Below are 48,206 nucleotides of genomic sequence, written 5' to 3' on the forward strand. Positions count from 1 at the left end.
CGGTAGATGGAGCGCCGTATGCTGGGAAACTAGCACGTACGGTGTGGAGCAGGGGAAAAGCTGGAGATGGCTTCAAAGGCTTACCTATTGCTAACGAGAGTTAAGAAGCTATCGCTACTGTTGTTGCAAAAACGGGGTTTTCTTCAAGAAGAAATTTGGAGGGCTACTAATAAATATATTTAAGATGGGAGAGATGTAGGGTTGAAAAAGAGAATAGGTATTCTAATAGGAATTGTTTTCCTTGCATTATTCATTTTACCAACAACTTATTCGTATATTAAAGAAAGAGTGTATTATAAAAACCATATTGTTGCTATCACTACTTTTACCGAAGTAACAATACTGGATAAAATTATAGAAGATGATAAATTTTACTTGGAATTTACTTTTGATAGTGAACATTATATTGATAAATATAAGCTAGAAGATAATGTTCGAATATACCAATTATCAAGTAAAGAGTTATATGAACAAGTTGATTTAAGTCGTTCTGATGATTATATTGGTTTAACTATTGAATCAGAGATCGATAAAAATAAGGTTTCAAACCAAGAAATTAATGATTTTCAGTCAGACCCATTTCTTATACTTTCAAAGCAAGAGTATAGCAACTTTATAACAATAGTTAATATTCATCAACGGTAAAGTTGTATGAATTATCCGCATTCACTAACGGATTAGTAATAGGACAAGTAGAAGTAACTTTTTACAGGGAAACAGCGTCTTATCTAAAAAGGGGGGGAGGAAATTGAAATCATTACTAATGCTTGTTGCTTTCATCTTTTTGTTAGGTGCATGTAGCTCAAATGAAGAAGAGGGAAATCTGCCTGAAGAAATGCCAGAAGATTTTAACTTTGTTTTAAAATATGGTTATGGTTGATGATAAAACGATAGAAATGATTTTAACTGGTGAGGAAATTAAAGTGATATACGAGAAAATGAAAAAGGTTAACATTTTGAACGCAGCAGAAAATGCGAGTAAAGTTCAATGTGTAGCCCCCCATGAAAAGAATAAATTTTATTTAACATTGGATGGTGAAGTATATCATCGAGAATGGATTACATCCTATTGCGACAGTATATCTGATAAGAAATTAAAGGAATTCATAGAGTTTGTACACCATGAAATTATTATGATAAAAGAAGAGTACAATAATTTACCTGAACCTTCAGGCGGTTATGATTAAAAGTTTTTGTTATGAGTTCGATAGCACACTGCTCTTGTTTCGCTAAACGGGGAGTCGAGTTCTATATGTCGAGATATTTTTACTCATAAAATTAAGGAAAAGAGGCGGCGATGAAAAAATACTATAAATTGTTTACAGTAATATTTTTGCTTTTGAAGATAACCTTCTAAGGAAATTATTTTTTAGTTTTTTACCAGGTATTTCTATCGGACTTATTGGGCTTGGGTGTAAATACATGTGGGATGACCTTCATAATAACTAAAGGTATAGTCTTTCACTACTCTTGTGTCACTAACGGATAAGATAGCTGAATAAAGGTTGCAGTCTTTTTGAAGTAACAAGCAGGATAATGGAAAAAAGGGGAGTTTTTAATGTCAAAAGGGTTACTCCATCATATTGAAATATATGTATCAGATATAAATAGGACAGTAGATTTTTGGAGTTGGTTTCTGGAAGAATTAGGATACACTCTATTTCAAGATTGGGGCAGTGGACGAAGTTGGAAAATAGGCGACACATACATTGTTTTTGTACAAACAGAGGACAGGTTTTTAGATATTCCTTATCATAGATGCCGAGTAGGTCTTAATCATCTAGCTTTTCATGCAAGTTCACGTCAACACGTAGATGAAATGACAAACAAATTAAAAGAGAAAGGAATAAATATTCTTTATCCAGGAAAACATCCTTTTGCTGGGGGAGATAAACATTATGCAGTTTATTTTGAAGACCCAGATAGAATAAAAGTAGAACTTGTATCTCCTGAATAGTTATTTAAGTAACGAGCAATAGTTGAAGAACCAAGAAGCTGCATAAGCGGCTTTTTTATTGTATGTTTTTACTGAAAATGATGTTAAACAAAAGGGGGGGATCCTTCAGAATAGCAAAAGTCATTTTTTTATAAGTATAATACGACTTATTGAAAGGAGTAATATATGGAGCTGTTTGATTGGTTTGAATTAATTTTCTCTTTGGTACTATTATTTATTATTCTTTCTCCTCTTATATTTTCAAAGATACAAAAGAAAAGCACTGAATTTATAGGTTGGAAAGGAATAGTAAAGTCAAGGTGGTTTGGTATTCCGCTAATTTTTCTATTGCTATTTTCTTATTTTGGTTTTCTAAACTTAGCTACTGCAATAGCTTTTTCAATAGTGGTATCCCTCTGTATATCGGTTATAGCCAACACCTTAGCTTACATATTGAACAAACGGAAAAGTTATTAATAATTGCAAAATTTAATTTAGATTCTTTTTCAACAAACGGGCGTTTTAGTGAAAAATCGCTTAACAAAAAATAAGCAGATTACTTTAATATTGGAAGTTTGCTTTATAGTGTCGAGAAACTATTTTTTAAGGTCCAGAACCAGCTATGGGTTCACAAAAATGTGTATTACTTGGAGAACTAATTTTTTCCATACGGATAAAGTTTCTTGCTAGAGGCTCGGGACGTGGAACTACCAAAAGGAGTGAATAATCGTTGATTAAAAAAATAAGAAAAAAACTAATAACCATTTTGTTAGGAGCTATTATTATATTTTTAGCTATCGGTATTACCCTCGGTGCTTTTTATGGGAAGGTCTGGTTTCAAGAAGGAAATCCCATTCCACTATTAACGTCAATAGTTAAACTAGAATTTTCAAATGATAATTTTGTGCAATATTCGACGACGCCAGAGGCTTACATTTCCAAATCAAAAGGAAATAGACAAGAATTAATTGAAGGTAAAATGGGGGAAAAAGATTGGATACTTATTGACCAAATGGGAAATGCCTATTTTTTTGAAAAAAAGGACGAAAGAAAGGTTGTAACTACCAGGCAATATACACGTAGATATTTCGTATGGGAAGTTGAAGTGGAAGGGTGATCTAACGGTTAAACAATTATTAAGGGGGACTTAAACAATGCTTTATACTTTTGGATTTACGATTATTTTTGCTGTTATCTATATGATCGCTACTCTTACTTTAAGTGATGTTGCAGGTCGTGATACGATTGCGCAATTAAATTATGGACTAATTATAGGTGCCTTGATTTGGATTGGTATAAAATTGAGCGATAGAAAAGGTAGCTAACATATAAACTATTATATGTTATTCAAGAATTATACGGATAGTAAGGAATATGATAAATATTCATCAATGAAACAAACGAACATAGCGTAGTAGACGAAAACTGAGTAACAAATAACTTCTTTTTGTCAAAAGAAAAATAATAAGATCTAATTACATATTAAGCTATTTATCTGAAGAGTAACTATGAGATAACTACTCTTCTTTTTTGTGATTGAGGGATGTTTAAATTTTAAGACTTAGAAGAACTTGCAGTTTAATCTAATCTTTATTAACTGAATTAATAATCTCTTTAATATAAAATCGATGGGTTACAATATGGTGCAAAACAAGGTTTTTGGCGCTAATAAATTGCTAACTTAAGTTCCATATTTAAATAAAAGTGTTGACACTCTTCATCTTGGACAGTATCATAAAAGTTGCAATAAGGAAACAATTTATCTTAACAACAAAAAAAGAAGGAGATGAGAAAATGTTTTTTATGAAGGACAAAGTTAAAGGGCTCTTAATAGTATTGATTCTTCTATTATTAATGGCTTTAGTGGCTTGTGGAAGTAGCACAACGTCAGAGGAGGTTGATGAAATCAATGAAGAGCAGCAGACAAATGATCAGGATAATGTAAACGAAACAAAAGTAGATTATGGTATTGACGAGCTAGTGATAAGCTTTACACCGGAGGCAGACCCAATAAACCTAGAATTAGAGAAAGACGGTTTAGCGTCATACTTAGCAGACGAATTAGGTATCAAGGTAAAAGCACAAGTCGATGCGGATTATACGGCAACTGTTGAAGCTATGCGTGCTGGTCATGCACATATCGCAACTAATCTTTCCCCCGTACAAGCAGCTCTTGCGAATAAAATGGCAAATGCTCATTTAGTTCTAAAGGAAGAAAGGAACGGTCAAAGTTTCTATCATTCTAAATTCTGGGTTCTCAAGGATAGTGGAATGGAAACGATAGAAGACCTTGAAGGAAAAACGGTCGCTTTCAATGATCCACTATCAGGTTCAGGTTATTTAATGCCAGTGGCAAAGCTGATTAGTGAAGGTTTAGCTGAGGATGCAGACGACCTCCATAATTTCTTTAGTCAAGTTTATTTTGCAGGGGGTACCGAGCTTTCATTAAGAGCTTTAATTGAAGGAACGGTTGATGTAGCAGGTGTGTCTGAAAACGGCCCAGGAGTGTTTTTAACAGAGGAAGAACGTGAAAAAATCACCTATGTTGCTCAATCCGATCCAATGCCAAGACATGCGATTGCCGTTAGTGGTGAACTTCCTGATGAACTAGTTGGAAAGATTACAGAGGCTTTTCTAAAATTAAATGAAGCCGAATACAATGAGCTTCTTCAAGGACTCTATGGGTGGACGAAAGTTGTTCCTGCTGATGTCGAACTATACCTACCACTTATCGATAAAGCACAAAACGCAGGCATCTTAGGTGAATAGGTGTATAGGATGACATCTAAAAAGAAATTGATTAAAGCTGAACAGTTAGAAATTGTTTATCCTAAAAGAAAAGGGTCGGAAACTACTCCGGCCCTTCAGGATATTTCTTTAACTGTAGAAGAGGAAGAGTTCATTGCTGTAATCGGTAAAAGTGGTGCAGGAAAGACAACCTTTTTAAGAAGCTTGACTGGTTTTGTTCGTCCATCTGCAGGAAAGTTGGTAGTGAATGACATTGATGTGATGCGTACGAGTAAAAAAAAGATTTATGAATTACGGCGTAATGTGGCAACTATCTATCAAAGCTTTAATCTCGTTGAGCGTATGACTGCTCTTGACAACGCGTTGTGCGGGAGATTGGGCTACATTGGAAACATTCGCGGTTTACTCGGTCTTTTTCCAAAAAAGGATAAAGAGTTTGCTTACCGTACATTAGTGGATTTAGGATTAGAAGATCGGGTACATTACAGGGTTGATCAGTTGTCTGGAGGAGAACGTCAGCGTGTTGCTATTGCTCGTGCACTTGTTCAACAACCTCAAATTGTACTAGCTGATGAACCTGCAGCAAGTTTAGATATATCATTAACAAAGTTTGTCCTTAATACGCTTAAAGATTTAAATAAACAGAATGGGTTAACCGTTTTGGTTAATTTACATGATATTGAATTGGCTAAAATGTATGCCACTCGTATTATTGCGTTACAAAGAGGACGTATAGTGTTCGATGGAGAGCCTGAGAAACTGACAGAAGATTTACTGGAGGTGATTTATAATGAGTATGAGCACGGAGAAGCCTCTAAATCAAACGAATAAAAATACAATATATATCCCTCCTAAGCGCTCTTTTAGCCACTATGTAAAATTATTATTAATCGTTGGAGTTGTATTTTTGCTTCATTATTGGTCAGTACGCGGGATAGAGGTCAATCCTGATCGAATCAGTTTTGAACGAACCCTCGATTTCTTAAGTCGTACGTTCCCGCCCAATTGGGAAGTAACACAAACGGTGATGGGGGCTGCTCTTGAAACCCTTCAGATTGCCATAATTGGGACCACCGGAGGTGCGATTCTCTCCATTCCTTTTGGTTTTTTAGCAGCATCAAATATTGTACATCCTACGGTTAGAGTATGTGTACGTACGCTATTGAACACCATTCGAAGTATCCCCCTTATTTTATATGCCCTCTTTTTTGTCGTTGCTGTAGGTCTTGGGCCATTGGCAGGTACTTTAGCAACAGTTATTTATTCTGTTGGTATGCTAGGGAAGTTTTATTCTGAAGCAATTGAAGCGATTGATCCAAAACCAGTTGAAGGGATATTATCAACAGGTGCCTCAAAGTTAAAGGCCCTTCGCTACGGGATTATTCCGCAGGTTTTACCGCACTTTATTGCCTATACATTTTACCGATTTGAACTTAACTTTAGAGAAGCAACGATTCTTGGATTGGTAGGTGCAGGAGGAATTGGATTTTATATTACGCTATATATGCGTAGCTTTGAATATACAAGGCTAGCGACTGTCACTTTTATCATTCTAGTTATGGTCGTTGTCATTGATATGTTAAGTTCATATTTACGAAAGAAAATAACATAGTCAAACAAATAAGAGACGATTACTTTTTTAAGTGGTCGTCTTTTCTTATTTGACTAAATACTGCAAAGAAAATAAATCCTTTTTGAATATGTAGTAAATCTTTGAAGAGAATATAGGTTGTACATGCAATTGTAAATACAAGTGAGGGTGATAAAATTGAATTTACTACTTAAACAAAAAACGCTTTTAATGGTTCGAGCATTGTATTTTTGTATGGAAAATAAGTGGGCTGAGTTAGGAAAGCAATTTAATATTTCGCCTGCTCAACAGCATATTTTATTTCTTCTTTCGACTAATAATAATAAGTTAACCCCTAAGAAGATTGGTGAATTGGGTTGTTGGCATGCTTCGACTGTTACCAGATTACTCAAACGTCTAGAAAAAAGTGGGCTAATTGATATAAAAGTAAACAAAACTCAATCAAGGTTTAAAATTGTATCCATGACTAATAAAGGGAAGGCATTACTTGATCAATTGCTTGATGCAGTAAAATATATGGACAAATTTCCATTAGATATGCACCATTTATCAGAAAAGGAAATATTACAATTTTTAGAATACGGTAATAGTATTTTAGATGTTCATAAGGGAGAAGATTTCAAAAAAAATGTTATTAGTAAAAGAGTAGACGGCTATAATTATGCATAATTTTTTAGCTCTATTAAAAAGAAATTAAAGAGGGGTTAATTCCAATGAAAAACCAATGGTTAATTAATATCTTAATGGTAATAATCTCTTGGTTATCTTTACCCATTTTAGGTTGGCAAAATATAAAAAGGTTTCTTCCAGCCGCGATTCTTGTTGGTCTGTTAGAAGCATGGAATGTTCAAATTGGAAAAAAACAAAAGTGGTGGGTTTTTCATAATAATCCAAACTCATACCTTTCAGGGGAGTTTCCTTTTAATATTGGTCCGTTTTTTGTAGGTTCCATGTGGATACTAAAGTGGACTTATGGAAATTTTAAAAAGTTTATATCACTTAACGCAGTAGTAGACGGTTTCTTTGCTTTTATTTTAATAAGGGTTATGAATAAGCTAAAAGTTGCTCAGCTTGTTCGAATAAATCATTTTCAATTCTTCCTCTATTTCTTTTATAAAGCATTTTTCTTATATGGATTTCAGTACCTGTTCGAAAAAAGAAATAATCCTTAAGAACATCATTCTATTTTTAATGAAGGTACACTTATATCGAAGGAGCACAATTAAACAAAACAAAATCATTTACTGCGCAGTACAACCGTACTGGCAATACCATCGGCCAAGCCCCCTTTTAGAGGCCTTTAAGAGCGGAGATTGTTGCCGTATCTCATTTCCTTTTTCAACAAACGATTTAATCTAATAAAAAAGTAATATAAGAGTATTATTAGTAGGCGATACCTACACGGGATTTTATATAATCGCTTGTTTTAATTTGTCTAAATGTAAATTCTGCTGTATCCGGTACGGATATTTCAATTCCATCCTCTGGAAAAAAATTTCGCTCTATACGATATTTGCCTATCCTTTCTCCATTTGGCAAGTAGGTAGGACAGACAATCGTCCATTCGAGGGTTGATTGTTTGAGCATATCGTAAGCTTTATGATGTTCTTTCGCTGCACGGGTTGACTTACGCTTTGATTCACTTGATTGATAACGCAGAGAATTAGGCGTGGTTCTACTTTGCAGGATACCTGCAGTTCCTATAGTTATTATTCGTTTTGTACCCTCATTTTCCATTGCTTCGATAATAAGTGACATACTTTCTGATAGAGTGGTTGTGCCATCAGTATTTAGTGCACTAATAACCACATCACTCCCATGCATTGCACGTACGATATCATCTTTATTTAAAACATTCCCTTGGATCATAGTTAAATTTTCATTATTTATTTGAATTTTCTCTGGATTACGAACTAATACAGTAACATGATGTCTGTCGTACAGGGCGTAAGTAACTATATGACTTCCAACTCGTCCAGTTGCACCCAAAAGTAAAATATTCATAAGAATGAGCCTCCTATTTGCTAATAGTAATATTTTACTATAAAAGCTATATTATTGTCTTATTCAACGATGCTTACGTTGAATAAGAAAGGTGAAAAAAACAGAGTCATTTACTGCACAGTAGAAGATTTAGTGTGGGCTTTAATAGATTTATATCCTAACATTGAAGTAGAAAATACAAAGAATAAATTTTCTACTGTTCTATTAGAGTATTATATTCAAATAGTTGAGTTAGGCGAGGTTCATCCAGAACTTAAGGATAAAATACAATTGTTCATTTCGGCCAAAAGGCTGGAAGGATTAAGTTCTATTATTCTAGACAACTACCCCCTTGGCAAACGTGCCAGAGCCCCAGTACGGTGCAACTTCACCGTGTTGGAGCTCTGGCACCATTTTCGGCTTAATATTTCTTTTTCCACTTCCTCCGTTTCTGCATTCAAATAAACAGTAATTCTTCCCTTGGTCCATTCCTTCGTATTGATGGACTAGTTCGTCTTGCCGGTACGCCCGTTCTTGCATCTATTGAGAAACGATATCAAGCGTTCGTATCGAATCCGTCCTTTTTTTACTCGAATTCATGAAACTGTGCATGAGGACAGTGTTTTCTTAATTCGGTGATGAACTGCCTTTTATCTTTTGGTAAAATCTTTATACTTCCATGGGGTGCTGATTTGTAAAATAATTCAAGACCTTTCTCAGACGATGAAATTCGATAACCAGTAGATTTATCTGTCGTTGGAGCAGCCTTTGTGATGTCTTCATACGGAATTTTACTTTTGAATGGTCCACCTTTAATTAATAGATAATCTTCATAGAAAACATACTTAATAGAAATTGCGTACCACAATATAAACCCTACTGAAATAATAAAGATTACAGACATCAGCGTTACAATTGATAATGATGCTTTTTCATAAATGAATAGAAGGGGAAATAGGGATATAGCACCCATTATTAAAACCATTAAAAAGATAAAGGTTATAAAAAAAATATCTACTTTTGATCGGAATACCATTGGTTTATTACACCTTTCTTATAGTATTTATGCGATTAATAAATAGAAGTTCATTCTTCCATTCTTTAAATCAATCTTTCTACTTAAATTATAGATTATTTTGAACTAAATTATAATGTTTCAAATAAACTTTTAGAAAGGAACATGTTTACAAAAAGTCCCAATTAAAAATATGGTAAGGTATAGAAGGGATGGTTAAGGTGACGAAAAATAAGAATCAGCATTGGAAGATCCTATCTGTTATATGCTTTTTAATTGGAGGTGTTGTTTGGGTTCCTAACATTATTCTAGGGTATGGATATAGTTATTGGCTTTTGACATTTATTGTTAACCCATTGGGAATATTATTTGGATATTACGGTAGAAGTAAGTTTACTATCCTATTAAATATTGTGATGACATGTAGTTTCTTTCTTTTCATGTTTCTCGGGTATTTAATTAGTACGGTCTTTGGGGGACATCCTTAATAGTTTTTCGAGTATGAATACTCGGGTATCTGGAGATAAATGAAATGACCGATGTTTAATCGTAAAGAGTTGTTAACCTAACGACTCTCTTTTTAGGAAGCATGGAAAGATTTAATTTAAATGGAAGGTGATTAATTGTGAGTATTCAAGTGAAAATAGAAGATATTATCGAAGAAATGGAATTGCAGTTTGAAGAGTCTCATGCACTACTTAATATTCAAACTGGTGACATCGTAGTAGTTACATCAGAAGAGTTGCGAGCCGCGGAAGAGGAAGAACCATTGGATGATCTTCCCGATTGGGAGCGGGAAAATAGATTGGTTGCCATCGATGTGGTTGAAAACTTTGATCATTACATAGAGTTGCCAACGGAAGATGAAATTAATGAATATGGGATCATGGCAGACTTTTGCCTCACTGTGACGAATCCATATGAGCAAGAGATTCTTTTAAAGACAATCAAGGGTAAAGGGGCCTTTAGAAGATTTAAGGATAAAATATACGAGCTAGGCCTCGACAATCAATGGTATGCCTATCGTGACGAAGCTCTTAAATGCATTGCCGTAGAGTGGTGCCGAGACAATAAAATAAACTTTATTAATTTTTCCCAGAAAAGGAAACAGGGAGAATGATCTTTAATACGGTCAAAAAACCGTTTTCGACGCGGACAAACTTAAAAGAGATTAGGGAACTCAATGGAGTTCCCTTTTAAATAACCATTTAAGTAAACCATTCCCTTGTTCATGAGAGACCTCATTCTTAGATATGACTTACAGTATGAAACGCCAAGAGGAGTAAATGATGACCTCTAATGGTAAAGGGATGTTAATATGTAAATTAATTTTGTTAAAATGAGGGAGGAATAGCTTTGAAACTAGTTTTTTTATATCACCCTGTTAAATTTAAAAGACACATCAACGATTGAATCACTCATCATGAAAATGAAACTAACCAATCCACAAGTTAAAAAGATTAACGAGTATCGAATAAATAGTTGGTTGGAACTAATAAAGTAATTCCACATCTATGAGTAACATGAAACTTATAATCTAAAACATTCAGATAGATGGCGCGCTGTATGCGGTGAAAGTCGCACGTACAGTGCTGGGCAGGGGAAAAGCCGGAGATAACATCAAACGCTTACCTATTGCTACCGTTAGAGAAATTTCGAGTTGCAATTGCAGCTCATTTTTTATACCCACAAACTGGAAAATGGTGTTAAGCTAAAGGGGAGTTTGCAATTTTAAAGAAAAAAGTATTTTAGATTTAGGATGTGGTGATGCATCGTTTTTGATATTAAATTACTTTTTCAAAATGTTCATAGAAATGTGGCTGCTGTTGTAGTTCTATCGGAGGCAGGGTTAGTAGAAGAAGGTGTTACACCCCTAGATAGAGAAAACTGTTAAAAGGAATTAATAACACCTTATGATATAGGGAGGAAATAAAGTGAGCTATGAAATTATAACATTACCAGCTTATCGAGCAGTAGGATTAAAATGGGAGGGAACATTCTCGGAAATTGTACCGAATTTAAAAAACGTTATTCAACAAATGGAAGACCGTGCTGATGAGTTAGAGAATAAGGTGAATCCTAATGTTCAATTAGGTCTATCTTATCATGTAATTGATAATGGATTCGTACATTACGCGGTGTATGAAGTGAGTGAGGAGCAGGAAGTACCTGCTGGAATGATTGAAATAAGGGTTCCCAAGTGGACGTATGTGAAGACGACACTTAACAAAGGAGAAGATATACGAAAAACATATACGGATTTACATCAATGGTTATTTGATAGTGATTATACAGCATATAGAGAACCTGGTGTAGATTACTATGATCGCTATATGCCGATTAAACATGAACATTATCCAGTTGATCGTGATACAAATAATCCGCACTTTGATATTTATATACCGATTGTAAAAAAATAATGTTTTCTTATTAAACAAACGAATAAGCTTTTGTGGATCAACCTCTCGTTGCCCTTATGTCTCTAACGGGGAGGAATGACCTACAATGGTGAACTAATTTACTATTCACGTATAAGGGGTGGAACCAAATGATAACGATTCAAGCACAAATAGAAAAACTAGAACAAGAAATTTTTGAAAAAAAGAAACAGCTTGTTGAATTACGAAAGTCAGTCGGTGAACGCTTAGTTCCTAACTATGAATTTGTTACCTCGACAAATAAACAAACGACTTTGCTTGATTTGTTTGGTGATAAAGATGAACTATTTGTTATCCATAACATGGGGAAAAGCTGCTCTTATTGTACAATGTGGGCGGATGGCTTTAATGGTGTTTATCATCATTTAGCCGCAAAAGCAGGATTTGTTCTTGCTTCTCCAGACACCCCTTCCGTCCAAGAGGATTTTGCAGCGGAACGAAAGTGGCAGTTTCCGATGATTTCTGTTAAAGGAAGTTCGTTTACCGATGAGTAGGCTTCTTGAAGGAAAATCAGCATTACCCTGGTGTTTCGACATTCAGAAGAGATGAGCAGAATAACATTTACCTTTGCACTCAAGCTTACTTCGGACCAGGTGATGATTATTGTGTCCCTTGGCATTTATTTGACCTACTACCTTCAGGCTCTATAAATGTTCAAACAAAAATGAAGCTTAACAATCAATCATCATACCAACTTACCAACAATATTGCGATAGGTGTGAGGGATTACGATAATGCCATTGCATTTTATCAAGAAGTACTAGGGATGAAGGTCGAACAAACCTTTGAAAATGAAACCAAATTTACGATCAGTGGGACAAACTTCTTTATAGAAAGCACAGGTGAAAGAATTGTTCATTTTGAATTTGCAGTTGAAGATATTGAAACAACTAAATATCTGCTATTAGAAAAAGGTTGTCAAATCACGAAGGAGTATTCTCCAAAAAGTGTAATGGTTGAAGACCCATTTGGAATGAATTTTCACTTATTCGAGTCAATAAAATAGATAAATTTAGTCTGAAATGTCACTGTGACACTTCGAAAATTATAAAGTTTCAATTTTCTTCGGGGAGGATAGTAAAAAAGCGGTTGTTAGAGTTGTAGGGGCCTTTGTCAGGCATACCCTATTTTCTCACTAAGGATATAGAGAATTAATATAAAAAGCTACAAGAGAATGGTGTAGAAGTAACTGAAATAAAAGATGATGGCGATAACAATTTTTTGATTTTTATGATTTAGATAATAATAAGTTGCAAGTTTGCTGTTGGGGGTAAATTGGTAATAAGATTTTTATTACTAGCTCTACTTCTACAAGTTAAGGAGAGTTTAAATGATTGAAAAAACAACATTAGATAATTTTGAAGAATATGATGACCCTATTTTATATGATAAGGAAAATGATCCATATACAGAAGATGTCACTTTTTTAGAAAAATGGGCATCGAAAACAGAAGGAGTAATTATTGATTTGGCTTGCGGTACAGGAAGAGCAACTATACCTTTAGCAAGTAAAGGATATAGAGTAATAGGTGTGGACCTTCATAAAGGTATGCTTAATGAAGCCAAAAATAAAAGCTCTAACCTAAATATACAGGTAGATTGGGTAGAACAAGATTGTTCAAAATTAGATTTGAAAATAAAAAGTAACCTGATATATTCCGTAGGGAATTCATTTCAGCATTTCCTTACAAACGATGCTCAGGATGGCTTGTTAATGTCTGTGAACAGGCATTTAGAAACCAAAGGGGTTTTTATTTTCGGAACTAGATTTCCAAGTGCGGAGGAATTGTTTCAACCTAGTAAAGAGGAGTATTGGAGAACCTATATTGATAGGGATACTCAAAATAAAGTAGATGTTTATACGGTCAGTAGCTATGACTCCTTAAATCAAGTACAGCATCATACAACGATAAGAAAATTTAAAAATACGGATGAAGAAGTAGTCAATGAAGTAAAAACAAATATTAACCTACGTTATGTATTTCCAAAAGAGATGGAACGGATTTTAACTGACAATGGCTTTGAAATAATCGATGTTTACAAGGACTGGAACGAAACTCCTATAACAGAAGATAGTTATCAAATGGTTTATGTTTGCAGAAAAGTTAAGGGATTGCAAAGAAAGAGCAGTGTCTTTTCTACAACTGGTTGCTACGGGGAAGGTTAAGGTAGCCGAGTAAGGAGGCATTCCAATTGGGTATTTTTAATTCAGATCGACCTAAAATTTCACTTGAAAAATTGAAGAAATCAATGTTTGAACGATTTCTATCCATAATAAGTATCCTAATATTCGTGGGGAGTGTAGTTTTTCTTGTTGTGATGTGGAGTTACTTGCCAGCTCAGGTTCCTGCCCATTATGGTGCCACTGGTGAAGTAACCAGACATGGGGCCAAATGAGAGATGGTGGTCCTACTGATGATCGGAGCAGTTCTTTATCTCTTAATGCATGTGCTTGAAAAGTACCCGCATCTACATAACTATCCAATGGAGATTACGGAATCAAATGCAGAAGAAGCATACCGAATTTCTCGTTCGCTCATTGGTATGGAGATCACCACCACTGCTGGAGATGGGGCAGAAGCAGTGGTTGCTTGCCGAAAATCACTCCCAGATGTCATCTTAATGGACATTCAAATGCCAAACATGGACGGTATTCAAAGTGTTAGGGAAATAAAGTCTCAGTGGCCACAAGTAAGAATCATGATGCTGACTACCTTTAAAGACGAAGAAAATATAAGGCTAGCACAAAGGGCTGGAGCGGAGGGGTATTTGTTAAAATCAACCCCTGCTAAAAATATGGCACAACAAATTAGAGTGCTCGATTCCGGCTCCTCTATTCTAGATGCCAATGTGCTAAAAACATTGACAGGAAACGATAAAGAAAAAAATAAAGAAAAGCTTTCCCGGTTAACTAATCGGGAAAAGGATATCATGGAGCTTGTGGCGGAGGGGTATTCCAATAAAGAAATTGCGGAGAAACTCTTTATTGGCGAAGGAACTGTTCGAAATACATTATCAATCATATTAAGTAAACTCGAATTACGAGATCGAACTCAGCTAGCGATCTTTTACTGGAAGTAGTATTAAAACTAAAAAACTGTTCATGTCAAGGCATCCGTTACTATGCTATTTAGTTTAAACACCTTCTTCGTTGAGGGTGTTTTTTATTTAAAGTATAAAAACGAGGTGGAATTATGCTAACATAAAGACAATTAGTAAGTATGGCAAGTTTATCAAAAAAATGGATGAACTACACTGAAGAAATCTCCAATGGAGTCATCCAAGCCATTAGAAAGAAAGAGAAGGAACTAACAGTTGGTCAATTAGAACCTTGGGAACAGCGTCCTTAACACTAGGGCTCGGTACCTCTTTAAAAGATAGAAGAAGAGTGGCGACAGTGCTACTCTTATTCTATTCCTTGAGAAAAACACTTACGGAAGCAGTAATTTAATACTTTTCGCTAAATCAGAAAATGCCTCCGCCATTTCATCCCCGAATGGACCATTCATTTTGAAGTCCACTTGCAAAACGAAAGCCATTGTCATTCTCCCTTATTTTGTAGTTGTTGTTAAATACAATTCTTCAAGAATTTCCTTGACTTGATAACTATTAGGTGAAAGTTCTTTGTCAATAAAGTTGTTTATATCCGATTTTTCAACATCATACATTACTTCAATTTCTTTTGAGAAAAGGAGCTTTTCTTCTTTAAGTAAATCTGATAATGCCGGTTGTTGTTTTGGAGTAGGGTCTTCACCTAGAACTTGTGTTAATCCATCGACATAATATTCGATTGGGCGACCGCCAACGATTTTAACCCCTTTATTTTCTTCATTAACCATGATAATAGTAGGAAACCCTCTAGCCCCAAGTTTTCTAGTTAATACAAAGTCTTCATTTAATAAATCGTGACCAGTTTGTTCGTCAGCTTCTTTTACAATTACTTCACCCTCTAGTCCCATTTCATTAACGATTTCTACTAGGACAGATTCCTCACCAATGTTTTTATTGAAAAGAAACAGAGCCTCTCTAGCACGACGTAGGTATTCAAATGCTTTTTCCTCACCGTGATGTTTTTGAATAATTTTATAAACACGAGATGGTGGAAAAGATGACTGAACTGGATTGTCAATCATTAATGAACCATCAATCGGCATGCGATAATGTTTGCCTACTTCTCTCCAGTGACCTGCAACATCAGCAGGTCCGTGGATGCCGTTAGCAGGATCGACTGGACCACCATGCCATTTTTCTAATAAGCCACCCATGACGGTTTTGAAGTTGAAATAATGTCCATACTGCTTCATAAAACGACGAAGTGTTGGTTCCAATGCCCAACAATGTGAGCAGATTGGATCGGTTACATAATATAAATCTATTTTTTTTCTTGGTTGGTTCCAATCAATTATTTCCAATTCATCGTTACCTGTAACACCACATATACCTGTTTCTAAATCGCAAATCAAGTTTTTGTTTGTCATACTAGCATTCCTCCTAATATATTGAAGTTAGGTGCAAGCTGAAGTTTTATATTTGCTTCATAATGCCAGTTTAGTGAATAATAACATCTAAGAACACCAATACTTTCTTGGATGTGTTGGATATCCAACACATTTCAAAAATTGTTGAAAAAGTAGAAGGGAGTTTTACGATGACGGAAACGAAAATGGATCCCCGAATTCTACGCACTCGTAAATTAATCATGGATTCCTTTATTGAATTATCCAGTAAAAAGGAATTCAAAGATATTACTATCAAAGATATAACAACAGAAGCAATGATTAATCGTGCGACCTTTTATTATCATTTTGAAGATATTTATGACTTATTAGAAAAGGTATTATCAGAAGTATTGTTAGTTAATTTAAATTGTGATTTCTACAAGTGTGACCATCTAAATGAAGAAGCGTTTGTTAGTATTTTCATAGCTATCACAAATTTTCAAAAGTCATTATCCAATCGTTGTCATAGAGGATACGAAGATACAATTGGCCGTATTATTAGGGAACAGCTCGAAGTCATTTTTTACAAAATGTTGCTAAAACAAAATAAAATGGAAGATGATGAGGCTCTGAAAATTACTGCTGTCATATTAAGCTGGGGCATTTACGGAGCTTCTGTGGAATGGAAAAGAAATGGTATGAAGGTACCTCCAGAAGAATTTATAAAATCCACAATTCCTTATTTAATATCTGGGACTGATTTTGGTTCTAAGATCTAAAAAGTATATAGGAATGAAATCATTAAAACTCATTACTCTTGTCTTTATATTTAGTAGATCTGTAATTAGAGTAAGAATGGTGGGGTGTAATATATAAACGGTTTAATGGACTTCTAAATTATGGAAGTCCATTTTGCATTACAATGCAAGGATCGTTAATTCGTACCAATCTAGATTATTATTATGGCTTCACTGTCCCAAGTATGAGATGACACATTTGATGGGGGGACATTTTAATGTACCCCCATTCTAGGATTTATTTAGATAGGCTCCAATTAATTTTTTCTGCTAATAATCTTGAGACGTTTTCATTTAACATCCCATCTCTCGTATGGGCTGGAGTAAAGCAGCATACCTTTCCTTTTCCATAGGAATGCTTCCAGCCTGCGATGGAATCTCCATCTACACCTGTACTCCAAAGGTCTACTCCTGTATTTGCCACATCACACTGGACAAAATACTGCTCATCGGAAAGGGAAAAGGTATTCTCTCCACTTTTTTCATTTTCCTTTAACATGTAGGTAACGTCCTGAAGTCCTGGTGGATGAAACTCAAAATATCCTCGTAGCATCTGAATGTAGCGGCTGTCGGGTTCATATCCTGCTGAACCAGCATGCCAAACTAAGATATTTCCCCCATCTTCCACATAGTTGACAATCTTTTTATCTAATTCATCCGTTAGCCATGTGATCACCTGTTCATCTGTTGGATTTAGTTGATCCATTTTTGCATTGATGAATAAGTCAGGCTTTTCATCGAGCGCTTTTGAAACCTCTTCATGTGAAATGAATTGAAGATCTACCTTATTCTTGTTTGCTAATCGTTCTATTGCTGCTTTTAAACCAGCTTTTGCATCATCTGCATTATGCCAATAATCTCCTAGTAATGCTACTATTTTTATCATCCTTTAAAACTCCTTTACCAGTTCAATTTATTCCCTTGATAATCGATGTACATATGTTCTTCAATTGCCGGGCTTTTCAATATTTGCTCCTTAATTCCAGTTGCCGATTCTATTGCATCGATCGTTGCATCTGGATTAAATTCACCGAATATATACGTTTTTACATATCCTGGATGGAATGCTAAAACCTTTACCCCAAATTCCTTTAATTGATTTTGTAATATCGTTAATTGCATGTTTAAAGCCGACTTGGACATACAATAGCCATATTCTTTTTTTCGCCAAGAATCTGTTAAGCTAGCTGCTTCTGAGGAAATATTCGCTAGTATTTTACGATTCCCTTTCATTAATAATGGTACCACAGATTGGGAGACACGAAGCGGCCCGAATACATTCGTATCAAAAAGCTTCATCATATCCTCGTAATTAAACTCCCCAAATATATCTTCGGAACGGTCTTTGTACGCTGCTGCATTATTAATAAGAATATCTAGCTGACCAGCATTATTTTCAATATATTTAGCAGCCTCATCCACAGATTTCTGATCGGTTACATCTAATGAAACAATGTCTAAATCCTCACCAAATTCCTCTTTTAATTCATCAAGCTCTGGCCAATCATTCATATAACGACCAGCAAATACCTTGAAATTCGACTTTAGAAAAACCTCTGTCAAAGCTAGTCCTAATCCTCTGTCTGCACCTGTTATATACACAGTCTGTTTCATTTTATTCCAACCTCCATTTGTATAAAAAAATAATGAAAACACTTGCATCTAAATATTATTCTCCATTTGATTTATATTTCCTTGTTTTTATTTCTATTAAAAATTGGGGAGCGAGTAAACGGATCTTTCTCTTCGTTCGTTTTGCTATACGAAAGAAGCAATAATGGCTTATTTAAATTAATAGAATTAAGAGATGGGGAAAGAGTATTCGAATGAATAAATAACTCAAGAGGCTATTTAGAGAATGGTTACCTTGGTTAGATAACACAACAAAACTCGAAGATTCAATAAAATTTACCCAAATATGTTTAAAAGGTTTTGCTGAAAGTAAGGAGCTTAAATGTAGTTATTTATTATAAAGGAGAAATTGTAAGAGTCGCAGGCTACAATAATATGGATTGGTCAAATAAAACAATTTTTTTCCTTTCCCTATTTTAGTTTAGTAAAGACTTTTCCAGTACTTAACTCACACCAATCATCTAATTCGTCATATACTTCCTTCTTCCCGTATTTTTTCAAAAAGGCTTCCTTATTTTCGAATACTTCCATTACACCATTTTCTAGTAATGTTACCATTTGGTACGTATTTAATTGGAAAAGCTTAGAAACGACTATTATTTCACCTAAGTCAGCATAGTCAGCAGGCTTTTTCATTATTTTCCCTCTCCTTTGCACATAGGTTTTACACGCTCTTTATAAAAGGCTATTTTTGCAAACTTTGTTGCTTTTTTTATAAAGCTTGGAGAAGCGAAAGGCGGCGACTCCAGTGGGAAAAGCAACGGCTGAAGACACCGCAGGGACGAGCGTTACTTCAGAGAGGCATCATGCGTGATGCCACTTGAGTAAGCTTCGAGTTGTCTCGACGGATGCAGCTCCAGAGCGATACTCGCAGAGGAAGAGACACGGCCGAGGAGGCTGAAGCGTTGCCCGCGGGGAACCTGGACGGTGACATTACGCCGTTGCCCACAAGCGGGACCTGAGACGCTTCCTTGAGTAGTTTGCGTCGAGTAATCGCAGACGCAGGACGTGGGCTGCTCTTAGGCGTAATTGGTCCGCCTGTAGCGTATCCAAGCAAAAAAATATGCTTTAAAAACAAACATGATCTCGTGCGACGAGTAATAGCAGGAGCAATCTATGCTAAAAGAGCCTTATAAAAATATCCATATCTGCCCTCAACGACACAGGCTCATCCTTTAATTGTTGCATGGAAGCCTCCGTCGTCAAATCCCCTATGCATCCGAGATTCTTAGAATCCATGATGGCTTCCATCACATCTAAACTTCTTATAGTATGTACTAAAAGTTTCGATAATATTGTGGTTATGATACCAAAAAACATCGTTATTATTTGGTGCTCTACTAATTGGAAAATCATGTTAAAATAAAGGGGTGGGGAAAAGTATTTATGTAAAAGAGCTAATTGATAAACAATATGAAAGATTAGAGGAACAGGTAGAACATATCTCTAAAAAGGAGTATGTGGCAAGGTTTATAGAGTTGGATAACCGAGGCTATGTCTGGAAAGGTAAGGTATATCAACAGCTAGTTGCGGAATTTCATATCGACGGACTAACTTGTGAAGAGTTACTTCAAGATTACATCAACGAGTTAAGCACAGCTGTGTTCCCTTTGCTAATTTAACTCCAATGTTGAAAAAATTAAAGAGTAAAAGTCTCTTACTAGGGATGAAATTTTTCATAGGACCATGAATTAACTGATGTATTGCCTAATGAATGCATTTTTATGGGGGACCATCCAAAAAATGACGTAAAAGCAGCCCAACGTGTGGGAATGAAGTGAATCTGGAAGAAAGATTTTCAATGGAACAATGTAGAGGTAGATTACATTGTGGAGGATTTAGCAGAAGTACCATTGATTATGGAAAATTTAAGTTAGCAGCAAATCATATGAAACAGGGTAAACAGCAGGAAGTATTTTTTGAAATAGGTTAAGACGGACTAGTATTCTAACAGTTTAATTAACGAAGAAATTCATTATTCAAAAAAAGGATACTTTGTTCTCCAATCGGGGAATAGTTAGATAAGTGATCTTGTCCTATTTAAAGTGGACGAGATTTTTTTATTATTAACTGTAATTAAACTTGTTTTGCAGCGTCGTATTAGTGAGTAACGGGATAGGGGGAGAGAGTTTGAATAATCAGGAACAAATTACAGCATGGTTCAGGCAGTACGGGGATGACGTTTATAATTTCTTAATCTACTACACCGGGACAATGGATGTAGAGGACCTTGTACAGGAAGTGTTTATGAAAGCAATACGAAAGAGCAATTCCTTTCGATATGATTCCTCTCCTAAAAGCTGGTTGTTTAGTATTGCGAGAAACGTTGCAATTGATGCATCGAGAAAGAGGAAGAGAGAAAGGAAAAAGGAAACAAAGCTTTTCTTAGAGCCGAACCAAGAGTATTATCCCCCTCCTCAGAAAATTTACCAACAACGGGAAACAAACAAGGAACTCTATGATGCTATTCTCTTATTAAAAAAGAATTATAAGGACGTCATCCTATTGCGGGGAATTCACGAATGTTCTGTTGCGGAAACGGCAGAGATCTTAAATTGGTCAGAAAATAAAGTGAACGTTACCTTCCACCGTGCGATGAAAAGTTTAGAAAAAAGACTGGGGAGTGAATTTTATGAGTAAAAAGGAAGAGCGTTTCCTTCGGAGACTGAGTGAATTCCCAAGAAATAAAATGAATGAAGAAACAAAACAGCGAATTGAAGCTTCCTTACGGGAGGAAAAGCAGCAGACGGCTTTTTTAGCAAAACGAAAGGAGCGGATAAACATGTTCAAAAAGGTTGGAGCAGCGGTTTTGACGGCAGGTGTATTATTAGTAGTGGTGTTGATCTTACCAAATGAGCTTCAATGGAATCAAACAACTCCGCCAATGGAAGAGGATAGAGGGCAGCATGATGAGGAGGATGTTGACAGAACGGGGGATGATCAAAAGGAAGAAGAAGACAATCAAAACGATTCATCTGGAGAAAACGTGGAAAATGAGGAGAATGCGTCCAACGAAAATGGGGATTCTGTTCCTGAACTGAATGAGGAAGATGTATTGATCGAGTATAGAAAAACAACGGAGGCAATTTTCGAAAGGAGAAAGGACGATCTCCGAATCCCTGATATTGACTCCAAACAAGAGATGGTGGAATATGTAAACTCCGTTATGTCTGTTGAACTGGGTAGATGGTTTGCAGAAACGTATTTTGAGGAACGGGAAGACGGGTTATATGTCATTCCCAAGGATGGATTGACTTATTTAGAAGAAGATGAACCTTATGAGGTAGAACAGGTTAGTGAAAGTGTATATCGGGTGATTCAGGAGCGAGATACGGATATGCTGGGCCACATTAAAATCATTTTTAATCTAGCTTATAATGGGGAGAACTGGATAGTTGATTCTATTGATAGTGAGGATATAAGTTAGAACGGAGGATAGGTGAAGGCACGTTCCCTGGTAGAGTAATGGGTTTACTTCACAGGTGCAAACAAGCTAATCACAAACAAAAACGCTTGGGTATGAACTTCATCCCTAAGCGTTTTCTTATTACTTTAAGTACAACATTTTTCAATAATTGTGTAAGTGAGATTCTGCATTATGTTGTGAAAAAGCAAGCTTTTTTAAAGTTTACGAGAAGAGCCTTCGGAAAAGGTCAATTACTTATTGTGTAAAAAAAATTACTTTTTAGAGTAATTTGATTATTGCTTTTAAACGTAATATAAATTATTATATAAAGTAAAGGGAGGTGGAAAAAAATGAAAAAATTAGAAAATATTCAGTTGAATGTTCCTTTATTAAGGCGAAAAGTTCCAAATTTAACAGTAGCGGCCCGGTCCGTAGAATTGCGTCCCGCTACTGTATCCAATTTGTGTACAGGGAAAATCCCAGTTGGTCGAGCGGAAGTCCGAACATTAGTGGCACTCGCCACACTAGCAGAATGTAGCCTGGATGACTTAATCATTAGAGGGGAGAAGATGGAAATGATTGAAACGGGAATTAAAACCCTTGATGTCTTTGCACCATTAACAAAGGGAGGCACCGTCGGATTAGTGGCAAGGTATGGAATGGGACAATTGGTAGTCTTAGCAGAAATGTTTCATCGATTAAAGCAGAATGGGTTTGCGACTGTCTTGCTTGTACCATCGGGAGACCACCCAGAGATAAAGGATGTTTTCGAAGAAGTGGACGTGCAAGTAAATTCGGTGGATGAAGCCTATGAACAACTGGTCGTGTTAGGAAAAAACAAGGAAATTGCCTTTGCTGCTGATCGATCTAATGTACTGACAGGAGATATTCACCAGCTTCAAGAGCGATTAAATAATGTTGGTGTTACGTTAACGACTTTCCTTGTTGACTTAAAGGGGGCAGCAGTGGATGAGGATCTGCCTTATGGACCATTGGAAACGCTTTGGCAATTTGATGCAGACTTGGCTGCAAGGCAGAAGTATCCCGCAGTAAACCCTATTTATTCTACCTCATCGATCTTAGAAGGAGGACATTTAGAGCAAAACCATTTAGCTGTCCAGCAGCGAGCACGAAAGGTACTACGAAGGTATCGGGAGCTCCGTTCGTTAGTTACTGTCGGTGGCATGGAGAGGTTGCCTTTTGCAGAGGTGGATACGTATCGCCGTGGTGAAAGGCTAGAAGCCTATTTAACCCAGCCGTTTTATGTTGCAGAGGAATTCACCGGGAAAAAAGGGGAAGATGTTCAACTACGTGATACGCTTGAGGATATAGGAAAAATCCTCAAGGGTGAAACAGACTCCATCGATGTTGAAAAACTGAATTTTATTGGTAAGATTTAGGTTATTATTACAAAGGAGATATAGGATATGAGGATATCCCTCAAAGATTCAAATCTAATCTCCTATTGAGAAACCAGAAAGCAATAGTGGAGTATGGAGTTGCGAAGATAAAATGCAGCTCTTTTTTTTGCTCATATGTGGTGACCCATGGTTTAGAAGAGGAAGTTTTTATTGACTTGATAATAATATAGGGATAGACTTTAGAAGAAATTAATTTTCGATTTTTAGGAGGATTATTAAAAAATGTTACCATCCAGAATTCGGTTCCGTACTTTGAACAAGTAATTTCATACTTTCAAAGGCTCTGCTTGTATATGCAGAGTAAATGGGATCAGTCTGCCCTTTTTTAATAATCTTCATTTTGCATAGAGATATGCTATATGTAGAAAGGCGGATCGTTCTGCCTTTCTTTTTTATGCTCTCTTAAATGGAAAAGTATAAAATAAATGGGGCTATTGGCCAATTGTACTACCTCTTTCATAGAAAAAGTGGGTTTATTTGGTCAGGCGATTGTTCATTAGGATCGATGATTAGGAATGTTTTCTATCCGTTTACTCAGAATCACAGGCAGGTGGCCTGTGATTTTTTATTTGGGAAAACAACGAAGGGAACATCAGGAATGTTCTCCTGCTTTCCTTTCCAACGATCGAATGTTTATTGGTATGTCGCTATCGTATGGAAGAGCAACAATTAAAATAAAGAAAAGAAGGGGTTTTTAATAATGAATAAAAAAATAAAAAAAATGAAAGAGATTGCTAAGAGAAACGAAATCTTCATTGAGGAAGATTCTATTAAAATCAATGAGTCTGGCTTGGATTTTCAAGTTGTTCATGCTATTGATCATGAAGGTGTTCAGTGGATCCTTCGGTTTCCTAGAAGAGAAGATTCAATGACCAAAACGGCTGTAGAAAGGAAAGTGCTGGATTTTGTAGATCGTTATGTTTCATTTGAAGTGCCTGTATGGTCTGTGTATACGAATGAGTTGATTGCCTATAAGCAGTTATCGGGGATTCCAGCAGGGACGGTTGATCCTGTGATTAAAAACTACATTTGGGAGATTGATATAAACAATGTTCCAAAAAATTACCTAAACTCCATAGGAAAGGTGTTAGCTGAACTACATCAGACTCCAAAAGACTCCTTAAACATACCTGGATTAAAGGTACAAACTGCGGGTGAGGTGAAAGCTGCAATGAAAAACCGTATGAATAAGGTAAAACAAAAGTATGGTGTTGGTAAGGAGCTTTGGATGAGGTGGCAAGCATGGGTTAACGACGACGAAATGTGGCCGATGCATACAAGGCTGATTCATGGTGATGTTCATGCTGGTCATACACTGATCAATGAACGAGCCGAAGTAACTGGTCTAATAGATTGGACGGAAGTTGCCGTTACAGATATCTCAAAAGATTTTGTCGGCCCTTACATGATGTTTGGTGAACAGGCATTAGAACAAGTTATTGCGTCCTATGAAGCAGCGGGTGGAGTCACATGGCCACTTATGAAAGAGCATATTATTGAACTACAAGCAACTTTTGCAATTGATTTAGCTGAGTTTGCAGAAGCATCAGGTTCAAAAGAATATGAGCAAATGGCTATAGAAAGTTTAGGTGTAAAAAAATAGCAACATTTATAACTTGAATTCAGTGCCTGACTCCCGGTACGGTGCAACTTCACCGTGTTGTGGTTCAGGCATCTCTTTTCAAACAAATAAACAGCCGAATGATGATTCAACTGTTTTATTTGATTAAGTATTTAATTGTCAAATCATTGAAGTTTCGTAACAGATAGAAGGAATAATAAGTAGTTCATGAGGTAGTAGGTTGTAGTAGTTTATAAATTAATGCGTTGTTTGATCCTCATAATGTCTCTTTCATTTTGAGCAATTTTTGCCCATGCTAAGTCCTGATCGACCTTTAAGGCGTCAATTTTCTCCAGCACCTCCTGATGCTGCCTCTCTTGAGTGATTTTAATACCAACTATTTCTTCTTTCATATTCTTCATGTCTTCTTTTAGGTTGTTCATTTCTTCTTTCATATTGCTCATGTCTTCTTTTATGTTGTTCATGTCTTCTCTTATATGACCAACCATGGTAACTAATTGTGTTAGCATACCTTCAAAACGTTCCATTTGTTGTTCCGTCATTTACCTCACCTCCTTATTCATCAACATTATACTCATAAATATTGTGGTTTACTAGACTCTTCCTTTATTAACTATGTTTCCATTAGAGATTACTCAGATTTATTGTTTGTTTTTCAATAGATATATCTCTTTCTCTATTTTAGTTACCTTCTCTTCCACAAATCCTATGTCATCTAACCTACTTCTTGCAGGAAGTTCAAATTGCCCACCAATACCTTCAAGTTTTGAGTTTATGCTTTCTAATTTTTCATCTACTGTATTAAATCTGTCATCCACCTCCTTGAACCTACTATTCATATTTTCTTCTAAGGATAGTAAGCGTTTATCCATACCATTCAGGCGCTTGTCCATCCCATCCAAGCGGTTATCCATACCGTCTAGGTGGTTATCTATCCCATCCAGGCGGTTAACCATACCGTCGAAGCGTTTATCCATACCATCCAATCTTTTGTTCATACTTTTAAGCTGGTCTAGAATCTGAGGTAGAATAGTCTCCATTTCATAAACCTCCAACCGGGTCATTTTTTACTATTTTACCACAAATTTTGCTTAAAACGATTTTGTTCAAAAAAAGTTCAGGGACCAAAGTTCAGGGACCGGGTCCTTGAACATGTCATGACAGTATTGCCGCATTGGAAATGCGAATATATGGATGCCCGTTAAACGGAGATCCAAAAGTCAGCTCCGGTGAATCAAGAGCCGTGATCCGTGGTTTGCTTTATGAACTAGCGAGCAGCGCGAAGTAATTACTTAGATGTTTTAGTGAAAACAAAACAAAATTAGATAATTTAGTCTAACTGTAGTATAATTAGACTAAATAAACATAAAAATAAAATAGGAAAAGAAAATAGCAAATACTTTTGAGGGAGACAGATTAAATGCGTAATCCTGTTTCGATTTTCATTATGGATGTATCCAACTCTACGTTGAATGATAATTGGGATAACATTTCCACCTATTTAGATGAGTTGGAGTATTGGATGAAGGCTTGGGTTGCACCTGTAGGTAAAGGGATAGTGAAGCACCGACGGGGTGATGAAATCTTATTTATCGCCCAACATTATGTCACGGCGTTTACGATTGCTACCTTTGTCAAGCAAATCTGGAAGTATCCAGACCATCCGCCATATTTTGGAATTTCCTTTGGTAATGTGGATAGGGAGATGGAAGCCATCGATGTGGAAACCTGGAATCATCCACTCATTAAAAAGGCTAGGGAAGCAAATGAAAGGATAAAACAATCGCAAAAGCGCACTCCCATACTTTTTCATTTAGCTACGAATTTTATGGGTAACAGCAGTGACGCTATTTATAGCCATAGTATTGTAGAAACAGAGAATCTAATGAATTTAATGATGGAAATGGAAGATAATTTAGTAAAAAATCAAACGCAACTGCAAAAATTAATATGTGACCTTTATTTTATTTATGGCCAACAAAAACGGGTGGCCGCTTTATTGAATAAATCTGCAGCTACCATTTCCAGTCACTATAAAAAAGGAAACGTAGAGCTAATCTTGAAAGCGCATAAGCAAATACAGCAGAATATCAATGCCTTTGAAGTGGTTACAAGTAAAGATTATCTAGAGCAATATACAGAAACATTATCAACATCTATAAAAACAGTAATTAGTGACCGTTTACCTGAATTTAAAATAATACCTTAAGAAAGATTGGAGAAAGGATTTAGTAGGATGGGGTTTCTAAGTTTAATTTTAGCTCATTTAATCGGTGATTTTTACTTACAAACGGATAAAATGGTCAAAAACAAGAAAAGGTATCTTAAAATTCACCTATTACATCAGTTTGTAATAGGCTTCATTGCCCTTATTATCGTCTTTGTCATTTCGGGAGAACGGCATTTTTGGTTTTATGTTGTTATACCAGCTATCCTTTTCGTCTTTTTTCATTGGATTATTGATTTAGGAAAAATCAAAGGACAAGCAATATTGGAGGAAAAGTTTGGTGAAGGAAGCTCATGGGAGGGCGCATTGTTTGTCATTGATCAGGTGCTTCACCTCGTCTCCATCGTATTAATTTCCGTGATTATTTTTAACTTGGATGTTATTGGTCTTAGTAGTCAATTCCTTATATCCGTTGGTTTAATGGAAGGAATCGCTCCTAGTTTTTCTGCAGGACAAAAAGCCTTGTTTGTCATCATTATGCTTATTATCGCTACAAGTGTAAGTGGTCATCTTATCCGAATTTTACTAGGATCCTTTACCAATTACTTAGCGCTTTTTGAGGGAAAATATACCCTCAAAGACAGTCGCAATGGTAAAGGGTATAGTAACAAAGATTTTCATCAAAACACAAATATAGCAGAAGAATATACGTATATGGTATTAAAGCATCAGGATTTATCACGGGGAAAAATCATCGGTTATTTAGAAAGGCTCCTTGTGATAGTCCTTGTTATGAACGATTCCATCAGTTCCATCGCCTTTATTATCGCTGCAAAATCTATAACTAGATTTAAACAACTGGAAGACCGTGACTGGGCAGAGTATTTTTTATTAGGGACCCTAACTTCCATATTTTTAGCGATCGTATATGGATTTATTATTAAATTCATAGTTTTATAGTTTCACCCTTTTCGCAGCACAGGTTAAGTTATAAAAAGGGCATACGATGAAGATAAAAAGCAGATAAGTGAGTTTTTATCAGAGGGGATGTCACTGGAAGAAATTTGCGTGGAAATAAATGTGAGAACTCGCCAAGATTTAACGTATGTTATTTCTATTGTTAATGAGGTTACTAATAAATAGGCTACGATACTAGTGCAACTTGTTGACATAAGGAAGGATTTCAATAAAGGATCAAAGGGTGTCGCGATATTCATAACGCGACACCCTTATCTATAATTGATTAAATATGTATATTACAATAATGGATTATTCCCAATGCCCATCCACGTTATCTATACACTCTATCACTCAGGAAAATACTCCATTGGCTCTGTGGAGTGGCTATATCCATTTTTCTTGTAATAATTGATGCTGTCGTCACTTGGCCAGACGATGATGAATTCGTATGCCTTTTCTTTCGCCCATTGGTTGATGGTGGTGAGCAGCTTACTTCCAATTCCTTTATTTCTATACGCTTCTATCGTATAGACGTTTGTCATATAAGCGAAGGGGTGAGTGATCCTCCCTGGCCGTGGTACTTTCTGAATTAATTCGATGTAAATATGGGAGACAATTTTTCCATCTTCCTCCGCAACCCAAATAAACCATTGGTCGCCTCTTAAGGCATTCTCTAAAAAAACTTGGCATCCCTGTTCGAAATCAGGGTAGGGAGTAAACTGGACCTTTCCCGTTTCATCATGTTCAATCGAAAAATCCCATCTCATTCTTATTAACTGCTCTATGTCTTTTTCCTCAGCAAGTCTTATTTTCATCCTTGATTCCTCTCCTTTTAATAGCTAACTTATTTATTTAATTCTAGTTTTAAAGATTCAAGGGCATCCATTACTTTTTGAATATCTTCCTTACTATTCATTTTGTTTCGAGCGAGGAGTAGCACCGGTCTAACAGATTCAACCGATCGACCGAATTCATACATCCATTCATATCTCGGAACCATCCAAGTATGGAAATGATGGGTGGTATCTTCATTGTAAAAATAGTAAACGTATTCTATCCCTAAAACATCTCTTTGAGCCTTTCTTATTTTTGACAAAACCTCAATATAATCGATCCTTTCTTCTTTTGTTAATTCGTCAATACACTTGATATGACGTTTAGAAGCTAATATAATTAAACCCTTTATTGGATACGCAACATCTTGATGTGCGTGAAAATACTCCGTTTCAAAGACCACACCACCATCTGGCTTAAGTAAACCACTTGTTAGTGCACAACTTAAACACTCTACTTCTACTGTTTTTCCATTTGATAAAGTTATTTTTCTCAAGAGACTTTCTCGCTCCTTTGTTAGATGTATTAGAAACCTCCCAAGTTCGTTACCTTATTACGAAGCCTTTATTCATTTAAATCAATTCTAACATAAAATCCCAAGGACTCTTCCAAATACGACAAATTATGGGAATGATATGCTATTATTAAAATGGATGATTATAGAACTTGAATCTATTTGAAAGGAAGATACCTTTGGAATTTTGGGATATTTATGATAAAGACAGAAATGTAACAGGTAAAACAATGAGGAGAGGGGAACCTTTTGAGAAAGATGCGTATCACCTAGTCGTTCATGTATGTATGTTTAACAAAAATGAGGAAATGTTAATTCAACAAAGACAACCTTTCAAGAGTGGATGGGCCAATATGTGGGATATCTCTGTAGGAGGCAGCGCCGTTGTAGGGGATACTAGCCAACAAGCAGCGGAGCGTGAAGTACTGGAGGAATTAGGTTATAAAATGGACTTACAAGGTGTAAGACCTTCCTTAACAATAAACTTTGATGTGGGATTTGATGACTATTATCTTGTTGATGTAGATCTTGATATTAAGGAATTGACGTTACAACCAGAGGAAGTTCAACGAGTAAAGTGGGCGACAAAGGAAGAAATATTGACTATGATCGACCAAGAAATATTCATCCCATACCATAAGAGTTTGATAGAACTCCTATTTGATATGAGAATATACATGGGTGGTCATAAACGGATGGAACGATAATTCATGATTTGGTGTAATGGGTAAAGGGGGGACACCGGAACCGCCCCCGTGCTTTTGAAAAAGGCTGTTTTTGCAAACTTTGTTGCTTTTTTAAAAAAGCTTGGAGAAGCGGAAGGCGGCGACTCCAGAGGGAAAAGCAACATTCTTTTATTGCGACGAGTAATCGCAGGAGCAGCAGAAGACACCGCAGTGAGCGCGCAAGTGCGAAGCGAGGAGGCTGAAGCGTTGACCGCGGGAGCCACGATGGCGACATTATGCCGTTGCCCACAGGACGTGGGCTGCCCTTAGGCGTAATTGATCCGCCTGTAGCGTATACAAGAAAAAATATATTCAATAAACAACAATCTATGGAAACCGTATAAAGGGGCAAAATTTATGGAAAAGGAAAGAGTAGTAGGAAAAGGTAATACTGCAGAAGTCGTCGTGTTGGATGAGGATAAGGTCGCTAAGATTTTCCATGAAAATATAGATGTTTTTTCTATAAACGAAGAATTTAGAAAAAGTAAAGTAATAGCTGAGGCCGGTTTGAATGTTCCAAATGTATTCCATCAACAAATTATAAACGGCAAGCAAGCCATCATTTTTGAAAAGGTGGAAGGGTTGCCATTACATTGGGTCATAGAAAATAAACCTTTGACGGCGTTAATACATATTCAAATGATGTCAAAATTACACGTTGATGTACACCGTTATCGAGGACTAAACCTGCCTTCTATGACGGAAACCTTGGTAAATAAAATAGAAAGGGTTAGTGAATTATACGTTGATGAGAGAAAAAAAGTTATTGATCATTTATTGAAGTTACCTGTGGAAGACACCTTATGCCATGGCGACTTTCATCCTAGGAATATAATATTATCAGATAAAGGTCCAATCATCATAGATTGGTCAGATGCAACCATAGGCAACAGACATGCTGATCTAGCAAGAACAATATTAATCTTAACTTATGGCGGTTTTCCTGAAAACATTTCAACTGCTAACTTCCATATAAAAACAACGTTAAGAAGGCTCATAAGTTTTTATTATTTATATTTCTATAAGAAGTTACACAAGGTTGAAGCCCAAACATATAAAGACTGGATCCTGCCTGTTGCTGCGACAAGACTTGCAGAAAACATACCAAAAATGGAAAAGAGTAAATTAATCTCCATCGTCCGTTCTTATTAGGGTGGTGCCTGTGTGACCACCAGATTTATTTTTTAAAATGAAAATAGGAAGATAGAAGGAGCCTTACTTCAAGGGTAGTAAGGCTTTTTTCTGATTAACAAAAAAGTATAAAAATAGAGAAAATAGTTTTTATCAGTCGACATACTTTTACCTAAATTCCTCTTATAATTACCTTGATTATATGATAAAAGGAGGAGGAAGATGAAAACAATTTACCGTTCTATAGTAATCCTTTTAGTATTTATGTTATTGGCTTCTACCAACGTCTTTGCGAAAAATGAAAATGCTACGAAGTCATTAGTGGCATTGGGGGATTCTATTCCCTACGGGTATAACCTCGGGAACAATAATAACGCGAGCCCTTCTAGAGTTGCATTTCCTTACTTAATAGGGGAGGAGTTAGATATGCGGGTTCGAAATCTGGCAGGACCAGGATGGCAAACGGGACATTTGTTAACCGCTCTTGAAACGGATCAAAAATTCCGACAAGCCGTCCGACATGCGGATTATATTACGTTGAATATTGGAAATAACGATTTGCTAAAAGCACTGGCTACGGCACAAGTTCGAAGTGGTGGGGATCCAGTATTATTCCAACAGTATCTTATGGAAGAAATCGGGAAGAGCAACATTTTTGGAAATCTAGGACTAATTATCTCTGAAATCCGTTCTCTAACAGATGCACCAGTTGTTATATACAATATTTATAATCCTTTTCAAACATATGACCCATTACATGTAGTTGGTTCTAATTTATTACCAGGTATAAATCATCAGCTTAGCGAAGCGGTGGGACTACTTAATAGTATCCATAATAATATTCTGCTGGTCGATGCCTATGCTGCTTTTGGGACTAATCAAGAAGCCTATGTTATTTCTGAAGATATTCACCCTACGAAATCAGGCCAAGGTGTTCTAGCGGATATTGGAATAAGAGCGATTGGTTCCTTATTATTCAATCGGTAACAGCCAATGAATTCTTACGAACGGTGCAAGGCACCGTTCGTTTATTTCTGATCATAGCTGGCAATTTGAATAGGTACGCCGTTACTAGAGAAAAAACATTAGACATATAGTATTTACGTGAAACAAATCTGTGAAACAAGATTATTCGAGCGGTGACAGGCACCAACGGTAAAATTTCCAAATAAGTAAAACAAAAATAAAATAGCCGACTAAAGAATATTCATGTTGCCAATGAACAGAAGGCTGGAACATACCTAGTTTTTCCATAATCTGTTCCATGATCGCTGCAGATAGACCGATAATAATGGCTGCTAAAAGCTTTAGTAAACGACTTATTCGGTTGAATATAAAAATGATGACCAATGTAAATAAGGGCAAGATGACTAAAGTAAATAAAATATTGATGGAAAAAATACTGGGAAAGGGGCGTGATGGGAATTCATAAAGCCCTTTTCCTACAAACAAAAGGTCTAAGTAAGTAGCAAGGAAGGAGGCAACTATCATGGTACATACATAAGCTTTCACATTTTGTCGTTTATTAGAAGAAAGTTTCTTTTGCCACAAGGCTAAGCTCGATTTTTTCCAATGTCTCACAGTAATCATTTTTAATATCTCCATTCACTTTTTCGTTGTATTTTTCTAAATAATGAACTACTCTCCAGTCTTTATACCAATCACCTTTTTCTGCTGGATCATGATGGACATCCTTCCAAGCGAATTGCAATGGAGGACTGAAGATGCGATGGGATCCGGATTTTAAAGAGCAATTTTTTATACGTCGCTTATAAAGTTTTCCTGGTATCGATTCATTTACATTGTTAAATAACTGCGGCCAGAAATCTTTTCTGGATCCTGTGTGAGGTTGTTGCAATGCCCATTTGAAAAACGCAGGATAGAGCTCACTGTCAAATAGTAAATGGTACAGTCTTTTTCCCAATAAAATTCTTTCATGTAAAGAAGCAAAATGATTTATCGTTTGCCCCATAAGCATCGTTTTCCGATTACTTTTATAGGGGAAGAGGATTTGGTTTAAACTTAGGAGTTCCTGAAGTTTAAATTCAATAGATTCTAATACATTCTTTTTGTAGAAACTATTTTGAATCACCCTGTTTTCTAAATAACTTTGCTCGTTTACTACTAGTGCGAAGGCTAAAAGATAATCCTCTTTTTCTTCCATATAATAATCCCATACGACCTTCATAAACTTGGAGACTCCGAATATGGGTAAAAGGTAGAATAGGTTCATTTGTCTTTTAATAGATTCTTTGTATAATAACATCTGCGGATAAACATCTTGAAAAATCAGCCAGTTTCCCCGTTCTAAGAAACTAAAAAAGTTTTCCCTTTCCTTCTTTGGTAGTAATTTCGTTAGCAATTCTCCTTTTAAATCGGTCATATTCCATCCGCCGTTTCGTGAAACCATATGACCTAAAAAAGCCCAATGTATTTCAGGGAATTGTTGGTAGAAATGGAAGTAAGCCTCGGTTCGAGTGATGTTATTCCGATTTCTTTTTATTGTTTCCGTACGTATTTTTTCGATTAAGTTTTGTTCTTCTATCTTTAATGAATCTTCCGTAATAGTTTGTACCCTTTTTTTCTTTAATTGTTTTTTAATTTTTTTTAAATGCGGCGACAGTCTGGAAGAATGAAAACGTAAAGTCATCTGTTCACCTCGATTTCTAACGTTTCAAGCTAATATATTCGGTGCAATGAGGTGATATGAATAATTATTGTTTTTTCGAATAAAGTAGATTGATAAAAAAACAATATTAGTTAAGAAAGGCGGATTATGATGAAGGAAGTAGCCCTAGAGGAAATAAACCGTCTCATGAATCGTTTAAAAGAACAGCAATCACCTGATGGGTCGTGGAGAATGTGTTTTGAATCCACTGTTGCGACAGATGCTTATATGATAATTTTGTTAAGGTCGTTAGGGATGAATGAGGAGAGCATGATCGGAGATTTAGTGAGTAGACTCGAGAGGAAACAAGGTGTAAACGGAGCATGGAAAGCTTATCATGACGAGGAGGGAGGAAATCTTTCTTTAACGATTGAGGCCTATTATGCACTTCTGTATTCCGGCATGAAAAATAAAAATGAGCCAAAAATGAAACAGGCAGAACAATTTATCATCGCTCGAGGTGGTCTCCAAAAAGGGGAACTACTAACGAAAGTCGTTTTAGCAGTTACTGGACAATGGAAATGGCCTACCTATTTTCGCGCCCCTATTGAACTGATTTTACTTCCCTCAACAGCACCCATAAACTTCTTTGATTTCTCTGGATATGCAAGGGTTCATATAGCACCAATGCTTGTTCTTTTTGATCAGAAATTTGTTTTAAAAAGAAGAAATACCCCTGACTTATCCCATTTATTATTGGACAGATCGTTGGATAATGACTGGTTAGGGGAAAGTCGATCACTAGAATTTCATTCTTGTATTCGCTATATAAAGGAAGCTATTGAGAAGTTAATCGGTTTCCCTGAATATTTACACCAAATGGCTTTAGAACGAACAGAACGTTTTATGTTAGAAAGAATAGAAGAGGACGGAACGCTGTATAGTTATTTTTTAACGACTTTTTTAATGATTTTTTCCCTACTTGCTCTCGGATACTCCAAGGATCATGCTGTGATACAAAAAGCCATCAAAGGGTTGAAAACATTAGTATGTATAGCAGATGACAACGAATTACATATGCAGCATACGACAGCTACCGTCTGGAATACGGCATTAATTTCACATGCTTTGCAGTATTCAAGAGCAAGTATCGATACACCAACCATCCAAAAATCCTTGAACTATTTAATGGAGCGCCAGCATAACCGTTATGGGGATTGGGTTATTCGTAACCCCCAAGTCCTTCCAGGGGGTTGGGGTTTTTCCAATATTAATTCGATCAATCCTGATGTGGATGATACGACAGCGGCATTGCGTGCATTGCGTAGGTCCGCAGTAAAATATCACCGTTATCGAGCCGCATGGTATAAAGGGGTAAACTGGGTATTGTCGATGCAAAATGACGATGGGGGCTGGCCTGCTTTTGAAAAAAATACGAATAAAGAAATTTTAACATGGATACCAATAACTGGAGCACCTGACGTAAGTATCGACCCTTCTTCTGCTGATTTAACCGGTCGAACCCTAGAGTTTTTAGGAAGGGACATTGGTTTAACGACCGATCATCATCAAGTAAAAGAGGCTGTTCAGTGGTTAGGGCAAAATCAAGAAAGGGACGGTTCATGGTATGGCCGTTGGGGAATTTGTTATATTTATGGAACTTGGGCAGCCATTACCGGAATGAGGGCGGTAGAAGTAAGTGAAAATGATGCTTCTATTCAAAAAGGCGTTGCCTGGTTACTTCACATTCAAAATAATGACGGTGGATGGGGAGAATCTTGTAAAAGCGATCAACAAAAAACGTATATACCGTTACGTACAAGTACACCTTCGCAAACGGCATGGGCATTAGATGCGTTAATTTCCGTTTTTGAAAATCCAACAGAAGAAATAAATCGTGGAATTCAATGCTTAATAGAGAAACTTAATCATCCTGATTGGACGTACACGTATCCAACTGGGGGAGGACTCCCTGGAAGCTTTTACTTTTATTATCACAGCTACAACAATATATGGCCACTTATTACCCTAAGTCATTATGTAAAAAAGTATTCATAAATAAGATTCTTATTATAACAGAAAAGGGATCCAAACGCTGGAAGCGAAGGGTTGTACTGACCAGTGCTACCAAGTAATAATAAGGGATTGGGGAATCAACTTTTAATCACGTCTAAATTCTTACGAACGGTGCCTGGCACCGTTCGTTTTTACATGATCGCTAATAAGGCAACAATAAAAGTTATAGTTGAAAAGGCATTACATAGACAGTGAAAGCCGATGGCTATAAATATATTTTTCTTTTTCCAAGCAAGATAGAAAGCAGGGAAGAAGGCGATAATTCTAAACAAGTTATTAAACGGAAGCCAAAAGTGGTACAACGAAAATAATACGGTTACGATAAATGGCGTATAGTTCCCGAATCTACTCATTTTTGCAGTAAGATAGCCCCGAAAAAACAACTCTTCAACGATTGGACCAATAAAAACATTCAGGATAACAAACATAACACATGTAAACAGGAGAATGTTTGTTGAATAGTTAAGCAAGTAATCTATATTACTCCAGTCAAAATACGGTGGTAACATATCGAACAATTGCTTAGAAACGGATGCAAAGAGCATGTTTTCTAAGGGGGCAATGGTGATGGTCATCAATCCAGCAAAACCCCAAGTCAAAGCAGCGTATAGGAAAATCTGCCACCATTTTAATTTTTGGTAATTGGAAAAGGCACTTTTCAATGAATAACTTCCATATTCTTTCTTACTGGCCCGTATTACTACAAAAATCTGGATAGGGAAGAGAAGGAACATGGCTAATAGAAAAAAGATGAGAATCGTTGGAATCGTATCTCCTAGTAAATAACCTACCAATAAATAGGTGAGCGTTAATAGTGAAGTTGGTAGAAAAATAAGGAGCAATACCTTCCATATACTTAAATTATCCCGCACGTTTTTACTACTTGTTTCCATTTGTAGTCCCCTCCGTTATGGAATGCACGTAAAACTGTCTCCCTGCTTTATATTCGCTCCCATCTTGAAGTAGATTCTAAGGTTGTGAGGTTGATTATAAAAAAAAATAAAGGTAAATATGAAGGGGTTTCCGTGCTTGAGCCTATAGGAGCTAATAGATTTAACCTTTTTCCCGTCACATCAAAGCTATCGTCCTTATTGTCATTCAAATTCCTATCGTCGTAAACATCCACATAGCCATCGTGTCGATAAGCAATCACACGATAGCCTTGGCCAATCACCTTGTCATCCAAGTACTGTGGCTCAAAACCAATGTACTTGTCATCAGCATTTTTCTTGAAATTAATGAGGGCAAGCTTTGTTAACGGGACATAGGTACACCCAAATGGGATGACGACTGTTTGTTTCTCATCACTAACTAACGTTGGCTTCTCCGTTGTTTCCATAACCTCCACTCCTTAGAAAACAAAATAAGCTCTTGTATAACTGCAACTAGGGACAACTCTAGGAAAAATAGTTTTTTAGATGGTGGAACGAACTAATATAGGAAGTCAGCGGATGTATTTTTCTCATAAAGTCAAATTCAGAATAAACCAATTTAGGTTGTTGAAGGAAGGAGATATGTGACAATGTTGTGAATTATGTGCTGTTACTAGAGAAGAAACATTAGAAATATAAACTTCTGTGAAACAAATCTGTGAAACAAGAATATTCAGGTGGTAATAGGCACCCGAAAAAATTTCCCCACCAAAAACCTGTTCGCTGACAGCTGCTGTCACTGCCGGCGTTATAGTTAGTAGTGTAGTGATTACACATTAGGAAAAAGGAAGGGGAATAACGATGAAAAAGTATTTCTTTAGTTTAATTACGTTATTATTGTTCGTTGGTTTAGTGACAGCCTGTGGGGAGTCCACCATTGAACCGGTAGATAATGAGCCAGAGGAAAGTGAGGAGGCGGCAACCCAAACTCCAGAAACAGAGGAGGATGCAACAACAGAAGAGGAGGATGCTACAACGGAAGAAGAGGAAGCCACAGAGGAGATTATCGAGGAGGATTTAAGTGTCGGGGATACCATTAATTTCAACGGCCTTCACATTACATTAAATGGCGTACGCACGTCGGAAGGGGAAGAATTTTTTGAGCCAGATCGTGACTTTTTCTTCATTTTAGATATGACGATCGATAACACAACGGATGAAGCAGCACATGTTTCTACGATGCTGCAAATGACGTTGGTGGATCCTGATGGCTATAGCCAGGACATGGATTTCTTTGCAGATACGAGGGGAAGTTTAGATGGAGAAGTTGGACCAGGAAGAAAGATGGCAGGGGAGATTTCCTTTGATGTAGAAGACGCAGATTATTTCGAGTTCCTATTTGAGGATCCGTTTATGACTGGTCAAGCGATTTGGAAAATTAACCGGGCTGACTGGGAATAGGAAGATAAAGGTCACAGGCCACCTGTGACCTTTTGTTTTAAAATAATGCCCATATGTGGGAAAAAAAGTAAGGAAGTGTTCTTATTTCATGTACAATATAAAATAGAGAATAGAATGGTACGAAAGGGGATTGTTATGCCACAAACACAAGGATTAGCAAAAGTGGAGAGGTTATTTTTTATCCTCCAATACCTTAGCAATCATGAATATGCCACAGCACAGGAGTTAGCCAATCACTGTGGTACTTCCAAACGGAGTATATATAGGGACATGAGAAACTTAGAAGAACAAGGATTTTTTATAACAACAGATCCAAATAAGGGCTATAAACTTATTGAACAAGCTGTACGTGGCGGAGGGAGACTGACAAAAGACGAGTGGATGGCATTAACGTTATATCCTGTCATTTCCCAAGGGATTACTTCCGGAGACCACCCTTTTCACCATGCGTATAAAACCGGTTTGGAAAAAATAATGAGCTACGTCCAAAAAGGAGGAGATTCCTCCCTCATTGGATCCGAGTTGGGAGAAAGAATTCGTCTTCATGCACGTCCTTCGGAACAGGCACAATTCAATGTGATGCCAGGTATTTTAACGGCCATTTCGGAAAACCGTTCCATCGAAGTGACCTATTATTCCATCCACCGGGATGAAGAGACCTGCCGTCTGTTAGACCCTTATTATCTCGTACCAAGAGGAGGGCATTTATATGTAATCGCTTATTGCCATACCCGCAAAGACGTAAGGGTGTTCCGTTCCAGCCGTTTTCATTCTGTAAAAGTGACAGATCAATCCTTTAAAATTCCACGTACCTTTCATATTGATGATTTCCTTTCAAGAAGATGGTCCATCTTTTCCGAGGATAAAGAAACACACTTTGTCGTCCGTTTTAACAAAGAAGCAGCAAGGTATGTGCAAGAGGAAGACTTTCATGTGGAAACGAACCGCACAAAAAAAGAAGACGGAAGCCTGCTATTAGAAACAACGGTCAAAAGCCAAGAAGAATTCCTCCGCTGGATCCGATCCTTCGGTGTCGAAGCAGAAGTGCTAGAGCCGAAGGAAGTAAGGGAGCAGTTAAAGAAAGAGTTTGAAATGATGGTGGACAGGTATAGGTAACTAATTTCTTGAGAGAATTTTGATTTCCTTGAAAGAGATGACTTAGATAATATAAAACTACTAATTGAATTAATTCCACGAGATGTCAATAAGATAATGGTACTGATTAGCCCCTTAGATTATGAATGGTATATAATCTTAGGTTGTAAGTATGGTAAAAATAAGAAGTGGGACGATTCAACTGTTTCTTTATACAAGAACCGTCCCTGGTCACACAAAAAGAATTAAAGGGGAAAACGGTCCCCACCCTTTCCCGTGCTTACTTTACGCTTTCTGCTTTTTTAATTAGGTCGTGTAGAATTTCCAAGCCTTTTTTATATGCGGCTTCTTTCCCCAGTAAAAACTGTGACTCCGCCGCATTCACGGACTTCGTTTCTGCTACCTCTTTTACTTCTTCCTCGAACATCTGTTTTAAGATGGTAAGCTGTAATTGCCCTAAAGCTCGTTCCGTTGAAAGTTTATCATTTCCAAGCTGTTTCTGCTCTAGAGCTTGTTCTACAAAACGGTCGATACCCTTTTCCATATAGCGGGTTGCAGTTCCAATAATGGCACGGTAGTTGTCTGTACGGTCTCCAATCAACCGCAGGGAATGCCTTTCGTGCTCTATTAAGAACCGGCACAACAGTTCATCCGTTTCCATTCTAGCATTATGCAAGAAGGAAAATTCCCCTTCAAAAGCTCCTTTTTTTTCAAGGAATTGACCAAGAAGACTGTATTCGTTGCAGTCTTGGCAAAAAATGAGGTACTCTCGCAAACTACTTCCCCCCTTGAAAAAAAATCCCCCGAGATCGGGGGATAAGATGTAACTACATATCCATGCCTGCCATGCTGTTCTCTTTCTTCTCATCCTTTATTTCACTAACTAGGGCTTCCGTAGTTAAGAACATGGCTGCAACGGAGGCAGCATTCTGTAAGGCAGTTCGAGTCACCTTCACCGGATCGATGATTCCTGCTTCAATAAGGTTAACCCATTCTCCTGTTGCAGCATTAAAGCCGAAACCGTCTGTTTCTGACTTTAGGCGATTAACGATAACGGAACCTTCAAGTCCAGCATTTTTAGCGATAGCGCGGATTGGTTCTTCTAAAGCACGAAGAACAATTTTAAAGCCCGTTGTTTCATCGTTCACCCTTTCAGGAAGCTGTTTTTCCACAGCCTTTATGGCATTCACGAGGGCTGTTCCACCGCCGGCGACGATACCTTCCTCTACTGCAGCGCGGGTAGAGTTGAGTGCATCTTCAATGCGAAGCTTTTTCTCTTTCATTTCCGTTTCAGTGGCAGCCCCAACTTTAATGACAGCTACCCCACCTGCTAGTTTTGCTAATCGTTCTTGAAGTTTCTCTTTATCGAAGTCAGAGGTTGTTTGGTTTATTTGCCCCTTAAGCTGATCTACTCGAGATTGGATCGCGTCTTGGTCCCCGGCACCATCCACGATCGTTGTATCATCCTTTGTCACTTTAACAAGTCTTGCTTTTCCGAGGTGCTCCAGTTCTGTGTTTTTCAGTTCAAGACCCACTTCTTCGGAGATAACTTGTCCACCAGTTAAAATAGCCATATCTTCTAGCATTGCTTTGCGGCGGTCACCAAAGCCAGGTGCTTTCACAGCAACACAGTTGAAGGTACCACGTAGCTTATTCACCACTAGGGTAGCTAATGCTTCCCCTTCAATGTCTTCTGCTATAATGACAAGTGGTTTACCGCTGTTTGCGATTTTTTCTAGTAGTGGTAAAATCTCTTGTACATTCGTAATCTTTTTATCTGTTAATAGAATGTAAGGATCCTCTACATTGGCAGTCATTGTATCTTTATCCGTTACTAAATATGGGGATACATAACCACGGTCGAATTCTATTCCTTCCACAACGTCCAGCTCTGTTTCAAAGCCTTTCGACTCTTCAACGGTGATGACACCATCCTTTCCAACTTTGTCCATGGCATCAGCAATTAATGTACCGATTTTTTCATCGGCTGCAGATAAAGCGGCTACTTGAGCAATGGATTCCTTTGTTTCAATCGGTTTAGCCGTCGACTTAATTTCTTCAATAGCCAAGCGGGTTGCTTTTTCCATCCCTTTGCGAATGGCCATTGGGTTTGCTCCAGATGTAATGTTTTTAATCCCTTCTTTAATCATCGCTTCCGCTAATACGGTAGCAGTTGTGGTTCCATCCCCAGCTACATCATTTGTTTTCGTCGCCACTTCCTGGACGAGCTTTGCCCCGATATTTTCAAATCTATCTTCTAATTCTATTTCTTTCGCAATGGTTACTCCATCATTCGTAATGAGAGGAGAGCCGAAAGATTTTTCAAGTACAACGTTTCTTCCTTTTGGCCCCAACGTAACTTTGACTGTTTTAGCCAGCTTTTCCACTCCGCGAAGCATAGCGCGACGTGAAGCCTCACTGTATAAAATGTCTTTAGCCATTTGCGACCATCTCCTTTTCAGCAGAATTTCCTTCCTTTTGATCTTCTACAATAGCTAAAATATCGCTTTCCTTTAGGATTAAGTATTCTTTTCCATCCAGCTTCACTTCCGTACCAGCGTACTTGTTAAATAGGATGAGATCGCCTTCTTTCACTTCTAAAGGCATATGTTTCCCGTTGTCCAAAAGGGTACCTTGTCCAACGGCCACAACGGTTCCTTCCGTCGGCTTTTCCTTTGCCTTGTCTGGAAGAACAATTCCGCTGGCTGTCATTTCTTCCTGCTTGCGAACTTCAATGACAACACGATTACCTAAAGGTTTGATCATAGAAAATCACTCCTCCTATGAAATTGTATAATATTTTATTAGCACTCTTATTTGGTGAGTGCTAATTTCGATAATAATATAAAAAATTTTTTTTATAAATTCAAGGGGAAATAATCAAGAAAATAGACAGAATTAGGCGGAAAATAGTTAAATTTTCAAAATATATTTTAATTATTAAAATTTTCTTTGTTTTTCTTGTTTTTACGAAGTGTTATGAAGTATTAAGAACCCTAACTTGGTCTACCAAAATATAATCAACTAAAAGGGGCAGTACTGACATCCCATTTTTCTGGGGAAGAATCCAAAATTATTTAAAATTAAATTTGAAGGATTTTCCAACGTTTTGGAGAATAGTACAATCATCGAATTCCAAATTTTGATAAATTACAACAATCTACACCGTGCAAATAGTAGGGTGTTTGTTGTGAAAAAGGAGTGGGCGAAGTGAGAAGGCTAGTGGTTGCATATGAGATTATCATGTTTTCACTAGCATTAATGTCGGTTTTATTCATCTGGTCCAATCATCAGACAGTGTTAATGCTAGATTGGGGAGTCTGGTTCATATTTGTGATTGACGTATCCGTAAGGTTTATCTTATCTAAAGACAAGAAACGATTCATTAAGGAAAACCCTTTTGACTTTATTGCTGTTATTCCATTGGATTCTATTTTTCGTTTGGCTAGAATCGTTCGTTTAATTAGGGTTATGAGAATGCTTTTAATAGGTGTTCATTTTATCAAACCAATCGTGGGTATTTTGAAAACGAACGGATTAAACAAGGTGATTGGCTTTACCACAGCATTAATTCTTTTCACAGCCATTCCTATTTACTACTTAGAACCTGCTATAGAAACTTATCAAGATGCATTATGGTGGTCGATGGTAACAGCGACTACTGTGGGATATGGAGATATAGCACCAGTGACTGGTGCCGGGCGTATGATCGCCGTTGTCCTGATGGTTGTAGGTATCGGCTTAATCGGAATGGTTACCAGCTCCATCGCTACTTATTTTATAAAAGAAAAGCCTAACACAAGTGGTGATTCTACTATTGACTTCATCAAATCCGAAATGAACAGAATAAATGACTTCTCTACTAATGAAATAGATAACTTAATTTCATTACTTCAGAAGTACAAACAAGAAAAACAAAACATCCAGATACAAGAGAAAGGGAAGATAATTAAATGAGGGGCTAAATCATTTTTCTATGTACTCATGAAGTGATGTAAATTGAAAATCACTATGATAAGTTTTATAGTTAAACGAGTAAGAATAAATTCAACCTATCTACTTTCAAAGAACGATTTTGCTAAATAAGTACTAAGAAACAGTAAATCTATTTCCTTTATTTTTATTATTACTGGATTAGGAGGATGTATATGCAATACATAATCACAGCATATGATGGAACAGATGAAAAAGCATTGGAGCGAAGATTAGGGCTTAGGGAGGAACATTTAAAACTAATAGAAAGTAGGTTCGAAAAAGGTGAGCATTTATACGGTGGAGCGCTACTTGATGAGGATGGAAAAATGATAGGTTCCATCATGGTAGTCGATTATCCTACACGAGAAGCACTTGATGAATGGCTGAAGGTTGAACCATATGTTGTGGGAAATGTGTGGCAAAGAATAGATGTACAACCTTTTAAAGTCGCACCAATATTTATGAAGTTATATGATTAATTGAAATTGAAAATGAAGGTAAAAAAATTATAGGTAGGAAGAATGCATCCTATTATTGGTCCATCAAATGCTAACTAGAATGAAGAATGCACAGTGATAAAAGGGGAATGGTTGGACCAGGGGTGGTCAAGGGGACAGGAGGAACTGTCCCCTTGTTTGTATCTCACTATTTATCCTGTGACGACCTGTTTCGCCATTTCTCCCTTCGTCACATCTCTCACGGCCATGATGACCACGTTTCCAGTATTCTACGAAAGACTTGGCTGTTTCGAGCCCTAAGCCACTATTTACTCCGGTAATAACAACTACTTTATTAGCCATGCTCATACATCCCATCTTCCTTCATTCTAAATGGCTCTTTTCGTAAACTTTGTTGCTTTTTAATGAAAAAGCTTGGAGTAGCGAAAGGTGGCGACTCCAGCGGGAAAAGCAATCGACGAAGACCCCGCAGGGACGAGCGTTACTTCACGAGTAAGCTTCGAGTTGTCTCGACGGATGCAGCATCGGAGCGATACTAGCAGAGGAAGAGACATGGCCCGAGGAGGCTGAGGCATTGCCCGCGGAAAGCGTCCGTCTGTAGCGTATCCAAGCGGTAAAAATGTTTATAAACAACAATCTATGCGAAAAGAGCCTTGTAAAAAAATAATAACTAATCTTCTATATCTTTAGGTGCTAAAGCAGGTACAGAGGTCAAATCCTTTTTCAATTATAAAGGAAGAATATGATTTCCACATGAACAAAGGAAGCTTAAGGGGGACAGGAACCGCGTGCCAGTAAAAATTTGTGAGTGACAGGGACAGTAAACCTGTCCCTCTGTCTCTCCTGCACTTCTCTTAGGTAATTGTCATAGGTTGTAGTAATAATTATCGTTGTGAAAGGAAGATGTATGTGCACTATTACCCCAATTATTACCCGAACTACTATCAACCTTATTCGTATTATCGCCAAAATAACGATTACCCGTATCCACCAGTTAATATAGAACAATTCCAAAAATCTCTAGAAGCATATCAACAATTAATTAAGGATGGCGAGGTCGTACTACACCAACTTCGTTCTTCTCCTGACCTTATGTATCGTCTTATGTACCACGCCCAAGCAGGAAATGATGCGGAAGTGGATAAAATAATAAAGGAAACAGGGGTAACAACGGTTGTAGAAACTTCCTACACCCCTACATCAGTGACCTTCACCCTCTACGCAGAAGCTCCAGTCCAATCGAGATGCTGTACATTATCAATGAATTTACGGTGGGGATAGAGTCGGGAAGATTATATAAAAAGCCTTTGAAATTGTTTAAAAACTTACAGCATTTCCAAAGGCTTTAATTTTCATTAGATAATCAATAAATTTTCTAAGACATATATTCCAGATGCTCGCATAAATAAGGGAAAAGGAGAAAAAGATGAAAAAAGTGAAAGGAATTGGTCCCGTACTAGTTAAGTTTCCGAACACTGCAATACCGACGAAATAAGTTAAAAAGACCATACCAAGGGATAATAGTAGGCTAGAAAATAATATAGAAACGAATAATCCTTTCCTGTAAAGGAATGTTCCAATAGTGATCCCAAGTAGCCCGGTGGTAAAAATCAGAATAATTGCCTCTTGTATATAAATGAAAGTCAGTATAAATGCGGTGGCTACATATACACTTATTCCAAGTGATCTATTCAAAAAAGCAGCCAATGCAATTGGCAATGTACTAAACGGACTGAAAGCCAACCCAATCACAGGTAAAAATACAGGTGCCGACTGAAATATGACAGCTATGGCTGTTAATATACTCCCGACACTGACAATCCTGGCTTTATTTATCTTCTTCAATTTAATACCTCTTTCCTTGTAATACCGCATGATATAAGAATTAGCATGAAACAAAACTAACACAAAGTTTCGAGTAATCCCCACTATCTAATAGCATTTCGAATTTCTTCAGTCAGGAATCATGGCACAATTTCAAATATGGTACCTTTGTTAAAATCAGTCACTCTCGGAGAGCCATAGGCCCCCAGAAATAATCTCGTTTGATTTAGATCTGTCCCCAAACTAACATAATAAACGGCTTCAGAGCCAAATTCATAATCGATGTCAATCACTCGAAAATCATTCGGACGACCGTCCATCCTTACCTTGGTATAAGCGAGAGCTCCTCTCGTTGGCGCATCAGATTCCTCCCTCCGGGCAAAGTCAGTAAACACAATACTTCCCGTTAGATGGGAGATGCTATTCCCCCTATAGACCTGCACCCCTGTAAGTGCCGTTCCCGCAAACTTATCTGGGCGGGGATCTTCATGAAAATAATTTATGAGAGGCCGAATACGTTTTGTTGAAGTGATCACTGCCTCATTATAAAAGGCGATTGTATGCTCATCCAATTCGGAATTATCAGGGCACTCCCTTATAATCGGAGAAGGAAAATCCCCTTCCCAGCCTCGCCAACCTAAGTTGATGAATCCTTCTTGTTCAGGTTCCGCCTTCCTTAAATCGGCTTGCACAATTTGAGTAACGGGTATTGGCTTATATTTTACAAAAGAAAAGATCGACTCTACTAGCTTCTGGCCCACATTGCCTACGTATTTGATGTATTGATTGTTATATCTTTGATAGGAAATACCGGGAGCATTACGAACACCACTAACAATGACCGTTAGGGTTTCTTGAATAGACACGGGAAGTTCATCAAAACGTGTGACTGTTGGTGGATGCTCAATAAATGTATCCTCATCTACATCCATTTCAATGATTTTACCGGCTATTTCCATGAGATCCTGGCTTAAATGGAATGGATCATAGCCAGATCCACCATCCCCGGTGGTTAAAACTAGTTTTCCTGTTTCCGGTGAAAAGTTTAAGCTATTGACACCATTATGATTGAAAAAGGGTCTTCTCAAGTTTAGTAATGTCCGCCGTTTTTGAGGCAGGCCATTCTGCAACATCCATTCTTCCACTGTATCAATATGGTCAAATTGGGTTTCCCTATTGTTCCACTTCAGGGTTAAGGTTTTTGGGTCACAAGGGTCAGGCTCAAAGGATTCAGAAAGAGCACCAGGACCTTGTGTACCAGCTACGGAATAATGAAGATAAAACAGACCGTTACAATAAAAATCAGGATGAAACGCTAAGCCCACCAATCCCCGTTCATCATATCCACCATTGGAACCTAGTCTGATCACTCGCTCACGAATATCTAAAAAAGTCCTTATAATCCCGTTTCCAATAGATAAAACCTCACCTACCTGAGTTGCGACAAATAAACTTTCAAAGGAGTCTCCTGGAAGTATAGCTGTTTTCAAAACAGTGGGTAAATTTATATTACTAACAATGGGGTGTAAATCTACTTTCACTTTCTTCAATTCATTTCTCCCCCCTTTGTTATTACTAATAGAATAATATGAATGGAACGTTACCAATAGCACCAAATTGTAAACTGGGATCTGGTAAGCAACAGCACCTATCAGGGATCAATAGCATTTCGTTTTTAATCATGAAAAAAGGTGCAAAAGTGAAATGTAGGAATTTAAAGAAAAAAGGCTTGTGAAGAATCCCATCGTTTGTGGAATGGTGAGTTAATAGAGGTGTCGTTGAATTTATTTAGTACAAAGCATTTAAACAAAAAGTTCCTTCCATGGAAGGGAACTTTTTTGCTCCATAAAACGTATTGATGTTGTAAAAAAACTTTACAGAAGTGCTGGGAGAAAGGCTGATTATGGTCATTTCATTGAAAGTTTTACTGGAGAATACCAAGAAAGAATTGTAAAAATGGAGGAGATAAATATAGGTTATAAGCACGTTCCGTTGTCCTAAGCCTCTTAACACTCATTGGAATCATCCTTTTACCATTTGATAATTCCAATTTAACCTATCAAATTCGCTCGAATTGGTGTCAAATTATTGAATAATTACTACGATCGTATGTTGTTAATTAAATAAAGAGAAAAGAAATTTTTTTCCTGATTACAGCAAAAACAATGTACCACCATTGACATAGTACTTACCACTGAATGACAAAGAATGCAGTGAATGACAAGCTGTTTACCAATTTGCCTTCTATCCAAAATAGTCAGTTTTTATAAAATTAATTAATGATGTTTAGGCAGTCAAATTGGTGTTATCTGTATATGTAGTTATAATTATACACTCACAGTGAGGGAATCATATGCACAAACGGGGAGTTTGCTTTAATTAAATTCGAAACTTTAAACAGAACTTAGTCGTATAAAATAACACACTAGCGTTGCATAAAAGTCTAATAAAAAAGTCAATAACAAATATATGATATAACAGAATATTCCGATAATATTTTCTTGTAGAAAAAAGAAAA

59 protein-coding genes and 2 pseudogenes are annotated in these 48,206 nt (G+C 36.9%); 38 read left to right on the forward strand and 23 right to left on the reverse strand.

What is annotated here, in order from left to right; all coding sequences use genetic code 11:
* Positions 1-201: 201 nt before the first annotated feature.
* From J2S74_RS25280 to J2S74_RS25330, 11 genes are all read left to right on the forward strand, one after another.
* Complete coding sequence (locus tag J2S74_RS25280; protein WP_307331884.1) at positions 202-645, forward strand: hypothetical protein; 444 nt, start codon at positions 202-204, stop codon at positions 643-645.
* 103 nt (positions 646-748) lie between these two features.
* Positions 749-880 (forward strand): hypothetical protein, encoded by a 132-nt coding sequence (locus J2S74_RS25285; RefSeq protein ID WP_307331887.1) that lies wholly within the window; start codon positions 749-751, stop codon positions 878-880.
* Positions 873-1,187, forward strand: coding sequence for a hypothetical protein (locus J2S74_RS25290; protein WP_307331890.1), 315 nt, complete (start codon positions 873-875; stop codon positions 1,185-1,187). Before J2S74_RS25285 ends, J2S74_RS25290 begins: the two co-directional genes overlap by 8 nt.
* A gap of 371 nt (positions 1,188-1,558) precedes the next feature.
* Entirely contained in the window at positions 1,559-1,957 is a 399-nt protein-coding gene (locus tag J2S74_RS25295; protein WP_307331892.1) for a VOC family protein, read from the forward strand.
* A 709-nt stretch (positions 1,958-2,666) separates the two neighbouring features.
* Positions 2,667-3,053 (forward strand): hypothetical protein, encoded by a 387-nt coding sequence (locus tag J2S74_RS25300; RefSeq protein WP_307331896.1) that lies wholly within the window; start codon positions 2,667-2,669, stop codon positions 3,051-3,053.
* A gap of 37 nt (positions 3,054-3,090) precedes the next feature.
* Complete coding sequence (locus J2S74_RS25305) at positions 3,091-3,261, forward strand: hypothetical protein (RefSeq protein WP_307331898.1); 171 nt, start codon at positions 3,091-3,093, stop codon at positions 3,259-3,261.
* A 478-nt stretch (positions 3,262-3,739) separates the two neighbouring features.
* Positions 3,740-4,705, forward strand: coding sequence for a phosphate/phosphite/phosphonate ABC transporter substrate-binding protein (locus tag J2S74_RS25310; RefSeq protein ID WP_307331901.1), 966 nt, complete (start codon positions 3,740-3,742; stop codon positions 4,703-4,705).
* A 27-nt stretch (positions 4,706-4,732) separates the two neighbouring features.
* Entirely contained in the window at positions 4,733-5,515 is a 783-nt protein-coding gene (gene phnC / locus J2S74_RS25315; protein ID WP_307331904.1) for a phosphonate ABC transporter ATP-binding protein, read from the forward strand.
* Positions 5,475-6,296 carry a phosphonate ABC transporter, permease protein PhnE gene (gene phnE / locus J2S74_RS25320; RefSeq protein WP_307331907.1) on the forward strand — a complete coding sequence of 274 codons (822 nt, stop codon included), beginning with the start codon at positions 5,475-5,477 and terminating at the stop codon, positions 6,294-6,296. The genes phnC and phnE overlap by 41 nt, the downstream gene beginning before the upstream one ends.
* Before the next feature lie 147 nt (positions 6,297-6,443).
* On the forward strand, positions 6,444-6,944 hold the full coding sequence (locus J2S74_RS25325) for a MarR family winged helix-turn-helix transcriptional regulator (RefSeq protein WP_307332043.1): 501 nt from the start codon (positions 6,444-6,446) through the stop codon (positions 6,942-6,944).
* 44 nt (positions 6,945-6,988) lie between these two features.
* The gene (locus J2S74_RS25330; protein ID WP_307331910.1) at positions 6,989-7,447 is read left to right on the forward strand and encodes a hypothetical protein; all 459 of its coding nucleotides are present in this window, start codon (positions 6,989-6,991) and stop codon (positions 7,445-7,447) included.
* A 211-nt stretch (positions 7,448-7,658) separates the two neighbouring features.
* Here the strand turns inward: J2S74_RS25330 and J2S74_RS25335 are convergent, their stop codons facing one another.
* The 3 genes from J2S74_RS25335 to J2S74_RS25345 form a co-directional block, all read right to left on the reverse strand.
* Positions 7,659-8,279, reverse strand: coding sequence for an NAD(P)-dependent oxidoreductase (locus tag J2S74_RS25335; protein ID WP_307331913.1), 621 nt, complete (start codon positions 8,277-8,279; stop codon positions 7,659-7,661).
* A gap of 315 nt (positions 8,280-8,594) precedes the next feature.
* Positions 8,595-8,798, reverse strand: a complete 204-nt coding sequence (locus J2S74_RS25340) for a hypothetical protein (RefSeq protein WP_307331916.1) — start codon at positions 8,796-8,798, stop codon at positions 8,595-8,597.
* A gap of 46 nt (positions 8,799-8,844) precedes the next feature.
* Positions 8,845-9,294 carry a PH domain-containing protein gene (locus J2S74_RS25345; protein WP_307331919.1) on the reverse strand — a complete coding sequence of 150 codons (450 nt, stop codon included), beginning with the start codon at positions 9,292-9,294 and terminating at the stop codon, positions 8,845-8,847.
* Positions 9,295-9,494: 200 nt separating this feature from the next.
* Between J2S74_RS25345 and J2S74_RS25350 the strand changes: the two genes are divergently transcribed.
* The 9 genes from J2S74_RS25350 (at position 9,495) to J2S74_RS25390 (ending at position 15,061) form a co-directional block, all read left to right on the forward strand.
* Positions 9,495-9,761, forward strand: coding sequence for a hypothetical protein (locus J2S74_RS25350; RefSeq protein ID WP_307331921.1), 267 nt, complete (start codon positions 9,495-9,497; stop codon positions 9,759-9,761).
* Positions 9,762-9,898: 137 nt separating this feature from the next.
* Positions 9,899-10,393: a UPF0158 family protein gene (locus J2S74_RS25355; RefSeq protein ID WP_307331923.1), complete on the forward strand. Its 495-nt coding sequence runs from the start codon at positions 9,899-9,901 to the stop codon at positions 10,391-10,393.
* Between the two features lie 814 nt (positions 10,394-11,207).
* Positions 11,208-11,693 carry a GyrI-like domain-containing protein gene (locus J2S74_RS25360; RefSeq protein WP_307331926.1) on the forward strand — a complete coding sequence of 162 codons (486 nt, stop codon included), beginning with the start codon at positions 11,208-11,210 and terminating at the stop codon, positions 11,691-11,693.
* A gap of 128 nt (positions 11,694-11,821) precedes the next feature.
* A complete protein-coding gene (locus J2S74_RS25365) occupies positions 11,822-12,205 on the forward strand; it encodes a DUF899 family protein (RefSeq protein ID WP_307331928.1) in 384 nt (127 codons plus the stop codon).
* A gap of 5 nt (positions 12,206-12,210) precedes the next feature.
* Complete coding sequence (locus J2S74_RS25370; RefSeq protein WP_307331930.1) at positions 12,211-12,717, forward strand: VOC family protein; 507 nt, start codon at positions 12,211-12,213, stop codon at positions 12,715-12,717.
* A 324-nt stretch (positions 12,718-13,041) separates the two neighbouring features.
* Positions 13,042-13,878, forward strand: a complete 837-nt coding sequence (locus tag J2S74_RS25375; RefSeq protein ID WP_307331933.1) for a class I SAM-dependent methyltransferase — start codon at positions 13,042-13,044, stop codon at positions 13,876-13,878.
* Between the two features lie 26 nt (positions 13,879-13,904).
* On the forward strand, positions 13,905-14,108 hold the full coding sequence (locus J2S74_RS25380) for a DUF1648 domain-containing protein (RefSeq protein ID WP_307331937.1): 204 nt from the start codon (positions 13,905-13,907) through the stop codon (positions 14,106-14,108).
* Between the two features lie 87 nt (positions 14,109-14,195).
* A complete protein-coding gene (locus tag J2S74_RS25385; RefSeq protein WP_370876075.1) occupies positions 14,196-14,792 on the forward strand; it encodes a response regulator in 597 nt (198 codons plus the stop codon).
* 140 nt (positions 14,793-14,932) lie between these two features.
* Complete coding sequence (locus J2S74_RS25390) at positions 14,933-15,061, forward strand: hypothetical protein (protein ID WP_307331942.1); 129 nt, start codon at positions 14,933-14,935, stop codon at positions 15,059-15,061.
* 99 nt (positions 15,062-15,160) lie between these two features.
* Here J2S74_RS25390 and J2S74_RS25395 read toward each other — a convergent pair.
* Positions 15,161-15,250 (reverse strand): annotated as a pseudogene (locus J2S74_RS25395) (YdhR family protein); the annotation flags it as partial.
* A 12-nt stretch (positions 15,251-15,262) separates the two neighbouring features.
* Positions 15,263-16,189 carry a DsbA family oxidoreductase gene (locus J2S74_RS25400; protein WP_307331945.1) on the reverse strand — a complete coding sequence of 309 codons (927 nt, stop codon included), beginning with the start codon at positions 16,187-16,189 and terminating at the stop codon, positions 15,263-15,265.
* A gap of 170 nt (positions 16,190-16,359) precedes the next feature.
* Between J2S74_RS25400 and J2S74_RS25405 the strand changes: the two genes are divergently transcribed.
* Positions 16,360-16,929, forward strand: a complete 570-nt coding sequence (locus J2S74_RS25405; protein WP_307331947.1) for a TetR/AcrR family transcriptional regulator — start codon at positions 16,360-16,362, stop codon at positions 16,927-16,929.
* 256 nt (positions 16,930-17,185) lie between these two features.
* On the opposite strand, the gene J2S74_RS25410 is transcribed toward J2S74_RS25405, so the two are convergent.
* The 4 genes from J2S74_RS25410 to J2S74_RS25425 all read right to left on the reverse strand — a co-directional run bounded on the left by J2S74_RS25410 (position 17,186) and on the right by J2S74_RS25425 (position 19,935).
* Positions 17,186-17,833, reverse strand: a complete 648-nt coding sequence (locus J2S74_RS25410) for a ThuA domain-containing protein (RefSeq protein WP_307331950.1) — start codon at positions 17,831-17,833, stop codon at positions 17,186-17,188.
* Between the two features lie 14 nt (positions 17,834-17,847).
* Entirely contained in the window at positions 17,848-18,561 is a 714-nt protein-coding gene (locus tag J2S74_RS25415) for an SDR family NAD(P)-dependent oxidoreductase (protein ID WP_307331953.1), read from the reverse strand.
* A 429-nt stretch (positions 18,562-18,990) separates the two neighbouring features.
* Positions 18,991-19,215: a hypothetical protein gene (locus J2S74_RS25420; RefSeq protein ID WP_307331955.1), complete on the reverse strand. Its 225-nt coding sequence runs from the start codon at positions 19,213-19,215 to the stop codon at positions 18,991-18,993.
* A gap of 483 nt (positions 19,216-19,698) precedes the next feature.
* Positions 19,699-19,935, reverse strand: coding sequence for a hypothetical protein (locus J2S74_RS25425; protein WP_307331958.1), 237 nt, complete (start codon positions 19,933-19,935; stop codon positions 19,699-19,701).
* A 14-nt stretch (positions 19,936-19,949) separates the two neighbouring features.
* On the opposite strand from J2S74_RS25425, the pseudogene J2S74_RS27495 reads away from it, so the two are divergent.
* The 5 genes and pseudogenes from J2S74_RS27495 to J2S74_RS25460 all read left to right on the forward strand — a co-directional run bounded on the left by J2S74_RS27495 (position 19,950) and on the right by J2S74_RS25460 (position 25,009).
* A pseudogene (locus tag J2S74_RS27495) lies at positions 19,950-20,456 on the forward strand (HAD family hydrolase).
* A gap of 253 nt (positions 20,457-20,709) precedes the next feature.
* Positions 20,710-21,219: an RNA polymerase sigma factor gene (locus tag J2S74_RS25445; RefSeq protein ID WP_307331967.1), complete on the forward strand. Its 510-nt coding sequence runs from the start codon at positions 20,710-20,712 to the stop codon at positions 21,217-21,219.
* Positions 21,212-22,006 (forward strand): hypothetical protein, encoded by a 795-nt coding sequence (locus tag J2S74_RS25450; protein WP_307331969.1) that lies wholly within the window; start codon positions 21,212-21,214, stop codon positions 22,004-22,006. The genes J2S74_RS25445 and J2S74_RS25450 overlap by 8 nt, the downstream gene beginning before the upstream one ends.
* Positions 22,007-22,335: 329 nt before the next feature.
* Positions 22,336-23,385, forward strand: a complete 1,050-nt coding sequence (locus J2S74_RS25455; RefSeq protein WP_307331971.1) for a P-loop NTPase family protein — start codon at positions 22,336-22,338, stop codon at positions 23,383-23,385.
* A 721-nt stretch (positions 23,386-24,106) separates the two neighbouring features.
* On the forward strand, positions 24,107-25,009 hold the full coding sequence (locus J2S74_RS25460) for a macrolide 2'-phosphotransferase (protein WP_307331972.1): 903 nt from the start codon (positions 24,107-24,109) through the stop codon (positions 25,007-25,009).
* Between the two features lie 209 nt (positions 25,010-25,218).
* Here the strand turns inward: J2S74_RS25460 and J2S74_RS25465 are convergent, their stop codons facing one another.
* Both J2S74_RS25465 and J2S74_RS25470 read right to left on the reverse strand, forming a co-directional pair.
* Positions 25,219-25,530 carry a hypothetical protein gene (locus J2S74_RS25465; protein ID WP_307331976.1) on the reverse strand — a complete coding sequence of 104 codons (312 nt, stop codon included), beginning with the start codon at positions 25,528-25,530 and terminating at the stop codon, positions 25,219-25,221.
* 99 nt (positions 25,531-25,629) lie between these two features.
* The gene (locus J2S74_RS25470) at positions 25,630-26,028 is read right to left on the reverse strand and encodes a hypothetical protein (protein WP_307331978.1); all 399 of its coding nucleotides are present in this window, start codon (positions 26,026-26,028) and stop codon (positions 25,630-25,632) included.
* 380 nt (positions 26,029-26,408) lie between these two features.
* Here J2S74_RS25470 and J2S74_RS25475 point away from each other — a divergent pair, with 380 nt between their 5' ends.
* On the forward strand, positions 26,409-27,197 hold the full coding sequence (locus J2S74_RS25475; RefSeq protein WP_307331981.1) for a hypothetical protein: 789 nt from the start codon (positions 26,409-26,411) through the stop codon (positions 27,195-27,197).
* Positions 27,198-27,224: 27 nt separating this feature from the next.
* The gene (locus J2S74_RS25480; protein ID WP_307331984.1) at positions 27,225-28,115 is read left to right on the forward strand and encodes a DUF3307 domain-containing protein; all 891 of its coding nucleotides are present in this window, start codon (positions 27,225-27,227) and stop codon (positions 28,113-28,115) included.
* A gap of 347 nt (positions 28,116-28,462) precedes the next feature.
* Here the strand turns inward: J2S74_RS25480 and J2S74_RS25485 are convergent, their stop codons facing one another.
* Entirely contained in the window at positions 28,463-28,930 is a 468-nt protein-coding gene (locus tag J2S74_RS25485; protein WP_307331987.1) for a GNAT family N-acetyltransferase, read from the reverse strand.
* A gap of 29 nt (positions 28,931-28,959) precedes the next feature.
* Entirely contained in the window at positions 28,960-29,445 is a 486-nt protein-coding gene (locus J2S74_RS25490; protein ID WP_307331989.1) for an HIT family protein, read from the reverse strand.
* A gap of 197 nt (positions 29,446-29,642) precedes the next feature.
* Between J2S74_RS25490 and J2S74_RS25495 the strand changes: the two genes are divergently transcribed.
* From J2S74_RS25495 to J2S74_RS25510, 4 genes are all read left to right on the forward strand, one after another.
* Positions 29,643-30,170 (forward strand): NUDIX hydrolase, encoded by a 528-nt coding sequence (locus J2S74_RS25495; RefSeq protein WP_307331991.1) that lies wholly within the window; start codon positions 29,643-29,645, stop codon positions 30,168-30,170.
* A gap of 54 nt (positions 30,171-30,224) precedes the next feature.
* A complete protein-coding gene (locus J2S74_RS25500; protein ID WP_307331993.1) occupies positions 30,225-30,458 on the forward strand; it encodes a hypothetical protein in 234 nt (77 codons plus the stop codon).
* 87 nt (positions 30,459-30,545) lie between these two features.
* Entirely contained in the window at positions 30,546-31,340 is a 795-nt protein-coding gene (locus J2S74_RS25505; protein WP_307331996.1) for an aminoglycoside phosphotransferase family protein, read from the forward strand.
* Positions 31,341-31,541: 201 nt separating this feature from the next.
* Complete coding sequence (locus J2S74_RS25510) at positions 31,542-32,306, forward strand: GDSL-type esterase/lipase family protein (RefSeq protein WP_307331999.1); 765 nt, start codon at positions 31,542-31,544, stop codon at positions 32,304-32,306.
* A gap of 141 nt (positions 32,307-32,447) precedes the next feature.
* Here the strand turns inward: J2S74_RS25510 and J2S74_RS25515 are convergent, their stop codons facing one another.
* Entirely contained in the window at positions 32,448-32,870 is a 423-nt protein-coding gene (locus J2S74_RS25515) for a CBO0543 family protein (protein ID WP_307332001.1), read from the reverse strand.
* Positions 32,845-33,969 carry a DUF2515 family protein gene (locus tag J2S74_RS25520; protein ID WP_307332004.1) on the reverse strand — a complete coding sequence of 375 codons (1,125 nt, stop codon included), beginning with the start codon at positions 33,967-33,969 and terminating at the stop codon, positions 32,845-32,847. Before J2S74_RS25520 ends, J2S74_RS25515 begins: the two co-directional genes overlap by 26 nt.
* Positions 33,970-34,098: 129 nt before the next feature.
* Between J2S74_RS25520 and shc the strand changes: the two genes are divergently transcribed.
* Positions 34,099-35,985 carry a squalene--hopene cyclase gene (gene shc, locus J2S74_RS25525; protein WP_307332006.1) on the forward strand — a complete coding sequence of 629 codons (1,887 nt, stop codon included), beginning with the start codon at positions 34,099-34,101 and terminating at the stop codon, positions 35,983-35,985.
* Positions 35,986-36,134: 149 nt separating this feature from the next.
* Here the strand turns inward: shc and J2S74_RS25530 are convergent, their stop codons facing one another.
* Both J2S74_RS25530 and J2S74_RS25535 read right to left on the reverse strand, forming a co-directional pair.
* Positions 36,135-36,896 carry a CPBP family intramembrane glutamic endopeptidase gene (locus J2S74_RS25530; protein ID WP_307332009.1) on the reverse strand — a complete coding sequence of 254 codons (762 nt, stop codon included), beginning with the start codon at positions 36,894-36,896 and terminating at the stop codon, positions 36,135-36,137.
* Between the two features lie 47 nt (positions 36,897-36,943).
* Complete coding sequence (locus tag J2S74_RS25535) at positions 36,944-37,342, reverse strand: hypothetical protein (protein ID WP_307332012.1); 399 nt, start codon at positions 37,340-37,342, stop codon at positions 36,944-36,946.
* 394 nt (positions 37,343-37,736) lie between these two features.
* On the opposite strand from J2S74_RS25535, the gene J2S74_RS25540 reads away from it, so the two are divergent.
* Together J2S74_RS25540 and J2S74_RS25545 are read left to right on the forward strand one after the other, a co-directional pair.
* Complete coding sequence (locus tag J2S74_RS25540) at positions 37,737-38,336, forward strand: DUF4352 domain-containing protein (protein WP_307332014.1); 600 nt, start codon at positions 37,737-37,739, stop codon at positions 38,334-38,336.
* A gap of 135 nt (positions 38,337-38,471) precedes the next feature.
* On the forward strand, positions 38,472-39,452 hold the full coding sequence (locus tag J2S74_RS25545) for a helix-turn-helix transcriptional regulator (RefSeq protein ID WP_307332017.1): 981 nt from the start codon (positions 38,472-38,474) through the stop codon (positions 39,450-39,452).
* A gap of 259 nt (positions 39,453-39,711) precedes the next feature.
* Here J2S74_RS25545 and J2S74_RS25550 read toward each other — a convergent pair whose 3' ends face one another.
* From J2S74_RS25550 to groES, 3 genes are read right to left on the reverse strand one after another with little or no spacing between them, the layout of a single operon-like run.
* Complete coding sequence (locus J2S74_RS25550) at positions 39,712-40,206, reverse strand: hypothetical protein (protein WP_307332020.1); 495 nt, start codon at positions 40,204-40,206, stop codon at positions 39,712-39,714.
* Positions 40,207-40,258: 52 nt separating this feature from the next.
* On the reverse strand, positions 40,259-41,872 hold the full coding sequence (gene groL, locus J2S74_RS25555) for a chaperonin GroEL (RefSeq protein ID WP_307332022.1): 1,614 nt from the start codon (positions 41,870-41,872) through the stop codon (positions 40,259-40,261).
* Entirely contained in the window at positions 41,865-42,197 is a 333-nt protein-coding gene (gene groES, locus J2S74_RS25560) for a co-chaperone GroES (protein WP_307332025.1), read from the reverse strand. Before groES ends, groL begins: the two co-directional genes overlap by 8 nt.
* 444 nt (positions 42,198-42,641) lie before the next feature.
* Between groES and J2S74_RS25565 the strand changes: the two genes are divergently transcribed.
* Both J2S74_RS25565 and J2S74_RS25570 read left to right on the forward strand, forming a co-directional pair.
* The gene (locus tag J2S74_RS25565; RefSeq protein ID WP_307332027.1) at positions 42,642-43,388 is read left to right on the forward strand and encodes a potassium channel family protein; all 747 of its coding nucleotides are present in this window, start codon (positions 42,642-42,644) and stop codon (positions 43,386-43,388) included.
* Between the two features lie 191 nt (positions 43,389-43,579).
* Positions 43,580-43,885: a YciI family protein gene (locus J2S74_RS25570; RefSeq protein WP_307332030.1), complete on the forward strand. Its 306-nt coding sequence runs from the start codon at positions 43,580-43,582 to the stop codon at positions 43,883-43,885.
* A 126-nt stretch (positions 43,886-44,011) separates the two neighbouring features.
* Here the strand turns inward: J2S74_RS25570 and J2S74_RS25575 are convergent, their stop codons facing one another.
* Complete coding sequence (locus J2S74_RS25575) at positions 44,012-44,206, reverse strand: hypothetical protein (RefSeq protein WP_307332033.1); 195 nt, start codon at positions 44,204-44,206, stop codon at positions 44,012-44,014.
* A gap of 567 nt (positions 44,207-44,773) precedes the next feature.
* On the opposite strand from J2S74_RS25575, the gene J2S74_RS25580 reads away from it, so the two are divergent.
* Positions 44,774-45,145 carry a YuzC family spore coat inner layer protein gene (locus J2S74_RS25580; protein WP_307332034.1) on the forward strand — a complete coding sequence of 124 codons (372 nt, stop codon included), beginning with the start codon at positions 44,774-44,776 and terminating at the stop codon, positions 45,143-45,145.
* Positions 45,146-45,181: 36 nt separating this feature from the next.
* Here the strand turns inward: J2S74_RS25580 and J2S74_RS25585 are convergent, their stop codons facing one another.
* Together J2S74_RS25585 and J2S74_RS25590 are read right to left on the reverse strand one after the other, a co-directional pair.
* A complete protein-coding gene (locus J2S74_RS25585; protein ID WP_307332037.1) occupies positions 45,182-45,709 on the reverse strand; it encodes a hypothetical protein in 528 nt (175 codons plus the stop codon).
* Positions 45,710-45,828: 119 nt separating this feature from the next.
* The gene (locus J2S74_RS25590; RefSeq protein ID WP_307332040.1) at positions 45,829-47,238 is read right to left on the reverse strand and encodes a PQQ-dependent sugar dehydrogenase; all 1,410 of its coding nucleotides are present in this window, start codon (positions 47,236-47,238) and stop codon (positions 45,829-45,831) included.
* Positions 47,239-48,206 lie beyond the last annotated feature (968 nt).

It is taken from the genome of Evansella vedderi, assembly GCF_030813435.1.
Lineage (GTDB): Bacteria > Bacillota > Bacilli > Bacillales > Salisediminibacteriaceae > Evansella > Evansella vedderi.

Excerpts from the sequence above, each read along its gene's own strand:
- J2S74_RS25505 (WP_307331996.1), top strand. The coding sequence starts at position 30,546 with ATGGAAAAGGAAAGAGTAGTAGGAAAAGGTAATACTGCAGAAGTCGTC.
- J2S74_RS25510 (WP_307331999.1), top strand. The coding sequence starts at position 31,542 with ATGAAAACAATTTACCGTTCTATAGTAATCCTTTTAGTATTTATGTTA.
- J2S74_RS25425 (WP_307331958.1), bottom strand. The coding sequence starts at position 19,935 with ATGATTTTCCAATTAGTAGAGCACCAAATAATAACGATGTTTTTTGGT.
- J2S74_RS25460 (WP_307331972.1), top strand. The coding sequence starts at position 24,107 with ATGAATAAAAAAATAAAAAAAATGAAAGAGATTGCTAAGAGAAACGAA.
- J2S74_RS25335 (WP_307331913.1), bottom strand. The coding sequence starts at position 8,279 with ATGAATATTTTACTTTTGGGTGCAACTGGACGAGTTGGAAGTCATATA.
- J2S74_RS25530 (WP_307332009.1), bottom strand. The coding sequence starts at position 36,896 with ATGGAAACAAGTAGTAAAAACGTGCGGGATAATTTAAGTATATGGAAG.
- J2S74_RS25485 (WP_307331987.1), bottom strand. The coding sequence starts at position 28,930 with ATGAAAATAAGACTTGCTGAGGAAAAAGACATAGAGCAGTTAATAAGA.
- J2S74_RS25470 (WP_307331978.1), bottom strand. The coding sequence starts at position 26,028 with ATGGAGACTATTCTACCTCAGATTCTAGACCAGCTTAAAAGTATGAAC.
- J2S74_RS25415 (WP_307331953.1), bottom strand. The coding sequence starts at position 18,561 with ATGAAACAGACTGTGTATATAACAGGTGCAGACAGAGGATTAGGACTA.
- groES (WP_307332025.1), bottom strand. The coding sequence starts at position 42,197 with ATGATCAAACCTTTAGGTAATCGTGTTGTCATTGAAGTTCGCAAGCAG.
- phnE (WP_307331907.1), top strand. The coding sequence starts at position 5,475 with ATGAGTATGAGCACGGAGAAGCCTCTAAATCAAACGAATAAAAATACA.
- J2S74_RS25400 (WP_307331945.1), bottom strand. The coding sequence starts at position 16,189 with ATGACAAACAAAAACTTGATTTGCGATTTAGAAACAGGTATATGTGGT.
- J2S74_RS25455 (WP_307331971.1), top strand. The coding sequence starts at position 22,336 with ATGAAAAAATTAGAAAATATTCAGTTGAATGTTCCTTTATTAAGGCGA.
- J2S74_RS25365 (WP_307331928.1), top strand. The coding sequence starts at position 11,822 with ATGATAACGATTCAAGCACAAATAGAAAAACTAGAACAAGAAATTTTT.
- J2S74_RS25475 (WP_307331981.1), top strand. The coding sequence starts at position 26,409 with ATGCGTAATCCTGTTTCGATTTTCATTATGGATGTATCCAACTCTACG.
- J2S74_RS25480 (WP_307331984.1), top strand. The coding sequence starts at position 27,225 with ATGGGGTTTCTAAGTTTAATTTTAGCTCATTTAATCGGTGATTTTTAC.
- J2S74_RS25385 (WP_370876075.1), top strand. The coding sequence starts at position 14,196 with ATGGAGATTACGGAATCAAATGCAGAAGAAGCATACCGAATTTCTCGT.
- J2S74_RS25410 (WP_307331950.1), bottom strand. The coding sequence starts at position 17,833 with ATGATAAAAATAGTAGCATTACTAGGAGATTATTGGCATAATGCAGAT.
- J2S74_RS25570 (WP_307332030.1), top strand. The coding sequence starts at position 43,580 with ATGCAATACATAATCACAGCATATGATGGAACAGATGAAAAAGCATTG.
- groL (WP_307332022.1), bottom strand. The coding sequence starts at position 41,872 with ATGGCTAAAGACATTTTATACAGTGAGGCTTCACGTCGCGCTATGCTT.
- J2S74_RS25310 (WP_307331901.1), top strand. The coding sequence starts at position 3,740 with ATGAAGGACAAAGTTAAAGGGCTCTTAATAGTATTGATTCTTCTATTA.
- J2S74_RS25545 (WP_307332017.1), top strand. The coding sequence starts at position 38,472 with ATGCCACAAACACAAGGATTAGCAAAAGTGGAGAGGTTATTTTTTATC.
- J2S74_RS25420 (WP_307331955.1), bottom strand. The coding sequence starts at position 19,215 with ATGAAAAAGCCTGCTGACTATGCTGACTTAGGTGAAATAATAGTCGTT.
- J2S74_RS25345 (WP_307331919.1), bottom strand. The coding sequence starts at position 9,294 with ATGGTATTCCGATCAAAAGTAGATATTTTTTTTATAACCTTTATCTTT.
- J2S74_RS25405 (WP_307331947.1), top strand. The coding sequence starts at position 16,360 with ATGACGGAAACGAAAATGGATCCCCGAATTCTACGCACTCGTAAATTA.
- shc (WP_307332006.1), top strand. The coding sequence starts at position 34,099 with ATGAAGGAAGTAGCCCTAGAGGAAATAAACCGTCTCATGAATCGTTTA.
- J2S74_RS25450 (WP_307331969.1), top strand. The coding sequence starts at position 21,212 with ATGAGTAAAAAGGAAGAGCGTTTCCTTCGGAGACTGAGTGAATTCCCA.
- J2S74_RS25540 (WP_307332014.1), top strand. The coding sequence starts at position 37,737 with ATGAAAAAGTATTTCTTTAGTTTAATTACGTTATTATTGTTCGTTGGT.
- J2S74_RS25535 (WP_307332012.1), bottom strand. The coding sequence starts at position 37,342 with ATGGAAACAACGGAGAAGCCAACGTTAGTTAGTGATGAGAAACAAACA.
- J2S74_RS25575 (WP_307332033.1), bottom strand. The coding sequence starts at position 44,206 with ATGGCTAATAAAGTAGTTGTTATTACCGGAGTAAATAGTGGCTTAGGG.
- J2S74_RS25295 (WP_307331892.1), top strand. The coding sequence starts at position 1,559 with ATGTCAAAAGGGTTACTCCATCATATTGAAATATATGTATCAGATATA.
- J2S74_RS25375 (WP_307331933.1), top strand. The coding sequence starts at position 13,042 with ATGATTGAAAAAACAACATTAGATAATTTTGAAGAATATGATGACCCT.
- J2S74_RS25290 (WP_307331890.1), top strand. The coding sequence starts at position 873 with ATGGTTGATGATAAAACGATAGAAATGATTTTAACTGGTGAGGAAATT.
- J2S74_RS25305 (WP_307331898.1), top strand. The coding sequence starts at position 3,091 with ATGCTTTATACTTTTGGATTTACGATTATTTTTGCTGTTATCTATATG.
- J2S74_RS25520 (WP_307332004.1), bottom strand. The coding sequence starts at position 33,969 with ATGACTTTACGTTTTCATTCTTCCAGACTGTCGCCGCATTTAAAAAAA.
- J2S74_RS25465 (WP_307331976.1), bottom strand. The coding sequence starts at position 25,530 with ATGACGGAACAACAAATGGAACGTTTTGAAGGTATGCTAACACAATTA.
- J2S74_RS25340 (WP_307331916.1), bottom strand. The coding sequence starts at position 8,798 with ATGCAAGAACGGGCGTACCGGCAAGACGAACTAGTCCATCAATACGAA.
- J2S74_RS25390 (WP_307331942.1), top strand. The coding sequence starts at position 14,933 with ATGGCAAGTTTATCAAAAAAATGGATGAACTACACTGAAGAAATCTCC.
- J2S74_RS25330 (WP_307331910.1), top strand. The coding sequence starts at position 6,989 with ATGAAAAACCAATGGTTAATTAATATCTTAATGGTAATAATCTCTTGG.